The organism is Psychromonas ingrahamii 37 (genome assembly GCF_000015285.1).
Lineage (GTDB): Bacteria > Pseudomonadota > Gammaproteobacteria > Enterobacterales > Psychromonadaceae > Psychromonas > Psychromonas ingrahamii.
In genome coordinates this window covers 230,686-288,356 of record NC_008709.1, presented here as the reverse complement: position 1 = coordinate 288,356, position 57,671 = coordinate 230,686, and the positions used below count along the sequence as shown (strand labels likewise).

Genomic DNA, 57,671 nt, shown 5'->3' with positions numbered 1-57,671 from the left:
GCCATTGAAATAATGCATCTGGTGATTGGGGAATTAAAAAAAGTACAGCAACAGTTTAAAGAAAAATACCACAATCCCCACTTTGATGTGCCCTATCCAACTCTTAATTTTGGGGCAATCAGTGGAGGCGATAGCCCCAACCGAATTTGTGGCTGCTGTGAGCTGCACATTGATATGCGTCCTATTCCGGGTATTACCACCAGTGAGCTATTTATTACCGTCAAACAGGCCTTGTCTGAAATTGAAAAGCGCTACCCGAAGAGTGTAGAGATTTACCATTTGCATGAGCCCATTCCTTCATATCAATGCCCGGCGCATTCAGACTTGATTAATAACGCTGAAATTTTCACCGGCAACCCGGCACAGAGCGCTAATTACTGTACCGAGGCCCCTTTTATTCAACAGCTCGGCTGCGATACCATTATTTTAGGACCGGGACACATAAGCCAGGCCCACCAGCCAAATGAGTATTTAGATCTTTCCTTTGTCAAACCAACCAAAGAAGTGATTAAAAAATTAATTAATCACTATTGTGTAATTTAATTACTTAATGAGGTTTTTAGATCCAATAAAGACCTTTATTTTGTGATGGATCGTTGACTGCTGACCTTAATCTGATAGTTTATTGTTGTTACTTTATTTTTTTATGTGATTTTATGTAGTTTTATTACTAATTCGGAGGGCATATGACAGAAGAATATTCAAATTTACGCAGTAACGTCAGTTTATTAGGACAGCTGCTTGGTAAAAGCATTGGTGGTCATCTCGGTGAAGAGTTTCTGGATAAAATAGAAACTATCCGTCAACTATCCAAATCCTCCCGTGCGGGTAATCAACAGGATGGTGTCGCACTGATCGACATGTTGACCCATCTTTCCGATGATGAATTAGTCCCTGTTGCGCGTGCTTTTACCCACTTTCTAAACCTGGCAAATATCGCTGAGCAGTTTCATGGCATTTCTCGCCACTGCGACAGTGGGGTCTGTGCACCGGAGCCAATCAAAGATTTAATAAGCAAATTTAAAAATTCCAATTTATCGCAGCAGGAAATGCAGCAGAGCGTTAATGAATTAAAAATGGAGATGGTACTGACCGCTCACCCTACCGAAATAACGCGGCGCACACTTATCCATAAGCATATCGCCATTAATGACTGTCTGAGTTATTTAGAAATTAGCGATATTTCTGATAAAGAACGCGACCTTTTGTTAAATCGTTTAGAGCAGTTAATCACCCAAGCCTGGCATACCAATGATATTCGCCAAAAGCGTCCGACTCCGGTAGATGAAGCTAAATGGGGATTTGCGACCATTGAAAAAAGTTTATGGCAGGCTGTTCCGCAATTTATTCGCGATCTGGAAAGTGAATTACAAAGCGGTTTAGGTTTATCATTACCCCTTGAAGCGTCCCCCATCACCTTTACCTCATGGATGGGCGGCGACCGAGATGGCAACCCCTTTGTAACCGCCAAAGTAACCCAGGAAGTATTATTATCCAGCCGTTGGGTCGCGGTTAGTTTATACCTTAAAGATATTAGCCAACTCACCGATGAGTTATCAATGGATAACTGCGATCCAGCTCTTCGATCAGTGGTTGGAGATAATGCGGCTGAACCTTACCGTGCTATTTTACGCAAATTGCGCTCGGAATTAAAAGAAACTTTAGCATCTTTAAGTGCCACTTTGCAGAATCAGCGCAGTGATGAAAAAGATATTATCACCACCAGCAAACAGTTAAAAGAACCACTGCTTTTATGTTATCACTCCCTTAAGAATATGGGGATGAACTCCATTGCCAATGGTTTAATTTTAGATATTTTACGCCGCCTCAACTGTTTTGGTATCAACCTGTTAAAACTGGATATCCGTCAAGATGCTGAACGCCACGGCAATACATTATCGGAATTAACCCGCTACTTAGGCATTGGTGATTACAATGCCTGGAATGAAGAAGACAAGCAGGCCTTTTTACTGCAGGAACTTAACAATAAGCGACCACTCTTCCCCTCTCAGTGGAACCCATCTGCAGAAGTACAGGAAGTATTAGATACCTGTAAAGTTGTTGCGCAAACAGATCCTGAAGCTTTAGGTATCTATATTATCTCTATGGCACGCCAGGCATCCGATGTACTGGCTGTACAGTTAATATTAAAAGAAGTGGGCTGTCCGTTCCGTATTCCTGTTGCGCCATTATTCGAAACGCTTGACGATTTGAATAACTCGGCAGCAGTGATGAAACGCTTGTTTGCTATCGATTGGTATCGTGGTTATATCAATGGTATTCAGCATGTCATGATAGGTTACTCCGACTCAGCCAAAGATGCGGGGGTGATAGCCGCCAACTGGGCACAATATACATCGCAGGAGGCATTGGTTAAACTCAGTGCTGAAAATGATATCAATCTGGTTTTATTCCACGGACGTGGCGGCACAATAGGTCGTGGTGGTGCGCCGGCTCGCCAAGCCTTATTATCACAACCGCCGGGATCTTTAAAAGGTGGCTTACGGGTCACTGAACAGGGTGAGATGATCCGCTTTAAATTTGGTTTACCAAAAGTTGCGGTGCAAAGTTTAAACCAATATGCCGCTGCGGTATTAGAGGCTAACCTGCTGCCGCCACCTGCGCCAAAACAGGAATGGCGTGATGTAATGCAACAGTTTTCAGATCAGTCTTGTCAGGAATACCGCCATTTTGTGCGCGAAGAGCCAGATTTTGTCCCCTACTTCCGCAGCGTAACCCCGGAAGTGGAACTGGGTAAATTAGCGCTAGGCAGTCGTCCTTCTAAGCGCAAACCAAGCGGTGGTATAGAAAGCTTGCGCGCTATTCCGTGGATTTTCGCCTGGAGTCAAAATCGTTTAATGTTGCCAGCATGGCTTGGGGCAGGTACCTCACTAAAAACATTATTGAATGAAGGAAAAAAACCGCTGCTTCAGGAGATGTATCAACACTGGCCATTTTTCCACACCCGTTTAGAAATGTTTGAAATGGTATTTTTAAAAGCGGATGAGGAACTCACTAAATTCTACGAAGAACGCCTTGTGCCGAAAGAATTATGGCCACTTGGACAACGTTTACGTGATAACCTCACACTCACTCGAGAGACTGTTTTAGAAACTATTCCGGATCATCAATTGATGCAGGAACAGCCTTGGATTAAGGAGTCTATTTCACTGCGTAACCCTTATGTTGATCCGCTCAACATGTTACAAGCAGAGCTCCTTTACCGTTCACGTGAAAATGGTGATGAAATTTGTCCGGTGGTCGACCAGGCACTGATGGTCACTATTGCCGGTATTGCCGCAGGACTTCGTAATACAGGTTAAGCAATAAAAAAGGTGCAGGCTAAAGGCCAGCACCTTCTGCTCTTTGCCTGATAAGATAAGTGTTAATACAGTTATTTATTTATCACCCTGCTATCAGGTATAATAATACCCCGTGCGCTATTTAGCGCATTTTACAGTTAACACAAAATCCCTTGAACAAGAGAGTTGCAATGAGCGAAGAGAAAACACAGGCATTAAATACCCTAGGCTTACGCTGCCCAGAGCCTGTTATGATGCTCCGCAAGACCGTTAGAAAGATGCAGGAAGGAGAATTATTAAGCGTTATTGCCGATGATCCGGCAACGACTCGAGACATCCCCAGTTTTTGCCGGTTTATGGATCACACTTTAGTTGAAGCTGACATCCAACAAGCACCCTATCGCTATTTAATCCGTAAAGGCGCTTAGATTCCTTAAATACTAAGTGGCTTTAAAACAAGACTAGAGCAACCTTATTGTTCCGTTAGTTATCTCATTCTCCTAGTGCTTGAACAGCTAAATAATTAACCCGATCTCAGGTCAATTATGTGATTTAATTATTCGTTGTTGGTTATTACACATTGCCCCCATTTTTTAAATTATTCTTAACAAAACAGCCAAAAATCAAATTTTTAGTGATCGGATGATAATAGAGCTGATTTTGTGTAGGAAATGATACTAGCGGAGGATCTCGCTGACTGTTTAGGCAGTTTGATAGGCATGAATTTTATTCACTATGCAGCAAAATAGTGGAGCTTATTGACTAGTGCTTATACTGAATATTAAAAGTTATCCTATAAAAAAAGCCCAAAGTCATTAATACCTCGGGCTGTTAACATATCTCAGATTCTATATTACGTTGAGGCAGCACTATGGCAATTTTGTACCACAATGTTTTATCAATACAAAACGAAGCCTAACGCATGGACCTCGACTTAGTTTGTGATCGATGACTCAATTATCAAATCAGTGAAAGACCCTATCAAAAACATAATTGTAGAATCCTAGGATAAGCGAGAAAATTCCAAGCAGAGAGATCGTCTTTCTCATATAAAGACTCATTCTTCGCTTTATAAATAATATAAAATGAAGCAATTTTATATTATATAGAAAAGGAACCTTGTATGTTTATTGGTATTGATCTTGGAACGTCTGGAGTAAAAGTCATTTTAGTTGATCAAAGTGGACTTATTTTAGGAACAAAAACTGTCTCAATATCGGTGTCACGACCTGCACCACTATGGTCAGAGCAGGATCCGGCAGAATGGTGGAGCGCAACCAATCAAGCAATTAAAGCACTCGCCAAAGATATCAGCTTATCTAATGTTAGTGCGATTGGATTAGCAGGACAAATGCACGGTGCTGCATTACTGGATGACAATGGCAAAGTCCTTCGTCCTGCTATTTTATGGAATGATGGACGATGCGCGGAAGAATGCCTCGAAATGGAGCAGTTAGTACCAACAAGCAGGGATATTACCGGCAATATTATGATGCCGGGATTTACCGCCCCTAAATTAAAATGGGTACAAAAAAACGAGCCGGAATGCTTCGCTAAGATAGCGAAGGTATTACTGCCAAAAGATTATCTGCGCTACTGCATGACGGGAGATTTTGCATCCGACATGTCGGATGCGGCAGGCACTATGTGGCTTGATGTGGCAAAACGGGATTGGAATGCTCAACTACTAGCGGCAACAGGGTTAACCCGTCAGCAAATGCCTAAATTATATGAAGGTAGCCAAATCACAGGCACCTTATCAAAAGAGCTTGCTAATGAATGGGGGATGCCTTGTGTCCCCGTCGTTGCAGGGGCTGGTGATAATGCTGCGGGCGCAATTGGAGTGGGTATTACCCAGCCCAGACAAGCGATGCTTTCACTTGGAACATCCGGGGTATATTTTGCCGTTAGTGATGGTTTCAGCGCAAACCCAGAATCAGCATTACATAGCTTCTGCCATGCCTTACCAGCAACATGGCACACAATGTCCGTGATATTAAGTGCCGCTTCTTGTTTAACCTGGGTCGCAGAATTAACGGGAGCATCAAGTGTTCCTGAGATGATTGCCGAGGTTGAAGCGGATGCTGATCTAAATTCAGAAGTGATTTTTCTTCCTTATCTGTCTGGAGAGCGTACACCGCATAACAACCCTGATGCTAAAGGTGTATTTTTTGGTATGACACACGCGACTAAACGTGCAGAGTTAGCTCAAGCCGTCTTAGAAGGGGTTGGTTTTGCTTTAGCTGATGGCTTAGATGCACTCCATGCAACAGGCGTCGAGCCGGAAGAGATTTCATTAATTGGTGGCGGCGCACAAAGTGCTTATTGGCGCCAAATGTTAGCTGATATTTTCAATAAAAAGCTCGCTTATCGAGTTGGTGGGGATGTGGGACCCGCATTAGGTGCTGCGCGACTTGCTCGCCTAGGGTTAGCAGGACAAGAAAAACTTTCAGAAGTTTGCCCCGTTCCAAGACTGATTCAAACTCATCTTCCCAATATTGGAAAGCATGCGGCTTATGCACTGAAGCGCGAAAAATTTCAAAAAATTTATGTCCAATTAAAGGATATTTTTTAAATCAATACTTCCAATAAGTAAGGCATTGATAATCATTAATGCTTTACTTGGCAATATAAAAACCACCGCGATTATGTTAATACGCTAACCCCTAGGTCAGGATATTCTAGACTTATCTGATTTAGAGCAAGCAGATTAACTATTTTTCTACAGCCCGAGCCCGTTCATAAAATTAATATTCACTTAAATCCCCCTCTTTTGGCTTAAAATAAAACACCTAGAATGCATTAATATTTCCTTAATGGCAGCACAGGGGTATGATTCTGTTACAAAATAACTTTAAGCGCTGCGCAAAGTACTTAGCCGTTTGTTGCTCTATTAAAAAGGTAACGCATCACGGCTGATGCTTTTAATTGCTAATTAACCTAAGGAAGCAAAAACATGAATTATCAAACGGTATTTATTACTGGTGCTACAAAGGGCCTAGGTCGAGCACTAGTAATAGATCTTTGCAGCAAAGGATATAAAGTCTTTGCAACCGGACGTGATGAAACTCAGCTGCAGCAACTTATGCAGCAAACAGGCTGCTTAGGGGTCAGTTGCGACCTCAGCCAAGCAGAAGCTGCAGTTGAAATTTTTCAGAAAGCCACAAAAGCGCTGGGCCATATTGATGTGCTTATTAATAATGCCGGCATGAATTCACGAAAATGCGAATTAGCCGAGACAACATTAGAAGAGTTTGAACAACAGTATGCAGTCAATTTACGTGCGCCTTATTTACTTTGCCGGGAAGCAATGCAGCAGATGTTACCTAAAGAGCATGGTTATATTATCAATATTGTCAGTACGGCAGCTAAACGCAGTAATCCAACCATGAGTATTTATAGCGCAATGAAACAGGGATTTGCCGGGTTGAATAATGTCTTAATGAAAGAAGCACAGCCCCATGGTATCAAAGTAACTGCCGTTTACCCCGGAGGAATGAATACCGCCTTCCGCGAGCAGGAACGTCCGCAATATATGCAGCCTGCGAGCGTAGCAACACTGGTTAGCCAATTACTCAGCAATCCCATCGATGTCGTGATCCATGAATTGACTTGCCGTCCTATGGTTGAGCTGGAATAGTCAAAACTAAAAAAGAAATTAAAAGCCCGGGAGAGTGACTCGGGCATCCCCTTAGGATTGTACTAGCCTAAATTGTGCTAATTGCCTACCATTGCAGGCCCCCATCGATAAGTTCTTTATTTAAAGAGCCCAAAATCGATCCCCTCTCCAATATGCTCTTCTCTAACCTATGTATTTCTTTTAATTTTCACGAACCGTACACCTTTGACGGTTCGATTATAGTGATATTTTATCTGCACTCCTATTGCTGCCTTTAAAATCTTAATATAAGTCACTGGACTCCTTAACATAAGATTGCGGCTAATTCTCTCCGTTTTTTGATGCAGAATTGGGTGCTTTTTTTGCAGCAATAATCCGGAGATATAACAGACCCAGAATGGCAGAAAGAAGTGAGGCGAACAAAATAGATCCTTTGGCGCTTTGAAGATATTCAGGTTGCGAGTCAAAGCCCAGTGTGGCTATAAATGTCGACATGGTAAAGCCAATACCGGCTATCAGTGACATACCTATCACGTGCTGCATATTAATGCCCTCCGGTAAACTCCCTATTTTGTAGCGCAGACCAAGCCAGCATGCACCGGAAATGCCAACAAATTTACCAATAACCAACCCAATCACAATACCCAACCCAACTGAATGCTGAAGGGTTTCGATAAGTGAACTGAAGCTAACTTCCACACCGGCATTAACCAGAGCAAACAGTGGCAGGACAAATAATGAGACGGGTAAGTCCAATGCATCTTCCCAGCGGCGCAGGGGAGCACTGCCATGTTCTGCAAAATCACGAACATCCAGCACTTGTTCATGATCCTCTCGATTAGCAAGCGCATCGAGTTGATGACCTTTGTTCTTCTTCATTGCTGTAATTTTAGCTTTCACCTTAGAGAGTAATTCATCTGGCGGTAACATGGGTCGTGCGGGTACGGTTAAAGCAATGGCGACGCCGGCAAAAGTGGGATGAACGCCAGATTTAAGCATCGTCCACCAAGCGGCAATCCCGATCAGAATATAGAAAATTGGCCGGAGGACACCAGCATAATTAGCGATGGCCAAAAACGCGATCAGGGAAAATGAGATCGACAGGAAAATGACAGATATCTCCTGTGTATAGAATAATGCAATCACGACTATCGCACCAACATCGTCTACAATGGCAAGGCCAACGAGAAAAGCTAACAAACTGATGGGAATATGTTTTCTAACTAGGGTCAGCGCACCTAATGCAAATGCCGTATCGGTTGCCATCGGGATCCCCCAGCCAATCTGAGAATCAAGTGACCAGTTAAATAATGAATAGATAACAGCCGGACAAATCATCCCACCGAGAGCACAAAGAATCAACATGCGCCGATTTTCTGCGATAGCGAGATCCCCGGCGAGCACTTCACGTTTTATCTCAAGCCCGATAAAGAAGAAAAAGATAACCATCAAACCATCATTAATAATATGTTTAAGTGAAGCCTGCAGCTCGATATCGCCCAGAAAAAAACCAATCTGCATATGCTTTAGCATCTGATAGGTAGATGAATAATCTGAATTTGCCCACCACAGAGCAGTAATCGTTGCAACCAGAAGAAACACACTGGCCGTTGCCTGCGCGCGGATAAAGTTTGAAAAAGGAGGCTGAATATTATCAAGGCCACGGTGCAGTAAATTATTTTTGTCATCGGTCATTTTAGTAAGCCCTTGTATATTTAAGCTGCGCAGATAAACGATTCGAAGGTTCATTATATCGAACCTAAGGTCCGGCTAAGAGCTCGCTACTTATAAAAACTTAACGCCAGCCAACCATAACCACAACTATAACGCCGCGCGGCAAAAGTCTCTATACCACTCTACAGACTTAACAGTAAGATTCTCAACGAAAAACCTAAAAGTACAATATTTACAGCAATAAAAAGGATTAACCAAACCATATAGTTAACCTTATATATGAGGCTGTCCCCTGAATTGGATAGGTCGCTGAGGTCGTCCTTACTTCCCGGTTGAACTTAGATAATAACTGTTCAATTTCAGGTTGGCTACCCAACTCAGCTGTAGAAATTCTCATTTCCAGCTTCTCAGCTTAAAAAAATCAAGGCAGTTTATATTTACTTGATACTAGGGATCAGCCTTTGGCCTAATCCAGGCTTTATTTTAACTTTTCACTATTGTGAACCAAGTAATACGCCCGCCACTCCGCATTCACCATTCACCATTCACCATTAGATTCCCGAAAAGGGGCATGTGTTACGTTCGCTATTGAAAGAATTTAAGCATGAACTATTAATGCTCGTTTCCGAGAATAAGCGAGCATCGCTGACATTAGCCGAGGTTATTTAGGGCATATAGTACCTTAGAATATTTTTACATCCCTCTAAAGAGAGCATTTTTGCTAAAAGAGAACTGGAAAATAATACTTAGTTAAATAAAACCACTTTAATATTTTATATGCTGATATTTTCAGGCACAGGGGGGGAACAACAGTAAATGGAACTGACAAATTAACTATTTTACTTCACATAATCGGAATAAGGCACGGAAAAATAATTATAAAAAAGTGATAAAATCACAAAAATATAGTTAACTGGCTTATTTCTTCTGTCACATTGAGCATATTGTTCAATTTTGAATATCAGCGATTGAACCTAAGGACTAAATCCATGGATCGAATTTTAAAATCTCGCAAGATAGATCAAACCAGCCTGGGTCGCTGCATGTTAATTTTTATGACGGGGTTATTAGTCAGTATTGGAACATTATTTTGGTGGGGAGCATATAGCCAGCTCGCCACAAGCTTCGATGCTTTTGACGTTAGCTATTATGAAAACGAATTAAAAAGAGTTGCCGGAGTGCTAAAACAGAATCAACTCTCATTCGAACTGCAAATAAAAGACTATGCCCATTGGGATGATACAGAAGCATTCGTATCAGGCGACTATCCTGTTTATATAGAAGAAAACTTTACCCCAATATCGCTCGCGAACAATAAGATCAGCGGCTATCTTATTGCCAGACTGGATGGCTCCTTTGCGGCTCCCCCCATGATACTTTCCGATGATGCTCTTATTCCCATGCCCGCAAAGATGAGATCGGTATTGTCTCCTTTGTTACCAGCTTTAATGACTGCCGATAAACCGACAGCCAACACGGCGCTATTTTGGCTTAATGATCAAGCCACTTTTGTTTCTGGCGTGACCATCACAGATTCTAATGAATCAAGACCCCCAAGCGGTTATCTGTTGTTTTTTCGTCATTTTGATAGCGCTATATTAGATGGATTCAGATCTTTAACCTCGGTCGATTTTACTTTACTGCCGCAGCTTGAAAACAATAAAGCAAACTTTAAGGTGCAGTATTTATCAGACTTGGACGAGCCAGCCTGGGTAGTCAGCAAAAACCTGAAAAATTTACCCGCTATGATTGAAATACAGGGGACAACACATTTAAAAAAAGAACGTTACATGAGCTTTGTATTATTGGGGAGCAGTGTTGCGGGCTTGACACTCTTTTCATTGCTGGGTATTTATCTATGCCTTCATTTTAGGATTCTAAAAAGGCTGCATATTTTTTCTCAGCTTGCGGATAAGCATCGATTGTCACCACAACAGCCTGTACGTTGGCCGATTAAAAATAACGATGAACTTGATAATCTTGCTTTTGCTTTGAATGAGTTAATGTCTGAAGTGGAAGTGAGGCATAAAGAGATGAGTTTTCTTGCAGACCATGATCCCCTTACGGGATTAGGTAACCGACGCTTATTGATGGCACAACTCGATGCCAATATAAACCGGCAGAAACGCCATCCAACTTTTATCAGTACTCTTTTACTTATTGATCTCGATGAATTCAAATTACTCAATGATGGACTGGGACACAATGCGGGAGACGATATTCTTAAACTTATGTCCCTGCGCATGCTCTCACAAGTACGCAATTACGATACGGTTGTTCGCTTAGGCGGTGATGAGTTCGCTATCCTGCTCGATGGCGTTGGACTGGAGATGGCACAATCTTTTGCCGAGCGACTGCTGGACACAATCACTCAGCCCTTCAAACAAAACGGTCAAGACTTGATCTTAAGGGCTTCGATCGGGCTAACGGCAGTCAATAATGGCCTCTGCAAAGAAAATCTGATCAGATATGCTGATTTAGCGATGTACGAAGCTAAACGACGTGGTAAGGGACAAGTGACCATTTTTAAAATGGCTCTGCTCGATACGGTTTCCCGCCGGGTGCTGTTAGAACAGGCACTCCATTCCGCACTTAATGATGATCAGCTTGAAGTGTGGTTTCAACCGATAGTTGATTTGAACAGCGGGGAGGTGGTAAATATGGAGGCGCTATCACGCTGGTCACTTGCCGGAGAATTTGTGCCACCGGAAGAGTTTATTAATATTGCTGAAATAACAGGAATGATTATACCACTGGGGCAACAATTATTCGACAAGGTGGGCTGCGCTCTGCAGGAGTTACGGGTAGAACATCCGAATCTTCAATGCAATATTAACCTATCGGTCAAACAATTCAGGGATAGGAATTTATTTACCGAGATCACCTCCTGCCTAAATAAATATCAGTTGCCCACGTCGGCTTTCCATTTAGAGCTGACCGAAAGTATGGTAGTGGAGACGGAAACAGATATTTTACCTATGATGCAAAAACTGGTTGAGCATGGTTTAAAATTTCACTTAGATGACTTTGGCACAGGATATTCTTCGCTCGATCGTCTCAATAATCTGCCTTTTGATACGCTAAAAATCGATCGCAGCTTTGTGACTTCGCTAGGCATGGGTGATGATATTATGGCTAGAAATATTATCAACATAGGCAACGAATTGGGTCTGAATATTATTGCAGAAGGCGTCGAGACCCAAGTCGAGCTGGATAGATTAATGGATTTAGGCTGCTCCCAGATTCAAGGTTATTATTTTGCTAAACCTATGCCCTTAAGCGAGCTCAAAGACTGGCTGTATGACAAACAGCATCAGGTGATACAAATGAAATCAAAACGACAAGCCTAGGGCTGTTATATCTTAACTTTACACCTACTTAAAGGATAAATAAGGGTGAATAACTGCTAGGAAAACTAAGTAAAATAAGAGGTTAAGCAATCAAATCCAGATAATTTAAATCACTATCAAAGTCCCCCTATCGTTCAATATTGATCAACATTTGCGGCAATTCGTCAGTGTTAAGCTGAGAGTTCTGTTGCCATGCTATGGGAATGTTAAAGAGGGAAATTTTATCAGCTTGCGAATAAAAACCGAAGGTCAGAATTTTAGCGGCTGTAATTCCACCAGCAGTTTCCATGCACCCAAATTCTATGAACCCAAAAATGGGTTGGACAGCGTTTGGTTACTAACATTATTTTACGGGTATTTTTCAAGGAGGCTAAAACGCAAAAATCAACCATGCAAGGTTGATTTTTAAGATTCTTATTACTAAGAATAATTGGAGCGGGCAGCGGGAATCGAACCCGCATTATCAGCTTGGAAGGCTGGAGTAATAGCCATTATACGATGCCCGCATAATATTTTAAATTGTATTCCAAATAGTAAAAAACAATGCCAAGCATTGTATTTTACGTTGCAGTGCGTAAATGCGCTGCTTTTCACAATGCGGCCTTGTGAAATAAATATGGTGGAGGGGGACGGATTCGAACCATCGAAGCTTTCGCGGCAGATTTACAATCTGCTCCCTTTGGCCGCTCGGGAACCCCTCCTAGACTTAAATGGTGCCGACTACCGGAATCGAACTGGTGACCTACTGATTACAAGTCAGTTGCTCTACCAACTGAGCTAAGTCGGCTCCGTCTAAGTGGTGCGAATAATAGAGAAGTTGGGCAAGGCTTGCAAGCCTTTCTTGGAAATACTTGGCATTTATTGACTGTTTGCTTAAAAAAAAATCAACAATGCCTCTTTTCGTTTACAAATCAAACAACCTCCTGTTTTCCGGTCAGTTTGATTTTATGGCAACGTTATATAAACTTGGGCTTCTCTGCTCAACGGGCTAAAAAAAGGGTTAAAACCATTCGCCTTAAAGATAAAATAATTATATTCAGGCAGCAGGGCAAAACAGCAAGTGATAAAAATCCCTGATCATTGTACATACTGACTTTTCAAGGGGATCAAAACCAACTCGGTTAATTTGCCAAACGTAAAGAAATCTCTCCACCGATGAACTCTTTAACTTGACCCTCTATTTCCAATAACAGCGCGCCATGTCTATTAACACCGCGGCAGATGCCCATAGTGATGGTGTCTGCAATCAGTAAGTTGACTTTTTTATCTAAAAAACAATCTAATTCAAACCAGCGGGATAAATAGGGCGTTAAACCAGATTTTTCATAACGGGGTAATAAATATTGCAGCTCTTTAATTAAAATGGCACTTAATTCGTTGCGATCCACACCCGTTGGTATTAATGCATTTAAATCAGCCCAGGGTTGGTTTATTAATTTCGCCTGCTCAGGCGGCATTTTGATATTAATACCGATCCCTATCACGCAGTGGCAAGCGGCTGTTGCCTGGGCATTTAACTCAATTAAAATACCCGCCAATTTTTTTCCCTGGTAATAAATATCGTTTGGCCACTTTAATGAAACGCCCTGTATGCCCATTTTTTCCAGCGTATTAACTACTGCGATACCCACCAGTAAACTCAGCCCCGAGATTTTATCTATACCCGAATCGAAATACCAATAAAATGAAAAATACAGATGAGAAGCAAAGGGTGAAACCCAAGTACGGCCTCGCCTTCCCCTTCCTGCTAACTGATATTCAGCAATACATGTTTGCCCATTTTCTAAATGAGGGATTTGATCTAATAAAATTTGATTTGTCGAATCAACAATTTGCTCAACTTTTATATTGTCATACCCACAAAGTTGGCGAATTTTCTGCTCATTTAATAATTTAATCAGCGTAGCACTTTGATAACCACGCCCGGGGACTTTATAAATATCAACGCCAATCCCTTGTAACCCTTTGATATAGTTATTAACCGAGGTACGCGAAACACCTAGAAGTTCGCCTATTTTTTCACCCGAATGAAACTCTCCATCGGCAAGTAACGTTAAAAGAATATTACCCTGTTCATTCAGTTCCGACATTTGTTAACCGCCTCTGTTAAGTTGCTCTCGCCCATCGCGCAGATAAAGCGCACTTCGTGTTCTAAGTTTATATTAAATTTTTCTTTTACTGTTGTCCGCACTAAATTTGCCAATTGAATAACATCTGCAGCGCAGGCATTGTTTTGGTTAATTAATACCAAGGCTTGCTGCTGATGCACAGCCGCACCACCAATATGAGCGCCTTTTAGATTGGCCTGCTCGATAAGCCACCCTGCCGCTAATTTTACTTGCCCATCCGGCTGCGGGTAATGGGGCATATGCGGATATAAAGCCAGTAACTGCTCTGCTTGCGGCGCTGTTACTAATGGATTTTTAAAAAAACTGCCTGCATTACCCAACTTGGCGGGATCGGGTAATTTTTCACTGCGAATTTGACAGACAGAGGTAAAAATCTGTTTTGCACTCAGTTTTTGAGCCGATTCGGCTGCATTTTTCAAACGGCCATATTGATTCTGCGCTTGCCAGTCCTTAGTCAATTTAAGGGTTACTCTGGTGATTAATGCATCCTGCATTTTTAGTGTTTTAAAAATACTGTCACGGTAGGCAAATAAACACTCTTTGGCGCTCAAACAATGTAATGCGCCCGAATTCAAATCAAGATATTCAACCGACTCACAAAAATCTTTAAATTCTGTGCCATAGGCACCGATATTTTGCACCGGTGCGGCGCCAACAACCCCTGGGATCAAGGCTAAGTTTTCCAATCCATTGATGCCTTTATCAATACAGTCGGCGACTAACTTATGCCAGTTCTCCCCCGCTGCGACTTTTAATAAATAACTATCAGCAGATTCAGTTATATCAACGCCCGACAAATCAACCTTAATCACTAAGCCTGTAAAATCTTCACAGAACAATATATTACTGCCGCCGCCTAAAATTAAGACAGGCTTATTGTCCGCGCGGGTAGTTTTCACCAAGTCTAACAGTTCGGGAATCTGTTTAAGATTGTTAAAATGAAATAATATTTGTGCGTTAACATCAATAGAAAAAGTATTAAAAGCCTTGAGAGAAGTATTAGTTTCGATCATCATTATCCCGCTATGTGAAGTGTAAACCCTGAAGATACAAATTATGAAAGAAGCAGGCATCGGCATCTTCAAGTCGTTTAGGTATCTCCACTGAGTTTACCTTATACCTGTCGTTCAAACAAAATGCTCACGCGACAATAATAACCAGAGAGAAAACAGAGTGGGTGAAAACATCTCATTGACAGCTTGGTTTAATGCTACCGCAGCAGATAAAAACACCTGCCGCGATTCAAAAAATAGTCTGCCCTTTATAACCACAAAAACAGGGTTATCAAGCTGAGCCTCACTCAGCAGTCAGTCTATTACCTAAGAAAAACTGCCTATCGGGGGCTGATATCAATAAATTTATATTATTTATCAAAAAGATAAAGAAATTCTTGATAACCCTGTTCGGCCATATCCTCAAGCTTAATAAAACGCAGTGAGGCCGAATTGATACAATAACGCAATCCACCGGGTGCGGGGCCATCGTCAAAAACATGCCCTAAATGTGAATCCGCAATAGCACTGCGCACTTCCGTTCGTGTGGCAAATAATTGTGTGTCGACCTTTTCTAGCACTTTTTTTGGTTGCAGGGGTTGCGTAAAACTAGGCCATCCGCAGTGTGCATCAAATTTATCTAGCGAGCTAAATAGAGGCTCTCCAGAAACAATATCAACATAAATGCCAGCAGCATGATTGTCCCAATAGTCATTATCAAAAGGTGGCTCCGTAGCGTCTTGCTGAGTCACTTGATACTGAACGTTATTTAATTGTTCGCGTAACTTTTGCTCATCTGGTTTTTTATAGTCAGTCATTTTTCACCTTCATTATCATTGTGATCATTATTAATACCCATGTTACTTCAAGATGCTTTGTCAGGCGCAAGATCGGAGACCAGAGCAAGACGCAACATGAGGTAATGGTTATTCCCTTTGCGATTGGTGCAACGCAGCGCTGGTTTTCGAGCTAGCGCCCCGTAGGGTAAGGCGAATTGTACCCATCTGCGTTGTTATAAAATCTCTATGTAGAATAACTATACTTCAATTTTATGCCTAGCATCTCGGCACAATTTGCCTTACTGACTTTGCATCTTGAAGTATCATGGGTATATACCCAAATTACGTTTAGCGGTACTGATCAAATAATATCAAAACTCCAGCTTAATTTGTAAACTTATTGTTAAGAACTGCTTGACGAATATAATAAAAAACGGTACTAATTTACTTTCTGATATAGATAAACTAATTTTTGAGACTAACTGATGAAATTGTTCTGCCCTATCCTGCTATCCTTACTCCTGATGCAAAATGCGTACGGGTGATCGGTGGCTGAATAAAATCAGTTAAATTTCCAAAAACCCGTGCCCTGCGCGGGTTTTTTTATATCCATAATAACTACATAATATTAATAAAAAGAGGGATATTTTATGTCCGATCAAGTAATAATTTTCGACACGACACTTCGTGATGGAGAGCAGGCATTAAGTGCTAGCCTGACCGTTAAAGAAAAACTACAGATCGCATTTGCTCTCGAACGTTTAGGTGTTGATGTAATGGAGGTTGGTTTTCCGATCTCCTCACCCGGTGATTTTGAGTCGGTAAAAACCATTGCCAGAGAAATTAAAAATAGCCGTGTCTGTGGATTATCCCGGGCATTGCCAAAAGATATTGATGCTGCGTGGAATGCATTAAAAGGGGCGGATGCCTTCCGTATCCATACTTTTATTTCAACGTCCACTATTCATGTAGAAAATAAATTAAAACGCACCTTTGATGCGGTCTTAGAGATGGGTATTAATGCAGTAAAACATGCACGTAATTATACCGATGATGTTGAATTTTCCTGTGAAGATGCCGGTCGTACCCCAATCGACAACTTATGCCGGATCGTGGAGGAAGCCATTAAAGCGGGCGCAACCACCATTAACATTCCGGATACCGTGGGTTATACCTATCCGAGTGAATTTGGCGGCATTATCAAAACCTTATTTAATCGCGTACCTAATATAGATCAAGCCATTATTTCAGTGCATTGTCATGACGATTTAGGTATGTCCGTGGCCAACTCGATTACCGCGGTTGAAAATGGTGCGCGTCAAATTGAATGCACTATGAATGGTCTTGGTGAACGTGCAGGGAACTGCTCACTTGAAGAAGTGGCCATGATTTTACAGACCCGCAAAGATAAGTTGGGATTTACTACCAATGTCAATCCCATGGAAATTTCGCGTACCAGCCAGCTGGTCAGCCAACTGTGTAATATGCCCATTCAAGCAAACAAGGCGATTGTCGGTGCTAATGCGTTTTCACACTCCTCGGGTATTCACCAGGATGGTGTTCTAAAATCACAGAATACCTATGAGATTATGACCCCTGAAAGTGTCGGTATTTCAACCAATAAGTTAAATTTAACTTCCCGCTCCGGCCGCCATGTTATCCAGCATCGTATGCAGGAATTAGGCTACCGTGATACAGATTATGACCTGGAACAGTTGTATGCTAGTTTTGTAGAACTCGCAGATAAAAAAGGACAAGTCTTCGATTATGATTTAGAAGCCTTAATGTTCTTTAATAAAGTCGATTCGGATCCGCAGCACTACAGACTGGAAAGTATTAATGTCCAGTCCGGTTCAGGATTAGTTGCGACGGCCACCATTGTGATGAGTATTGGTGAGGATAAAAAAGTAGTTGAAGCAGCTACTGGGAATGGGCCTATTGATGCTGCATACCAATGTCTAATGCGGATTTCAGGTTTAGATATTAATATGGATGATTACCATATTAATGCAAAAGGTGCCGGTAAAGATGCACTTGGCCAGGTCGATATTGTCGCCACCTACAACGGTCAGAAATTTCACGGTTTAGGCTTATCAACGGATATTATAGAATCATCTACTAAAGCGATGGTGCATGTTATGAATCATATCCATTTGGCAAAAGCCGTTGCCATCGAAAAAGAACAGCTTATTCATATTGATCAGGTTTAATGATACTCAAATTACTTGAGAATGCCGTCATAAGAACCATTAAGTAGTTTGGGTATATAGTTTCAGATGATTTGCGAATTCATAAGGTAACCAATGGGTTGCCTTTTTTTATTTCTATGAGTAATAACAGCATGAAAATTATAGTTATACCCGTTACTCCCTATCAGCAAAACTGCAGTCTGATTATTTGTGAGGAAACAAAAATTGCCGCCATCGTTGATCCCGGGGGCGATCCGTTGCGTATTTTAAATATTGTTGAAAAACAAGGTGTTAAAGTTGATAAAATTATATTAACTCATGGTCATTTAGACCATGTCGGTGGCACTCAGGCCGTTGCTGGCAAATTGAATGTACCAGTGATCGGCCCAGAAAAAGAAGATCTATTCTGGTTAGAGCAATTAGAAGCGCAAAGTCGGCGTTTTGGTTTACCCACAACGGAAAGTTTTTCTCCAAACCGATGGTTGACAGAAGGAGAAGTGCTGGAAGTCGGTAAAATAAAACTAAAAGTACTGCGTATACCAGGCCATACACCTGGCCATATTGCCCTGTATGATAAGCAAAGCAAACAGGTTATTGTTGGTGATATCTTATTCAACGGCGGCATTGGTCGTTTTGATTTCCCGCGTGGTAATCGCTCCTTACTTGTCAGTGGCATTAAAGAAAAATTATTAACACTACCGCCTGAAACAACGGTTTATCCGGGGCATGGACCCACTACTACTATTGGCAAAGAGAAAGCAAGCAATCCTTTTTTACGTTTGTAAATGATGGTGATAATCTTTTAAGCCTGTCTCTTTATAAAATATTGGTTTGCAAAATATTTCTTTTTTAAATCAGGCAATTTCTATTTTTCACTTCGTAAGTCGAATTAATCTTTTCTTTTTTATGTAAATCAGTATTATTTAAAATTAAAACGCCCTAATGCCAACATTCAGATGTATATACCCAAATTATTTGAAGATGCAAGAATCAGCAAGACGATAAATGATGAAATTCTAGGCAGAAGGCTGATGATCTAGTTATTCTAAATCAAAGCTTTCTAACAACGAAGATCGTCGTTTATCACCTTGCCCTTCGGGAGATTCGCCTGAAATAACACCGTAAAATCAATAACAAAAAAATGACGGTTAACAGGCTTGATTGGATATTTTTCTGGATTGGCAGCATTATTTTTTTAGGAGTAACAATGAGTTCTCGCGGTAAATGGTCCTGGTTACACAGCCCCATAACAGGTGGTATTCTTTTAATTATTGCAGCAACGACTGCACTGTTCTGGGCAAATTTAGCCCCCTCTCTCTACCATCACGCTTGGCATGATGCTCTATTCTCGGTTTCTTCAGGATTTAGCGCCACTATCTATTCGATTAGTCTCCATCAAATTGTAAATGAATTCTTGATGGCGATTTTCTTCTTTTTCATTGGCTTAGAAATGAAACGTGAACTCTTAGATGATGACCTTTCTACCCTTAAAAAAGCCGCTTTACCATTATTTTCCGCCTTAGGGGGAGTTGTTCTTCCCGCCAGCATCTATTATTTTTTCAATGCAGGGACTGATACGGTTAATGGCTGGGGTATCCCAATGGCAACGGATATTGCCTTTGCATTAGGTGTGCTGGCAATGGTCGGCAGTCGTGTCCCTCTTTCTTTAAAAATATTTCTATCGGCATTGGCGATCGGTGATGATTTAATGGCAGTATTGGTTATTGCCATCTTCTATACCGAGCAAATCTTTGTTAATGAATTGCTGGTTGGTTTCTTAGGATTAATTGTCCTGGCAGTCGCCAATAAAATGGGTGTACGCAACCGCTTAGTTTATTACTCTATTGGTTTAATCATTGTCTGGATCAGTTTTTTAGCTTCTGGGGTCCATGCGACTATTGCGGGCGTTGCTGTCGCGTTTACTATCCCTTCTCGCCGGGAAATATCCATGGGAAATTATTTAATTACGGCTAAAGGGTTACTTAGCGGCTTGGACAAGGAACGCCACAATAAAGCCGATGTATTAACTAAAAATGCCATTTCATCTTTACGCGAAATCAGAGATTTAAGTTATCAGGCATCGAACCCTTTACAACTTAAAGAAGAAGCACTGCACCCTATTTCAGCCCTGTTTATTGTGCCATTATTCGCACTGGGTAATGCCGGTGTTATTGTGGATGACAGCATGCTGGCAGAGTTAACTAACCCTATTGTGTTAGGCATTGCAGCCGGCCTTATTATTGGTAAACCTCTGGGTATTTTTCTGTTCGCTAAGCTTCTGACCCTTTTAAAATTGGGCCAACTCCCGGAGGGTGTCACATGGAGGCATATTATCGGGACCGGTTTCTTAGCAGGTATGGGGTTTACTATGTCGCTCTTTATTAGCGACCTGGCCTTCTCTGAGCCAGAGCAGAAGATTGTCGCTAAAGTTGCCGTGCTGTTAGCATCAATCATATCCGGTATTGTAGGTTATCTGATTTTGATCAGCGCCCCGGTTATCAAAAAAGACAATAAATTAAATAGTTAGAGATTATCTAATGAGTCAAAACCTGCTATTTTTGCAGGCTTTTTTACAACAGGAATTATTTATGACCACAGATCCAAAACACTTAAAAAGAATGAAAGCCATTAAAGAAAAACAAGATCAAAAAATCGCAGCTGCGGATCAAGAGCGCGGTGTCACCATTTTACTGGCAGGACCCGGTAAAGGTAAAAGCAGCTCCTCTTTTGGTATGTTAGCGCGTTCCTTAGGTCACGGTCATAAAGTGGCAGTGGTACAGTTTTTAAAGGGTGCGATGTCGACCGGGGAAGAGATGTTTTTTAGCCAGCAAGATAATGTTGATTGGTATGCTATGGGTGATGGTTTTACCTGGGAGACTCAAAATAAAGAACAGGATATTGCTAGTGCAAAAAGAGCCTGGGCTAAAGCTGAAGCCTTATTGGCCGATGATAGATACCAATTGGTTATTCTTGATGAAATCACCTATATGTTCAAATTTAACTATTTAGAACTCCAGCCAACGCTGGATGCACTGAAAAATCGTCCCGAAAAAATGAATGTTATTTTAACCGGTCGAGGCCCCAAACAGGAGTTAATCGATGCGGTGGATACCTATAGCCATATTTTAGATGAAAAACATGCTTTTAAAGCGGGCGTAAAAGCGCAGCCCGGGATTGAATGGTAGAAAAAAGGCTGGAAAGCTGAAAGCCGAAAGCTAAAAGCGGGTTGTTAACCTTCCCGCCTTATAGCCTTATAACCTTATAACCTTATAGCCTTATAGCCTTATATCTATTCTATTCCAGAATGGCGTAATAAAGCCTCAATACTCGGTTCACGGCCCATAAAGTTTTTAAACAGTTCCATTGGATCGGAACTGCCGCCCTTTTCTAAAATCGCCTGAAGAAACTCACGACCCGTCTCCTCGTCAAAAATACCGAACTCTTCAAAGCGGGAAAAAGCATCTGCAGATAAAACTTCTGCCCATTTATAACTGTAATAACCTGCCGCGTAACCGCCCGCAAAGATATGGCTAAAACCATGCTGGAAACGGTTAAAGGATGGAGGTCTAATAACAGCTACCTGATCGCGCACGTCATTCAAGACTTTTTCCGCCTGCGAGCCTTTCTCTGGCTGGTATTGATGATGTAATACAAAATCAAATAAAGAGAACTCTATCTGACGCAGCATCATTAATGCACCGTTGTAGTTTTTAGCGGCTAACATTTTCTCAAGCAGCTCCGCTGGCAAGGTTTCACCTGTTTTGACATGCCCGGAAATTAGGGCTAATGCTTGTGGTTCCCAGCACCAATTTTCTAAAAACTGACTGGGTAACTCAACCGCATCCCAAGGCACCCCATTAATGCCGGATACCGAAGCGGATTCGATTTTGGTCAGCATATGGTGAAGACCATGGCCAAACTCGTGAAACAGAGTAGTGACTTCGTTATGAGTAAATAACGCTGGTTGATCGCCAACCGGTTTAGTAAAATTACAAGTCAAATAAGCAACGGGTAATTGCAGCTGTCCATTAACTAAACGACGACGAACCCGGCAATCGTTCATCCATGCACCACCCCGTTTATGGGCTCGCGCATAGAGATCCAGATAAAAACTACCCAGATGATTTTTCTGTTGATCGTAGATCTCAAAAAAGTGTACATCCGCATGCCAAGTATCAACGCCTGGAATCTCCTTAATAGTTAATCCAAAGAGACGGTGGACAACTTCAAATAACCCCTTCAGCACATTATTTTCAGGAAAATAGGGACGCAGTTCCTCATCGGAGATAGCATATTTCTGCTGCTTTAGGCGCTCGGCATAATAACTTAAATCCCAAGACTCTAAATGCTCAATCCCGTCTAAGCCTTTAGCAAAGGCCAATACCTCGTCGCACTCCCGCAGACCTTGAGGATAAGATTTTTCAGCAAGCTCGGTTAAGAAATTAATAACCTGCAGCGGGCTTTCAGCCATTTTAGTGGCTAAACTGTAATCAGCGAAATTATCAAAACCTAACAATAAAGCCAGTTCGTGGCGCAGCGCTAATATTTTTTCAATAATGTCTGAATTATCAAACTCACCAGCCTGCGGACCTTGATCCGATGCGCGCGTTGCAAAAGCCTGGTAGACCTCGTGGCGTAATGTGCGATTTTTTGCATAAGTCATTACCGGTAAATAACTTGGGAAATCCAAGGTTAATAAATAGCCCTGCTGATCTTTTTCCTGAGCCGCTTGTTTTGCAGCGGCCAAAGCACTTTCAGGCAAACCGTCTAATTCCTTAACATCGGAAATCAATTTACTCCAGGCTAGCGTCGCATCCATGACATTATTACTGAACTCTGATTGCAACTGCGAAAGTTGTTGGGTGATCTCACCATAACGTCGCTTTTTATCTTCAGGCAAAGCAATACCGGATAATTTAAAATCACGCAGCGCATTGTTAATAACCTTCTGCTGTTCCTCTTTTAAATTTGTAAATTCATCACTTTTTGAAATACTGAGGTAAGCGTCATAAAGACCTTGATGCTGGCCCACAAAAGTTGCGTATTCAGCAAACAAAGGTAGACAGGCATCATGTGCCTGACGGAGCGAATCATTACTAACAACGGCATTCATATGTCCAACCGGTGACCATAACTTGCCGAGATGATCATCCGCTTCATCCAATACATTAACAAAATTATCCCAGGTGAAATGCGTTAAGCTTTGCAGTTTCTCTTCTATTAGCGCTTTATTATTGCTGATCGCTTCAGTCACGGCCGGTACTATCTGATCCGGGGTTATTTGGCTAAATGAAGGCAAACCATCTGTTTGCTTGATACTTGATATTTCAGAATTATTCATAGCGGTCTTCTATATAAAGAAAAAATTACGGCTTTATATCCAAACAACTTAAAGATGCAGTCTTCAAATAATTTGGATATAGATTATTATAGAGAGATAGGGGCATTTGATGAAGAAATCAAGCCTCTGCTAATAGAGATTCAACGTTCACTTTTGCAGAGGTCATTATCAGAATGAGTATTGCCAATATATTTCGGCACTATTTACAGGTAATGTTTTATCGGTAATCGGCTAAGGAGACGCTTGCTTATGGCGGCATACAGCTTAAATGCTGATCTCGTCTAATGCTGTACTTGGGGTTTCGCCCTGTGCGTACCAGGATGTCACTTTTTGCTCTAACATCTCCAGACCAATCCCTTTTAAGGAGGAAAATAGCTCTACCTGAACATCGCCTTCAAAGTTTTTAGCTTCTTCACGCATTTTCAACAAGGTTGTTTTACGTGCACCCTGTTTTAATTTATCAGCTTTAGTTAATAAAGCTAACACTGGAATATCAGCATCAATCGCCCAATAAATCAATTGCTGGTCAAGCTCTTTAAAGGGTTGACGAATATCCATTAAAACAACTAAACCTTTTAATGATTCACGCTCCTGTAAATATTCCCCTAAAGATTTTTGCCATTTTAACTTCATGGCGAGCGGCACTTTAGCAAAACCATATCCCGGCAAATCAATTAAACGCTTGCCCTCTTCAATCTCAAAAACATTGATTAATTGGGTACGACCAGGTGTTTTACTGGTACGTGCTAAGCCTTTCTGACGAGTCAATCGGTTAAGCGCACTGGATTTACCTGCGTTTGAACGCCCGGCAAACGCAATTTCAATACCACTTTCTGGGGGTAAGTGCTTATCTAAATGACGAATATCCGGCGCACTGATTAAGAAATGCGCTTTTTGAAAATGTATTTTTTGAAATTCCAAGATATGCCTCGTTATGCCATGTAGCAAAATTGTTACTTGTATTAAATTTGTGTAAACTACTGTTTGGGCGGATTATAGCATGCTTAAACATATACCCAAATCATTTGCAAACGCGGAAATCAGAAAATAAAATAGAACACTTAAGCAACGCGAGATGACGTTTATACAACAACAAAGATAGTTATCTCTCGTTTTTCCCTATTATCACTAAACAGTTAAGCTAACTGACGTTACAATATTGACAGCTAAGGTTATCTCTAGGGTTGAGTGACGGATTCTGATTTGCAAATGGTTTTGGCCAATACATACTTTTAATAAAAAAATGGACAGTTATGAATAAATTATTAATAGCATTCGTTGCGGTACTGAGCTTCTCCAGCTTTGTACAAGCACAAGGAAATATTGAAGCAGGTAAGGCAAAGTCTGCAACATGTGCCGCTTGCCATGGTGCTGATGGAAATAGCGCATCAAATCTATATCCCAAATTAGCGGGGCAGCATGCACCTTATTTAGAAAAACAACTGCAACAGTTTAAAAATGGCGAAAGAGCAAATGCAATAATGATGGGCATGGCCAGCGTGCTTTCAACGCAAGATATGCAAGACTTGGCAGCCTATTACGCAAGTAATACAATGACGCCTGAAATGGTTTCACCCGAGATAGTGACAGCGGGAGAAAAACTTTATATGGCTGGCAAAGCAGATCGGAAAATGGCTGCGTGCACTGCTTGTCACGGACCCCGTGGCAATGGTTTGGAGCTGGCTAATTTTCCTAAAATTTCCAGTCAACATCCCGCTTACATAAAAGCACAGCTTGAAAAATTCCGCAGTAAAGAGCGTATGAATTCTCCAAACGGCATGATGAATGATGTAGCGGCTAAATTAAGTGACGCTGATATCGAGTTACTTTCTAAGTACATTTCAGCATTACATTAAGCACAACATCTTAAATCGATAACGATACCCAATCTAGCTCAGGATGTTAATACATCTTGAGCTAGATTGGGTATGAAAGCCTTTGTGTCTCTCTATAACCCATAGAAACGCTTTTCTATCTGCTTTTTAAACACGATCATATCTGTTATTCTGCGTATATATTAATTCCCTATTTAAACACCCTGTAAAAAATAACAGCTAAAGGTAAATTGTCATGTCACGTACTAAAAAAACCCGCACCGCAGGCAATTCAGACGCAAAATTTGATGGTCAACGAAAAGAATCCTCTGCACAATCGCAGGTATCTCGTGAAAATAAACGTCAGTCTAAATTAAAAGGTAATAAAGCCGGCGCCCGTAATGCGATAGAGTCAAAACAACAACAAAATACCAAAAAAGGGATAAATGATCACCGTATCGGCAGCCAAAAAGCGGTACCTTTAACTGTGGCTAAAGAAGTACCTGCTGATATTGCTAAAGTGGCTCCTCAGCCAAAAACCAAAGTGGTAAAAATCCCGGCTGAAGTAAAACCATCACCTGAAGCAAAACAAGCGCCTGAACAGGAGATCGTTGAAATTGAGAATGATCAACGCCTGAATGAACTGCTTGAACAACTTGATAATGGTGAAAAGATTTCGAAAACGGATCAATCCTGGATTGATAAACAGATGCTGCGTCATCAACAGTTGATGAAAGAGCTGGGTTGGTTAGACGATGAAGGTGAAGAAGATCTTCTTCAACAATTTGAAGATGCAGGCTCTGCATTAAATGAATTTAAATAAAAACGGGAAATTATAATGCAATTAAATGTTTTATTAGCAATATTTTTGGTTGTGATCATTATTGGCTTAGCTTTTTACGTAGTCATTTTGCTTTACAAAATCAAAGTGCAAAAGGCCAATAAGCTGGCAATGGTCGCTGAGCAAAAAAAGCAACAAACCATCGGGCAACAACAACGAAATGATACAATTTGTGAGAGTATCCGTGTTATCGCACTCGCTACCGCGCAAAAACAGTGTAATGTTTCTGAAGCAGCAATCCGTTTAACAGTCCTGTTGGAAGCTTTATTGCTTGAGCAACCCATTGACCTTATTAATAGCTATCCCGCTTTGTCTGAAATGTTTGATAAAGTAAAAGACATGCCAACCCATGACGAGCGTAAAAAAGTGCCGGTTAAAGAGCTCAAAGCATTGGATAAAAAACGTGAAAAATTGGAATCTGAACTTGAACAACAAATAATGACAGAAGCACAACAACTCGCCAATTTTTCAGTATAACAATAAAGGCCAAAACATGGATAAGTTCGTTTGGGATCAAGCATTAATCGAAAAATATAATTACAGTGGACCAAGATACACCTCGTATCCTACTGCCTTAGAATTTGACGAAGCTTTTACTTACCAGGAGTCCATTGCGGCAACTGAAGTTTATCCCGAGCGATCGCTTTCTCTGTATATCCATATCCCCTTTTGTCATAAAATTTGTTACTTCTGTGGTTGTAATAAAATAATTACACGTCATCAGGAAAAAGCAGATATTTATCTCGATTATTTAGAAAAAGAAATCAAACAACAAGCCCTCCATTTTAAAAATCGTCATGTCAGTCAGTTACACTGGGGCGGGGGAACGCCAACCTTTTTATTACCCGCTCAAATCACCCGTTTAATGACCATGCTTCGTGAAAACTTCAGCTTTAACCCGAATGCGGAATTAAGTATTGAAGTCGATCCGCGCGAAATTGAATTAAGTACCATAGATCACCTTGCTAACGAAGGTTTTAACCGTCTCAGCCTTGGCGTACAAGACTTTAACAAAGAAGTCCAAAAGGCGGTCAATCGTGATCAGGACGAGGACTTTATTGTTGCGCTATTAAAGCGTGCTAAAGAGCAAGGTTTTCAATCAACAAATCTGGATATGATCTACGGTTTACCACTGCAGACAAAACAAAATTTTGCTCATACCTTAGAAAAAGTAGTCGAGCTTGATCCGGCGCGTTTATCTATTTTCAATTACGCTCACATGCCGAGTATTTTTCCGGCACAGCGAAAAATCAATGAAGATGATATGCCCAGCCCTGCTGAAAAGCTGGAAATTCTACAATATACCATTGAATTTTTAACTCAGGCGGGTTACCAGTTCATCGGGATGGATCATTTTGCAAAACCCACAGATGAACTTGCTATCGCGCAACAAAAAGGTGTTTTACATCGTAACTTTCAAGGCTACACCACCCAGGAAGATGCAGATCTTTTAGGAATGGGCGTGTCAGCGATTAGTCAAATTGGTCACAGTTATTCACAAAACCAGAAAAAACTTTCCACCTATTATAAACAAATTGAACAATCAGGCCATGCGCAATGGCGCGGTGTTGGTTTGAATGAGGATGATTTAATTCGTCGGGAAGTGATTAAAAAGCTGATTTGTAACTTTAAATTAGATGTTTCTGAGATAGAGAAACAGTTCAATTTAAACTTTAAAAATTATTTTTCTGAAGATATTAAATTATTACAATGTTTTATTGATGATAAGCTTATTGAAATGACGGATGACAGCATAACAGTCCTAGCCAAGGGACGGTTACTGATTCGTAATATCTGTATGTGTTTTGATATTTATTTACGCAACAAAGCACGTCAGCAGCAGTTTTCTCGTGTTATCTGATCCTATTATTGGCAACTATTATATCGGCATTATGTCCGGTACCAGTCTGGATGGGATTGATGTCGCTATTGCCCAGCGCACCCGGCATGGTTTTGTACAAATTGCCGCTGCAGCGCCCGCACTGGATAATAAGTTACGCCAACAAATTTTAACTATCTGCCAAGACAAAAAAGTTGAACTGCAAACACTGGGAGAAGTCGATTTTCAATTTGCCTGTGCTTGCGCACATGTGGTTAATCAACTGCTTGAGGACAGTCGACTTAGTGCTGCGCAGATCGAAGCGATTGGCAGCCACGGACAGACTATTTTTCACTCCCCAAACGGCGCTTTTCCTTTTACCCAGCAAATAGGAGACGCCAATTTAATTGCCGCTAAAACGGGCATTACCTGTGTTGCCGATTTCAGGCGCATGGATATGGCCTATGGCGGACAAGGTGCGCCTTTAGTGCCTGCTTTTCATCAGGCATTATTTGCCAAATCCGGGGAAAATAGAGTTATCCTTAATATTGGCGGTATTGCTAATATTACTATTCTTGAATCTGACAACAAAGTATTAGGTTATGATACCGGTCCGGGTAATACCTTAATGGACGCCTGGTGCGAGAAAGTAAATGGAGAGTGCTATGATAAAAATGGTGAATTTGCCTTCCAAGGTGAGGTTTTACCGGCCTTATTAAAGTTGTTACTTAGCGAGCCCTATTTCAGCCAATCTCCCCCCAAGAGCACCGGGCGGGAAAAATTTAACCTGCAGTGGTTAGCTAAAAGATTAGCACAGCTTGATAGCGGCTTAAACTCAAATGCGGATATTCAGCGTACTTTATTAGAGCTTAGTGCCGTCACCATTAGCGAACAGATACAATTACATAGTGCTGCATGCGCTGTATTTGTTTGTGGAGGAGGAGCACTAAACCCTCTATTAATGCAACGCTTACAAGCCTTAATGCCCGACTACTGGGTCAGTGATACAGCGGCTTTGAATATTGACCCGATGTTTGTAGAGGCAATCGCTTTTGCCTGGCTTGCTGAGCAACGTCTGTTAGAAAATACAATCCCGCTAAAAGCTGTAACAGGTGCCCGGCGGGATGCGCTATTGGGCTGTGTATACCGACCATAATATTATTTATTTTGAATTGCTAAGGCCTTATAAAATAGCCAACTATCCTCCATCACATTTCTATGATTAGTTTTTCATCTTTAATTGTCAAGTTACATATAACCTATTACCATGGTTCTTATTTTTAGTATGGAGCAATGAATATGCCCTCGGTGATAATTTTATTGACCTTTTTATTTTCTTGTTCTGTATCGGCGGATATTTACACTTGGCAAGATGCCGGAGGTGTGACCCATTTTTCCGAGAAAAAACCTGCCCAAGCCTTTAAAACAATTGCCAGTGATTTTAACCATCATAAAACCTATCAGCAGGGAGTTAAAATTTCTTATGATGTTGAAGCATTAACACCACAAACTGCCAGTGTGGAAAATGCCGGGTTAAACGTACAAACTGATTTGATTAAAGAGTCCCAACAACGACAAAAATGAATCAGACCCAATCCATTTTAAGCGGCTTGAGCCCTCATCTTGAAAGGGGAATGCCAAGCTTGTCGATCATTAACTTATTCGCTATGGTACAAAGATAGAGACTCAATGGTGGTATTAAAGTGATATTAAATACATTGGCACAAATGTGAGTGCTTCTAGGAGGTATTTAACGCTCCCCAAAATGCTCATGATATTGGCGCGACGGCATTTGCATTGCTTACAAAAAATCAACTCCGCTGGCAAGCAAAACCACTCGATACAAAGACTATTAATAAGTTGAAAACAGCCGGTTTATTGTATCATTTTCTGCCACCGCAAATATTACCGCACGCTTTATATCTGATTAATATGGGTCATCCACAACAGCCCGCTTTAGAAAAGTCCAAAAATGCATTTTTAGATGAAATACAGCGCTGTGAGCAATTGGGCATTACAGAAAACTACCTCGGTGAAATTGGTAATTGAAAATACAGCGGGACAGGGTACTCATTTAGGGTCTAGCTTGGAGCAGTTAGCAAGATAATTGAGCATATTGAAGATAAGACACGGATTGCTGTGTGTATTGATATCTGTCACACATTTATAGCCGGTTATGATCTGCGTACCCGGCAAGCCTGTGAAGAAACTTTTACAGCCTTTGCGAATATCGTTGGTTTTGAGTTTCTAACTGCCATGCACATTAATGATAGCAAGGCAGCGCTCTCGGGCAAAGTAGATCGCCATGCTTCCTTTAGGTACTGGGGAAATTGGTTGGAGTTGTTTTAAATATATGCCCATGATACTTCAAGATGCAAAGTCAGCAAGGAAAATGGTGCTGAGATGCTAGGCATAAAATTGAAGTATAGTTATTCTACATAGCGATTTTATAACAACGCAGATTGGCACCATTTTCCTTGCCCTACGGGGCGCAAGCTCGAAAACCAGCACTGCGTTGCACCAATCGAAAAGGGAATAACCATTTAAGATGTAAATGCTTGCATTTACATCTACCGCTAGAGGGTTAACGCAGTTAATCGCTCGAAAGGTCATGTTGCGTCTTGCTCTGGTCTCCGACCTTGCGCCTAACAAAGCATTTTGAAGTAATATGGGTATATTATGCAGGACAATAGATTTGAGCCTATCCCACTGCAGTTAGAAACAACCCATCCCAATATTTGGCCCCAGGAAATACAGCAATTGGAAAAATGGGCATAATGTAGCCACATAGCCTGAAGATTAATAGTTATCTTATTTACGAATAATAACGACAAGTTATATTTTATCTCTTGCAAACTGTGTTCATTATTATAATAATAAATTGCGAGCCAGATCACTGCAACATATTGTTTAATGCAGGATTGCTCTTTATGTTATGGTTCTATATAAAACTTACTAATACTTAATTCTTGAACAACCATCATGGCACACTCAGTGAGTTAAAAAAGGAAAAAGATGTCAATATTTCAACCACTTAAAGATCTTACTGAATCTTACCTTTCAGCGGAGCAATGTGCATTTATTGAACGAGCCTATCGCTTTGCTTATCTTGCACATGAAGGTGTTAAACGTGCCAGCGGCGAGCCTTACATTACTCATCCCGTTGCTGTCGCTGAAATTCTTGCAGGAATGCACCTTGATCATGAAGCAATAGCAGCTGCTTTACTGCATGATGTTCTGGAAGATACCGATGCAACCTATCAAGAACTCGCAGATGCATTTAATACTAGCGTAGCGGAACTCGTAGAAGGGGTAACCAAGTTAGATAAAGTAAACTTTAGAAACCACAAAGAAGCTCAAGCCGAAAATATTCGCAAAATGCTGATCGCAATGTCCAAAGATTTTCGCGTGATGTTGATTAAACTTGCGGATCGCGTCCATAACATGCGCACATTAGGTTCACTTCGACAAGATAAACGGCGCCGTATCGCCCAGGAAACATTTGAAATATTTACGCCTATCGCCGACCGATTGGGTCTTCATAATCTCAAAAATGAATTAGAGCATTTAGCTTTTAAGGCACAAAACAGAGCACGTTATAATGTCTTAAAAGAGGCAATTAATAAAGCACAGAAGAATCGTAAAGACTTTATCCAAAATATTTGTGCTGAGATTTCAGATAAACTGCAAACCCTGCCGATGGAAGCAAAAGTAATTGGCCGTCAAAAAGACCTCTACAGTTTGTATACCAAAATGCGTCAAAAAGGTTGCCAGTTTCATGATGTGATGGATGTCTATGCTTTTCGAATTATCGTCAAAGACCTTGATAGTTGTTATCGGGCTTTAGGCCAAGTACACCATCTTTATCAACCTAAATTAGGCCACTTTAAAGATTATATCGCGATCCCTAAAGCCAATAGTTATCAATCAATACATACTACCCTGCTCACTCATCATGGCGTAAATATTGAAATTCAAATTCGTACTGAAGATATGGATGAAGTGGCTAAATATGGTATAGCGGCACATTGGGGTTATAAAGAGGGCAGTAATAATCAGAATATGACTGCGCAGTTACAAACCCGCAACTGGTTCCAGGGCCTGTCTGATCAGGAAGATCATACAACTAATTCAGTTTTAATGTTAGAAAATATAAAACAAGAGTTGGGCAAAAATGAAATACATGTTTTGACTCCGCAGGGTAAGATCATTGTCTTGCCTGCACAGGCAACGCCCGTTGATTTTGCCTATGCACTGCACACCAAAATAGGTCACAGATGTATAGGTACAAAAGTGGATAACGAGTTTGCCCTGCTGAGTAATAAATTGGAAAGCGGCCAAACCATTGAGATCATCACATCGGATGAAGAACATCCCTGTGGCGATTGGTTAAATTTTGTTGCCACTCATAAAGCACGCCTCAATATTCGCCAGTACCTGAAACAACTGCCTCAGGAGCATACAGTGCCAGAGGGCAGACGTTTATTAAAACAGGCACTTGGTAGTACCAATTTAACCGATATTCCGCAAGAAAATATCGACAAACTTCTTGCCGATCATCGCCTGAATGATTTTGACAGCCTATTAAATGAAATAGGCAGCGGCAAATTGATGAGCATTATTGTTGCCCGCCGTTTACGTGGCAATGCCGCTGAATTAACGGAATCTGAGCTCAAACAACAGAACCGGAGAAGTGCTATCAAAGGCACAGAAGGAATGATGGTTTCCTATGCAAAATGCTGTAAACCCTTACCGGGTGATGCCGTTATTGCACATACCAGTCCAGGCAGAGGTTTAGTTGTTCATGCCAAGCATTGCCATAATGTCACTGGGTTTGAAGATGAACTGGATAAATATATTCCCGTTGAGTGGGACATGAATGTGATGAATCAGTTTGAATACTCTAGTGACCTGATTATTATGATGATTAACCATAAAGCAGGCCTTGCCCAGCTATTTAATCTAATTTCCAAATGTAATGCCAATGTTGTTGAGATACAAACAACGGAATTACCCGATCATCTCTATTTAATAAATTTAACACTAGTGGTTATTAACCGGATCCATTTATCCAAAGTAATGCGTCAAATTAAAAAACTACCCAGTGTTAAAAGTGTTAAACGCAGTAATCAAAAGGACAGATCAAAAAGGCAAATTAATTGAAATTGTTTAAGCAACTCTCGCTATTATTTATATCGACGGCACTTGTCGCCTGCAGTCTAAAAACAGCTGACAGCATGACATCTAAAAACATGATCTCGAAAAACAGGGTATTGCAAAATACAGCGTTCTCACAGATCCAAAAAAAATGGCAATTAGAAAGCATTGACGGCACCCCTATTAGTGCCGAGATAAGCTCAACCTTAGCGATTGATCCACAGAGGCAGGCAACGGGGAGACTTGCCTGCAATAACTTTTTTGGCAGATTGGAATTAAAAGATAATACGCTTAAGATTGATCAGATGGGCAGCACACGGATGCTTTGTGCCGGGGTAATGAACGAGATAGAAATGATCGTTTCCAGTGTGTTGAATAACCGCTCAGAAATTAACTTCACGAACAATAGATTATCTCTTACAGGTCAAAAACACACTCTTATCTATCGCGCTGACAGGTAGATTTTGAAACAATCTGCAAATCTTATCCTGATTGGCTTCTTGCAAGCCCTACCAGACGCGAAAAAAGACGTTTTAGCAGAGGTGGGATTGAATCAGTGCCTCGCTCTTCAACGGCATTGGCTATCGCTAAGCCTAACTCTGGTTTAGAATATTTATGGACCGCTTTATCAATAATTTTATGGGTTGTAATACGTGCTAAATCTTTTTCAGTATAGTGTGCAGCTTCAAGATAAACATTGGCAAAACCATGATCAAAAAACAGGTGTTCAATATCCAAGGCGGGTAAAACCACAAGACGATTAACTAAAGAATCCTTCACCAATAACATCTCTGCCACCCGTGCTGCATATTTTTGTCCGGCGGCATCACCGTCGGTTAAAACAAACCATTCAATGTGTAAGTCTTGTGCTAACTTAATCAATGGCGCGACACCACATTGTGCAAACTCAAGAATCTGTACACCTTCGACAACAAGATTGTAACCGCATAAACGCGATAACTCCGTCAATAACCACGTTTCGGTCTCCCCTTCAACCAATAACCAAGAACGGGCAAACAGGCTCTGCGGTCTGGTCATGCGAATATGAAAAGCAACACGACGCAAATCGTTCTGGGAAAAGTGTTTTAGATTTAATGAATAACTCTGGGTCAAACCAGTACAACGCACTAAACGCTGAACACAACTTAATGGCAGAAATGACAGTAACTGACTTGAATTGGTACTGACCAATTTTTGCATAGGTAATAATGAAAAAAAACGCCAGGTGATCGCTAAATTAACCGGGTGAAGGTTATTTTCCGGCTCTTCAAGTAACAAAATAGGCGTCGCCCCGCGACGTAATAAATGTTCACCTCTCACCTCCAAGAACTCGCCAAGTACCAGTAGTAACATAGCACGATCACTTTTGTGACCCGTTTTTAAAAGATCATTAAAATGCGTCAATGCCTGAAAAGAAAAAGGCATTTGCCCCTTGGTATCATTCTGGGCATCACCTCGGTGAAAATGAGATCGCCCGTAATGTTTTAATAAATAATGGTCAAAAAGATAAACTAAAGCTTGATAACCCATCTTCATTTCTGATTCGGACAATTGCTGAGATGACTTATTCAGGCGTTTAAAAATACGTTTTATCCTTGCCTCACAGGACGCTCTTTTACTGCAATATTCAACATCCCCAGTATCTTCTGCAGTCACCATCAGAGATCGCTCACTACCCATACGCAGTGCGGGCACGAAGGAGATAAATTCATTCACCAAATTAGCTAATACGTCTTTTTTGAATGATTTTTTTTGACCATGATTATCTAAAAAATAACGCTGAGTGATGATATTACCGGATTCCGTGATACTGCCATCTACCTGGTAATAAATATAACTACACTCCCCTTTGGGTAGATTCCAGGCGGCACTAATACTTTTATACTGCCTTTGTAATGACTCACCATTCGCCTGCTCTTTAAAAGTAAAAACCAGATGGATCAACTTATTGCAGCTAACATCAGAAATTGAAGGCCGGTGAAAATCATCACCAGTAAATTTATAAGCTTTTTTAGTGCCCGATAAAAAAAGTGATAATGCATCAAAAAGACTTGATTTACCCCAGCTGTTTTCTCCCAGAAAAGCACTTAAACTTTTAACATTAATCGACAAACGATTAATACCGCGAAACCCGACCACCTCTATTTGATCTAAGAGCATAATTATCCCTGTAAATTAAGGCCTACCTTAAAAATATCAGAAGCCCCGCATAAGGCAAATCTTAAATAAACATCAAAAATGTGATCCGCCTCAACTCACAATGAAATCTTCTTTTTTTGACTATTAAAAGCTTTTAATTTGACTTAAATTCATTAGAATAACCACAAAAAACCATGTCAATGGAATGGTTATATCTTGTAAAGCAAGATCAATACTAAAAGAACTAAAAAGAAATACAAAAAGTAAAATTAGCCTTGGTCTTACCTTTTATTCTCTAAAATAGGCATCTCATAAAATGCAGAATACACATTGTCTCGAGCACTTACCAAGTCAAGATGCTATTGATTTAATAGCTGATTATCACCATGAACTTAAACAAAAAAACCTCAATTATCAGCACTTACTGGAGAAATTAAAAAAAGACCTGTGCCGATTAGGTTTTATGCTCAATGTGGATAATAAAATCTGGATGGAAACAAGAGGTAATGATTATTTAAGAAATCCAAAATTATTTAACTATGCCCCTCTTACCTGTATCTGCGCTGTTTTAAGTGAAATATTTAAAGAAGATGATTTAGCTGAGCTTGCAGAAAAATTACCAGCAATAACATTAAAAAAAGCCCTATTAAGGCTTAATGAATTTAAATAACACTAAATTAAAATAATCCACATAATCCGTTGCTGGCTGATGTTTGAATTTTGCTGGCCGTGACTCTTTTATTATAACTGCTCTTCATATTGTTTAATTAAGGTTAAAAACTCAGCCCCATATTTCTTAAGTTTAATTTGGCCAACACCACTGATATTCAAAAATTGAGACTCAGTGGTTGGCATTATTTCGCTCATTTCAGACAGTGAAACATCACTGAAAATAATATAAGGCGGCAAATCTTGACGATCTGCAATTTTTTTGCGTAATTGTCGTAATTTAGCAAACAAATTATTGTCTGAAAAATTCGATAAAAGTCGCTTTTTATCTTTAGATTTAACCAGTTTTAAACGTGGCACTGCCAGATAAAGGGGTTGTTCCGCTTTCAAAACGGGCCTTGCAGCTTCGGTTAACTGCAATGCAGAACCACGTGTTAAATTTTGCATCAGCAAACCACAATGGATCAACTGTCTTAAAAGGCTTAACCAGTACTCAACAGGTTGATCCTTACCAATTGCAAAAGTAGACAACTTATCATGCCCTAAGCTCTTAACCCGTGCAGTTTGAGCACCTTTTAGCACCTCAACTACATAACCCATTCCAAAATGTTGTCCGGTACGATAAACGCAAGAGAGAATCTTTTGTGCATCTTCGGTCGCATCATAACTTTTTGGAGGATCCAGACAGACATCACAGTTGCCACAGCTTTTATGGCTATATTCCCCAAAGTAATTAAGTAATACCTGACGCCGACAAGTCTGCGCCTCCGCAAATGCCACCATAGTATTTAATTTATGTAATTCAATACGTTGCTGTTGTTCATTGGTGTTTTTCTCAAGCATTGAGCGCACCCGCCCGGCGTCAGCGGGATCATAAAATAACATCGCCTGCGCAGGTAAACCGTCGCGTCCGGCACGGCCTGTTTCCTGATAATAGGATTCAATATTTTTAGGTATTTCATAATGCACAACAAAACGTACATTTGGTTTATCAATGCCCATGCCGAAGGCAACGGTAGCAACCACAATATCAACTTTATCTTTGATAAATAGATCCTGCACTGACTGGCGTTCTTCAATCATCATTCCCGCATGGTAACAACGCACCGATAGCCCTTTTACACGCAGTTTTTCTGCTAACTCTTCGGTGCGCCGGCGACTGGTACAATAAATAATACCACTTTCATTTTTATGCTCATCTAAATAATTAGCCAACTGATTTAACGGTCGATATTTTTCAATTAAAAGATATTCAATATTAGGGCGATCAAAACTATGAATAGCAATTAATGGATCATTAAACTGCAAACGCGCTAAAATGTCCTGCTGTGTTGCATAGTCGGCTGTTGCCGTTAGAGCAACGAGAGGAATATCAGGAAAGCGCTGTTTTAATTGTCCAAGTAATGCATATTCAGGACGAAAATCATGGCCCCATTGAGAAATACAGTGTGCCTCATCAATCGCAAACAAATTAATAGGGAGATTATCTAAGCGGCTCAGAAAGTCCGGGCGCAGCAAACGCTCGGGGGCCATATAAACAAGCTTTAACTGCCCACTGTGCATATCATTAAGAACTTGATTTTGTTGCTGATAAGAGAGGCTAGAATTTAAATAGGCAGCGGCAACTCCACAAGCTCGCAGGGCATCAACCTGATCCTTCATTAAAGAGATCAAGGGTGAAATAACAAAGCAGATACCCGGTTTGACTAATGCTGGGATCTGAAAACAAAGACTTTTCCCTCCCCCGGTTGGCATAACCACTAAAGCATCGCGACCTTCGCAAAGCTGATTAATAATCAGTTCTTGCCCTTCGCGAAACTCATTGTAGCCAAAGACATCGAGTAAGATTTGTTTCGCGTTATCGGCGCTTGATTGAGTCACTATGCTGCTGCCTGAGTTAAAGAAATTGAGTGATACTCGGATTACCTGAAGATGTATCTTCAGGTAATCCGAGTATCAAGCCCCTAGTGTAATTCAGACAGCCAAAAAAATCAGCTTAATAAGTCGTGGTAAGTTATAACCCAGCAATTTATAAAGCAGAAAAATCTTGACTGAAAATATCGACCTTGGACCAATCCGTTAATTCAATATCCCGACTGCTATCGGTACTGCCTCCGGTCATTTTCATAATCATTTGGATAAGCAAGGTTTGCCACCAGTTATAACGAGAATAGAGCAGAGCACCGGCAAAGACGCCTTTTAAACGCGGCTGCCATTGAGATAATTGATCAAACTTGTTCATATAGGCATTATTGGCCGGGATCGCTTTTTCCGGCTTACGCGCTGTTAAACAGACCACAAAGAATGCATTGGGTAATGAATCCAGTTCAGTTTTATGCTGATTAACAAAATTCAGTAAATTTTTGCGGAAGTTGCCATAACGAACCGAGGCGCCAATTAACACTTTATTGTAAAGACTAAAGTCGATTATTGGCTTGTCATCAATATTCACCAAGGTCACTTCACCTTCAACTAACTCAATGATCCGGTTTATAATTTTCAGTGTTTGTCCATCAACGGATGAATATAATATAAGGGTCTTAATTGTCATCTTTTAATTTTTCCAAAAAATAGGAGTGAATAAAACTAATAATGTAAAAATTTCTAACCGGCCAAATAACATAGCAAGGATCATTATCCATTTAGAAGCAGCACTCACTTCATTAAAATGAAGCGCCACCGCTCCAAGCCCGGGGCCTAAGTTATTGAGCATGGCGGCAGTCGCAGAAAAGGAACTCAGCTCATCCATACCAGTTAATAATAACGCTAACATACAAACAACAAATACCAGGGCATAAGTTGAAAAGAATCCCCAAATAGCTTCAATAACACGGTCCGGAAGCGCATTATTAGCTAATTTGATTTTAAAAACCGCTTTGGGGTGAACCAGCCGCTTTAGCTCACGTATCCCCTGTAAATTAAGCAATAAAATGCGAATAACTTTCATACCTCCGCCCGTTGACCCGGCACAACCACCAATAAAGCTGGACATAATCAATAAAATCGGAAAAAACGCCGGCCAATCATGAAATGAAGTGGTTGTAAAACCCGCAGTGGTGGAAATAGAAACAGCCTGAAATAATGCCTGAGAAAAAGTATTTTCAATTGAATCATAAACTTCATGACCCATCAATCCAATAAAACAGACAGTGGTTAATAATACTTGAATAAAAATAAAAGCACGTAGTTCCGGATCTTGCCGATAAATATTAAAAGAGAATTTTCGGCTGGAAAAGGCACTAAAATGCAGCGCATAATTGACCCCGGAAATAAGCAGAAACAACACAGTGATAAGGTTAATAAGATTGCTGTCAAAATGGCCAATACTCTCGTTGTAAGTTGAAAAACCACCAATAGAAACCGTTGAAAAACTATGTCCGATGGCATCAAACAAACTCATGCCGGCAAGCCAAAATGCCAGCATACAAGCAACGGTCACAAAGAGATAAACATTCCACAATGCCTTGGCAGTTTCGGCAATACGCGGTGTCATTTTTGAGTCTTTTACCGGCCCGGGAGCTTCAGCCCGGTAGAGCTGCATTCCGCCGATACCTAACATGGGTAAAACGGCAACGGCCAAAACAATGATCCCCATACCACCGAACCATTGCAGCATTTGCCGGTAAAAAAGGATCGATTTTGGGAGCGTATCAAGCTGTTCAATAACCGTTGCCCCGGTCGTGGTTAAGCCCGAGAAAGATTCAAAAAAAGCGGAAGCGGCATCCATTTCGATGCTCGAACTCATCATAAAGGGAATGGCTCCTACACTGCCCAGGGTTACCCAAAAGAGGACCACAATTAAAAAACCTTCACGTACTCTCAGCTCTTTCTTAACATGCCTATTAGGTATCCATAACAGCAGAGCAATAAATAAAGTCATCACAAATGCAGCCAAAAAATTACCTCCATCTTCACCCGCCGCCCCTTCATAGAAGGTTGAGATGAATGCAGGCGGTAACATGGTCAAGCTAAACAAGCCGACTAACATGCCAACTATTCTGATTATGGAACGAAATGCCACTGAGTTATCTCACTGTAATGGGAATTTTTTTGGCAATAACTTGCCCCTGCGTCAGGGAGTCGAGTTTTTCAATAAATTGTTGACACAACTGTTGATCAACTTCAATCAACGCCTGAATAGACTGCAAATAATCAACTTCTACAATGCGCCCCGACAGTACCACTAATAAACTTTCTATTTGTGCCATTTGCGCATAATCACAGTGTAGTTGGTAGCGCTGATAAAAACGTTTCTCAGTTGTTATAAGCTGTTTTATTAATTGCTGTACCCCGTTCGAATAGGCGCGTACCAGACCACCGGTACCTAACTTTATGCCACCCGAATAGCGCACCACAACGGCAATAATTTCACCTATCTGACTACCCTGCAACGTACTCAATATAGGCTTGCCTGCCGTGCCTTTAGGCTCACCATCATCACTGCGTCCCATACACATATCGTTATCGGGAGCAGCACCAATATAAGCCCAGCAATGGTGAGATGCTGCCTGATGTGATTTTTTAATCCCATGTACATAGGTTAACGCCTGCTCTTTTCCCTCTATACGAGCTACATAAGTCATAAAACGACTTTTTTTTATCTCCTCCTGAAAAAATAAATTTTCCATCGGGATAAAATACGGCTCCATCACAAATGCTCCCCAGGTTAATAAATAAAAAAGTTAATAAATAAAAAAGTTAATAAATCAAAAGTTTTGAGGATGATTTTTATATTTTATTAGTGCACTCGTAACCCGCTGCCTGCCAGGCTAAAAATCCACCAGCAACGGAATAAACATGTTTAAATCCCATCTGTTGCAGAGAGATTGCAGATAATACAGAGCGCGCACCGGAGCGGCAGAGTAAATAAACAGGTTGCTCCGCCAGCATTTCAAGCGTTGGAAAACGTCGCTTAAGACTCTCTTCTGAGCTGATTTGCATCTCTAATACGCCACGGGGAATAAGTACAGCGTTGGCGATAGTGCCTGCAGCTATTTCCGCTACTTCGCGAATATCAATCAGCACGGCCTGCGTGCCATCATGCGGTATTTTATGCAGTATGTCATGCAATTGTGCTGCACTTATCTCTTGCACTTGGCTGCGTAATGACTCGACCAATTCTCTTCCGTCTATTAGCATTTCTTTTCCTTCTCTATAGGCTGCAAATCGATTGAGCAGAATGGGGCAAAAAGATCCTGCAATATTTCACCCTGCTCCTGCGTTACAAAATCAGGGTACTCATTTTGCATTGTTTGTAAAAACACATGCGTTACTTTTTCATCAAAAAAATCAATGCTCGAGGGCTGACAATTTTCTTTCGCCTGTACACAGATAGCGCGGTGGTCGACATTCGACCAATATTTGCAGCTCAACAGTAGTACAAATAACTGCTGATAACGCAAAAATGTCTCCTGTAAATGTTGCGCTAAGACATTAAACAAAACAGCGTCGACGACACTATACCTGCCCTTCTCAAACTTAAACACACCAATAGCGCGTAACTGTGATAATTCATTTTCTAATAGTAGCGCTATATTAACGGGTATTTTTAAAAAATAGTCCGCCGCTAAGAAGGGGTAAACTTTTGCTCCATAATAAATGATATTGTCAAAGCTTAAGGTTTTATTGATCCGCATTAAGTAGCCCAATACATGACAAACCAGGCTTGGCAAAGCAAAAACATGCACAATATTGTTACGGTAATAGTTTAATTGCATAGCTTGATTTTTTGAACAAAAAACGCGTTCTCCATCCTGCTCAAATTTATTCATACTTAACGCTTGCCGATAAACTAAGCAATTTTTCTCTTTTGCATAGGTAAGAGAACTATTTTCACTCTTTAATCCAAGCAATTGCTGGTGCTTGTCGAGTAACGCTAAAAAAACTGTTTTTTTAGATTGAAAGTTTTTACTGGCTAATAAAATGGCTGCGCATAAAGGTAATGCGCTCACCGCCGTTGCCTGATTAATACCAACCATCACTTGCCGGGCAACTTGCTGCACCTGTATTTTGAACTGTCTGTCATCGACCCCTGCTTTTTGCCAATTTGGAGTCTGTTGATCGAAGTGTTTTTTTATATTAATTGGCACTCCAAAATTGACAAAAACGCGACCAAAATTACCCAACTGTTTAACGGCCGCTAATAGTTGCCAAACACTTTCCTTCTCTTTTTTCTGCCCTGACAACTCCTTGATATAAGTATTAACTTCCATTATATGGTCATAGCCGATATATATCGGTACGAGTATCACATTACGTTCAGGTTGATTTAAATAGGTTTGTAATGTGGTCGCCAGAAGTCCTGTTTTGGGAGGTAATAAACGCCCGGTGCGACTGCGGCCACCTTCACTAAAAAATTCAATAGGATAACCCTGTTTAAATAACATAGAAAAATAGGCATTAAAAATGGCAGCATAAAGTGGAGCACCTTTAAATGTGCGTCGTAAAAAGAAAGCGCCGGAACGTCTGAAAATAGGACCTAACGGAAAGAAACTCAGGTTTACACCCGCTGCAACGTGCGGTGCCACTAACCCCTGCTCCACTAACAGATAGGAAAGTAATAAATAATCCATATGACTGCGGTGACAGGGCAGATAGATAATTTCTGCACCACTTTGATTCGCCTGCCTTACCGCCTCTGCGTGATTAACTTCAATCCCCCTGTAAAGGTGATTCCAGAGCCCTTTTAGAATAAGCCGAAAAACACGTAACAGCGGGTAGGAAAAATTGGCACTGATTTCAAGTAAATATTTTCGACATTGTCGATCGACCTGTTGTTCACTGCATTGCTCTCTTAGCGCTGCAGTACGAATAGTTTTACGTAAAAGCGGTTGCTGTAACACAGCCTCGATCATAGCACTACGATTTGGCAATTTAGGACCGATACTATAACGTTTTTGATTGGCAAAATAGGTTAGCGCAATTTTTGCAAGTTTATTCGCCGATTGCTTACTATCACTGTTTTTTTGCTGATCACTTTTTTGCGGATCGAGTCGATGCCTAAGGGCCGCAATTGAAATAGGTTTATTAAAGCGGAGCAGATGATCTTTGCCATTTTTCAGTACAATACCTATTTTATGCAGTGAACCAACCGAGCGTTGCTCAACCCTATCAAAGCAGGATCTTCTCCCCTGTTTCCCGGGATTTCTTCCCCAGTAAAAAGTAACAGGCAGTAACTGAATATTCAGATTTGGCAGCCTGCGATGCAGGGTTAATAATTGTTGATACTGCCTTAAATAGGCTGCGTCTTGTAACTGAGCTTTAGGCGAAGATAAAACACTATCATCAATAAAAATAGTGGCACTTAAATTTTCCTGATCGACATTTATTGGTCTATAAGGATCTGGTAACCCGGCCTGTAAACAGCAGGATTGTAATGCGAGTAGGTCACTTGCACAATTCTGAGCGACCAGATAAATAATAGGCCGACTTAAATCAAGCTGTAATTCTGCCACAGGATTCACTGGTACGTAATGGTTGCTAACCCAATACTTATTGATAACACGATGAAAGATTGAGCCTTTTACCAGCACAGAGAGTCCCTATTATTATTGGCTGAGATACTAATATCAAAAAACAGCGTAAATAACTACAAAAAAAGACAACTGCCCCACAAAATATAAGAGAGCCCAAGATTGCCAATAAAAGTACAGGCACAAAAATCATTCTTCCGGCGACTAATGAGCAAGTGACCTTATCCTCGCGTTTTGTTAAACTAAACACCCCAATAAAACAGCTTACAGGTTATCCTTTCATGCAAAAAAACACCGGACTCAAACGTATTATTTTAGCCATGGGCTATTCACTGCAAGGCTTAAAAAGTACTTTTAAATACGAAGCCGCGTTTCGCCAGGAACTTTTATTAGCTATTATTTTAATTCCGATCGCCTGCTTTTTAGAAGTATCTCAAATCGAACGTATTTTATTAATTACGCCTATTATCTTGGTCATGATTCTGGAGATTGTTAATTCTGCCATTGAAGCCGTGGTCGATCGCGTCGGCATTGAACATAATAAACTTGCCGGCAGGGCAAAAGATATGGGATCTGCAGCTGTGTTTGTCGCCTTAGGTTTAACAGCTTATATTTGGATTGAAATTATCTTTTTATAAAGAGATTAGCTTGCGAGTGCAAGCATCACTCAAAAAGTTCCCTATCTTATATTTATTAACGGGAACCCGTTCCCGTTAATAGTAAATATTCTTTTCAGTTAAGGATTTAAAATGGCAGGTAAACCTCCCTTTTCGCAGCAGAAACCCAAAATCAATACGCCAATTAAAACTGTCCCCCATTCATTTGAGGCAGAGCAGGCAATAATTGGTGGTTTATTACTTAATAATGAAGCTTGGAATGATGTTGCCGAGCGGGTTGTTGAACGTGATTTTTACCATAGAGCACACCGTCAAATTTTTGCAATGATTGAACGGCTGAGCAGTGAAGATATACCGGTTGATTTGGTCACTCTCTCCGAACATCTTGAAAATAAGAAAGAGCTGGAAGGAGTCGGCGGTATTGCCTACCTTGCAGAGCTGCTGCAAAACACCCCCAGTGCAGCTAATATTAACAACTATTCCGATATTGTCCGAGAACGCGCCATTGTTCGCGAATTAATTGGTGTTGCCAATGAAATCGCCGAAGCGGGTTATGAGACAGAAGGTCGAGATAGTAATGAATTACTTGATTTTGCTGAAACGAGAGTCTTCCAAATAGCTGAATCACGCAGCAATAAAAGCGAAGGCCCACAGGCAATTAAAGATATTTTAAAAGCGACTGTGGCAAAAATTGATGATTTATGCAAAAACCCGCGCGATGGTATAACCGGTTTATCTTCCGGTTATAATGATTTAGATCAGATGACGACGGGATTCCAAGCTGGGGATTTAATTATTGTGGCAGCCCGTCCTTCCATGGGCAAAACAACCTTTGCCATGAACCTTGCCGAACACGCAGCGTTAAATGCCGACAAACCAACGGTTATTTTTTCACTGGAGATGCCTGCAGAACAGATAATGAACCGTATCCTCTCCTCCCTTGGGCGAATTGATCAGGGCAAAATACGAACCGGTCAGCTGGATGAAAATGATTGGGCATCACTATCATCGACCATGTCTATTCTGCTGCAAAAAGGGAATATGTTTATTGATGATAGTTCTGGCCTCACGCCGACGGAATTACGCTCGCGAGCGCGTCGTATTGCTCGAGATCATGGTGGTGTTAGTTTAATCATGGTCGATTACCTTCAGCTGATGCGCGTACCTTCATTAAGTGAAAACCGGACCTTAGAAATATCTGAAATTTCACGTTCATTAAAAGCCCTAGCCAAAGAGCTGCGCTGTCCGGTTATTGCCCTTTCACAGCTAAACCGTGGCCTTGAACAACGTGCAGACAAACGCCCCATTAACTCCGACCTGCGTGAGTCTGGTGCGATTGAGCAGGATGCCGATTTAATTATGTTTATCTATCGGGATGAAATTTATAACGAAGCAAGTGAGCATAAAGGTATTGCAGAGATTATTATCGGTAAACAACGTAATGGCCCGATCGGAAAGGTTCGTTTGACCTTCCAGGGCCGTTATTCACGATTTGATGAATATACCGGTACAGCTTACCATGGGGAAGATTGATCATTTCTCAGGTGCCCGTTAAGCAATTACTTAAACCAATTTATAATAAATAGAGTTTAATTATGGATACCATACGCGCAGTTATTAACTTAAAGGCATTACAGCACAATTTTCAGGTATTACAGAAAACGGCCCCACAGAGCCAAATTATTGCAGTGATTAAAGCCAATGCTTATGGTCACGGCATGGTAAAAGTAGCCCAAAAATTACAACATGTGCACGCTTTTGCCGTGGCTCGGTTAAGTGAGGCATTAATACTGCGTAGCGCGGGTATTAAGCACCCAATTATTTTATTAGGAGGCTTTTTTAAGGACGGTGATCTGGCTACATTAAGTGCAGCAGATTTACAGTGCGTGGTGCACTCGCAGGAGCAAGTTGCTGCGATTATGCAGGCCAAATTACCTAATCCCCTGAAAATTTGGTTAAAACTGGATACGGGTATGCACCGCTTAGGTTTTCATCCGGAGCAGTTTGATGCCGTTTATAAACGCTTGGAGGGCTCGATAAATGTTCAAAAACCGATTAATTTTCTCACCCATTTCCATTCTGCTGAAGAGGTGAATAACAATGCCACGGCGCAACAACTGTCTTTATTTAAGCAGTATATTCAAGCAGGCAGCGGCTTAAAATCACTGGCTAATTCAGCGGCTGTTTTTGCCTGGCCCGAGACGCATTTTGATGCTGTCCGTCCGGGAATAGCCCTCTATGGTATTTCACCTTTTGCCGATAGATTAGCAAAGGATTTACAATTACGTCCGGTGATGACCTTAAAATCAAGTTTGATTGCAATACGTGACCATAAAGCGAGAGAAAGTGTCGGTTACGGTGCTCATTGGACAGCCCAAAATGATACTCAACTTGGGGTGGTAGCGATGGGTTATGGTGATGGTTATCCGCGTTTAGCACCAGAGGGTACACCTGTACTGGTCAATGGACGAATAGTTCCGATTGTCGGTCGTATCTCAATGGATATGCTGACGATTGATTTAGGCTTAATGAATCAAGATAAAGTGGGTGATGATGTGACTCTCTGGGGCGAGGGATTACCCGCAGAAATTGTCGCACAAAAGATAGGCACTATCGCTTATGAACTGGTGACCAAGTTAACCTCTCGTGTCACCCTGCATTACCAAGAGTGATTAACAGGCCGCAGATGCAACAAGGGATTAATAAACCCATATTTCAACAGGCTAAACTATTTCGCTATCAACTTCCCTTTAAAATACCGATTGTCTTTAAAGGGATTAAGCTCACCGCTCGCGAGGGAGTGATCCTGCAGGTACAAAATGATAAGGGTGAGTTTAATTTTGCTGAAATCGCACCTTTACCCGGTTTTAGCAAGGAGACTCTGCAACAGGCGACAGCACAAATAATAGCGCTGCTAAACACCCCTCCGTTAAACAGCCAAAGCGATATCCTGTTATACCCCAGTGTGGCATTTGCACTTGACTGTATTTTACACAACATACCCATCTCAGAATTATTTAAAACAGCGGAAAGCATCCCGCTATTGCAGGGTGATAACCACAGTGTGCTTAAACAGTATCTGCAATTAAATAAGCCCAATAGCGTCAAATTAAAAATAGGCAGGCAATCCGTTGCGAAGGATATAACCCTATTTTCAGCATTAAGTGCCCTCAATAATAATTTATTGATACGTTGTGATGCAAATCAGAGCTGGACTTTTGCGCAAGCAGATCTGTTTTTTGCCAATATTAATACTCAATTGATTGATTATATTGAGGAGCCAACAGCAAGCTTAAGCGATAATATCAACCTGGCTGAGCGTTACGAGGTGCAGCTTGCTTTGGATGAAACCCTACAGCAAAAGCAGTTCCAGTATCAGCACCATCGATGTTTCAAGGCTCTGATTTTAAAACCGACACTGATCGGCTCCTTTGAGCGCCTAAATTATTTTATAAAAACAGCCAAAAAATTTCATCTAAGTGTCAGTATCAGCTCCTCATTTGAATCGCCGCTGGGTTTAAGTCAATTAGCTTTTCTTGCCAGCCAATGGTCAAAAGAGGTCGATATTTCCTGCGGATTGGATACGCTAAAATTTTTTGAAAGTGCCATCTTAAATAAAAATTCAGATAAAAAGTTAGATAATAAAACACCTATTAATCAACAAGTTAAACATTTGGAGTGTCTATGGACAAGCAACTGAGTTTTTGCCCTGTCCGTCATCAGGCGATTATCAATGCGAATGCGCTAGCCATCGAGTCTGACGGGGTCTCGCTCACCTACCAGCAGTTAGACAATAGACTCAACATATTAAGCAGACAGCTGCTGAATCTACATTTAAAAGCGGGAGACAGGTTAGTCTGTATCTCGGAAAATTCTCTTAAGGTGATTTTACTGCAGCTCACCTGCATACGCTTAGGGCTTATTTTCTGTCCTTTAAATCCGCGTTTTAGTGCGGCTGAAATCGAGCAACGTTTAAACGTTCTGAAAAGTGACTTTATTTGGCTTGCCAATCCGCAAAAACATTCGCATTTAAGCAGCCTTGCAATAGACTTTTCAATTTACCCTAAAGGGGTAGTGGCTCCTGCACCGCTAAAAATAGATCCCCAAAAAGTCTGTAATATCATTTTCACATCCGGTAGTAGTGGTCAGCCAAAGGCTGTTATGCACTGTTTTAGCAATCATTATTATAGTGCTATTGGTTCACAATACGGTATTGCATTACGGGCAAAAGATAGAAATCTCTTGTCATTGCCCCTGTTCCATATCAGTGGATTCGCAACGGTTATCCGTACATTGATAGCCGGAGCCACCTTGGTTGTTAGCGCTGAAAAACTCTGTGTTAGTTTATTAAAAAAGGAGAAAATAACCCACCTTTCTTTGGTTGCCACACAGCTTTATCGTTTATTAAGCAGCTTAGATTTTCAGCAAAAGGAACTCTCAATTAAACACCTTCTTCTGGGTGGCAGTCTTTTTTCTGACCGGTTGTTGGTGCAAACCAGGCAACGGGGGTTTGTGTATCATTTAAGTTATGGTTTAAGTGAGATGAGCTCACAGGTTGCCACCTCCACCAACAGTAAAAAATTGATCCTGTTACCCGGTCAGCAGGTAAAAATAATAAATAATGAGATCTGCTTACGTGGAAAAATGCGCTTTGCAGGCTATTTTAATGGTCATTTAGACTCCAGTCGTTTGCCTGAAGATCAATGGTTTGCCAGTAAAGATTTAGGCGCATTAATGGGCAATGAGTTATGTATTTTAGGTCGTACAGACAGGTTAATTATCTCCGGTGGCGAAAATATTCAGGCTGAAGAACTGGAGTCAATACTGTTAAACTTTGCACATATTAAACAGGCTTATATTGTTGCTGTAACGGATCCTGTTTTTGGAGAGCGCCCGGCAGCTTTTATAGATTGGGAAAATGGTAAGATTAAACAACAACAACTACAGATTTACCTGCAGGATAAACTGAGCAGTTATAAGCAGCCAGTACATTATTTTACTCTGCCTGAGCAAACAGGCCTTAAAGTGTCATTAAGAGAGCTGCAGGTAATTGCTCAGGTCGCCCACAACATGACCTTATAAGAAAAGGCATTATAGAAAAAAGACGGTAAAATATGCATTTAGCAGAGAATTAGGTAGAATAATTTTATTATTTTTTACGGTGAATCTCCTATGAGCTCTTACAAACTACAACTCAATTTCTGCCATCCTAAATACTGGCTAACCTGGTTGGGCATTTTACTGCTTTTTTTAAGCTCTTTTTTACCCTATGGTCATTTACTTGCTATCGGTAAATTTCTGGGCCAGATTACAGCCCGTATGGCCAAATCCAGATATAAAATTGCCTACCGGAATATTGAGTTATGTTTTCCCAACTTAAGTCCGAGTGAAATCACTACAAAAGTGCAGACAAATTTTGAAAATACCGGTATTGCGATCTTAGAGATAGGGATGGCATGGTTTTGGCCGAGTTGGCGGGTGCGGGGATTATTAAAAGTGAGCGGCCTTGAGCATATTGAACAAGCCAGAATGCACAATCAACCCATTATTTTTTTGGGGGCGCATTTTCTCCCTCTAGAAATGACCGGACGCGCTACGGGCTTGCAACTACCTTCTGCCGCAGTTTACCGCAAACACCGTAACCCCGTCTTAGATTCCTGGTTTTACTGGGGCAGAATGCGTGAAAATAAAGCGATGCTAGATCGTTCCGACTTTAAAGCCATGTTACGCACCTTAAAAGGGGGCACACCCCTATGGTATGCGCCGGATCACGATTATGGACGCCATAAAAGCAGTGTTTTTGCACCTTTTTTTACAGTGCAGAATACTAATACAATATCAGGTACCAGCACGCTCGCACGATTAAGCAAGGGCTGTGTGATCCCGGCATTCTTAAAACGCCTTCCTGGTTTGCAGGGGTATGAATTAGTCTTTTATCCAAAGATAGAAAATTTTCCCAGTAAAGATCTGGTGGCCGATGCACAAAAAACCAACCAGCAGATTGAAAACATGATTTTAGAATGTGATGAGCAATATATGTGGGTTCATCGTCGTTTTAAAACACGGCCGGAAGGCGAAGACTCTTTCTATTAAAGAGGAGTCATTTACTTTTGAAAATAGATCACAGCACAGTAACTGTACCCAAATTATTTGAATATGCAGATTTAGCATCTTCAAATAATTTGGGTAATTTGATCTTTATCAATCTAAGAATTTCTCCCATATTTTAATTACATTCTGCCTTTCCTGAATAAATTGATCACCTTTAATGATCCGGGTTTTTTTATTCAGGGTTAATCGGTGCGTAGCATCACGCAAGGCACAATAAGCCCCGGTCAGTTTTTTTTCTTCATCTAGCGTTAATAAACCCAACTTTCGACATGTTTCGAAAATACGTAAATTATCGGACCATTTACACAGCTCCTCACCACAGTGACAGGCATGTGCTAAGACTAAATATTGGGCAAAAAATTCGATATCAACCATGCCTCCAGGAGACTGTTTTAAATCAAACTGTCCCTCTTTTTCCCGGCTTAAATGTTTACGCATCTTAGCCCGCATATCTCGAATCTCAGTTGCTAACGCACTGTTATTACGCGCTTGCGATAGAACCGTTTCGCGGGCTTCATTAAATTTAGCCAATATTAACTTATCGAAAAAGACGGCACGGGCGCGTACCAATGCCTGATGTTCCCAGGTCCATGCATTATTTTGTAAATATTTTTTATAGCTTGCAACGCTGGACACTAATATACCTGAGTCGCCAGATGGGCGCAGGCGCATATCTATCTCATACAAAATTCCGGAATTGGTGCGTGCACTAAATAAATGAATAATTCGTTGCGCCAGACGAAAATAAAAAAGTTGATTATCTATTTTGCGTCGTCCGTTTGTTTCCCCTTTAATATTATCATCATGCAAAAAAACCACATCAAGGTCAGAACCATAACCTAACTCGATACCGCCCATTTTTCCATAGCCAATAACTGCAAAACCTTTACGATCAGAACCGATCACGTTACTCGGCAAACCAAATTTGTCGACCATCTGTAACCAGGCAATCTGTACCACATAATCCATGATCGCTTCACTTAAATAAGTGAGATGATCACTGACCTGTGGTAATTGAATGGACTTTTCAATATCAGCTGCCGCAATATATAAAAATTGAATCTGCTTAAACTGGCGCAGAGCTTCCATCTGCTGCTCCATATCCTCCTCGGGAATACGTAACATAAACAGCTGCAACTCTGTTCGGTAATTGTCTAATTGAGTGGGCTTATAGAGTTGCTGCGGATCTAAGAGTTCATCTAATAAAATGGGGTGACGAGCGAGTTGAGAGGCGACTCTGGTGCTTTCATTACATAGCTTTAAGAGCTGTTTTAGAGCCCCATCATTCTCATTTAATAATTCTAAATAGGCAGTGCGACTGATTATTTTTAATAATAACTGGGTAATACGGTTGAGTAGCTCAACGGGATCCGGGTAGACGCATATAAGCTCAATCATACGCGGCATCAATTTATCTAAGGTAGCTTGACCACGTGGCCCGATCGGGCGTTTTTTCAGCTCTTCTTTTAATGCGCTTAACGCAGTTGCAAAGTGCGCGGCAAGCGACTCATCCAAGCCCTTTTCATGTAACAAATGGGTAGCTTCCTGCTGACTTAAATGTAAAGCCCACAATTCAGATAATGCTTGATCGGCTTCGTCATGTGCCTCCTCATCATCACCGATAACCCAATTAAATTCAGCGTGAACATTATCCATCTCTTGATTTAATTTAGAATAAAAATCTTGCCAGTTGGAATACCCCATTACAGTGATTAAACGTAATTTATCAAGCTCGTTATCGGGTAATGTCTGGGTTTGTTTATCGCCTATTTGCTGCAGAACATTTTCTACTGCACGTAAAAAATGATAAGCATCAAGCAGACTTTGGACTCGCTCCTTAGGCACCTCGCCTATCTCAGCAAGTACTTTTAAGGTTTCCCGCAGTCCCTTACACTGCAACTCTGCTCGGCGCCCTCCACGAATCAATTGAAATGCTTGTGCTACAAATTCAATTTCCCGAATCCCACCTTTACCCAGTTTGATATTATCTTTCAGCCCCTTTCTGCGCACCTCGGAGCTGATCATGGCTTTCATTTTACGTAATGATTCAATCGCACTAAAATCTATATAACGGCGATAAACAAAAGGTTTCAATAACGCTTCGAGGGTTGTTTTGTAATCTCCCTCTTCACCCATCACCCGCGCCTTAATCATTGCATACCTTTCCCAATCGCGGCCATGACTTTGATAATAATCCTCTATGGATGCAAAATTGGTTATTAAGGGACCAGACTCACCAAAGGGACGCAGGCGCATATCAACACGGTAAACAAAACCGTCAACCGTTGTTTGATGTAATGCGCCTATAATGCGTTGCCCAAGTTTAGTAAAAAAGGACTGGTTATCAATACGGCGCCGTTCCCCTTGCGTCTCACCTCGTTCAGGGTAAGTAAAGATAAGATCAATATCAGATGAAAAATTTAACTCTTTTCCACCCAGTTTGCCCATCGCAAAAATAAAAAAAGGTTGTCTTACTCCCTCGTTATTCATCGGAATGCCTTGCTCAACACATTGTTTTTTATATAGCCATGACATGCATTGTAAAATCAATTGATCTGCCAAATAAGAGATATGATCTAAACTTTCGACCAAGTGGGCTTTACCCAGCAGTTCTCGCCATGCAATCACCACCATGTGTTTGCGCCGAAATAAGCGTAAAACTCGATGTAATGTTACTTCGTCTTTGACTTTCGCTATGGCACTTTCTAATTCAGTCGTAATAACTTCTTTACGATCTGCCAAAGAGAGTAATTCATTGTCTAACAAATCCGTTAATAATGCCGGCTGTTTAATTAAAGATTCTGCAACAAAATCACTTAATCCTAAAACCTTCATTAATTCAGTATGCTGTGACAGCTTTAGAGAGTTTAAATCTATCCGGTTGTTAAGATTTTCAAAATGATGTAACGCGGCATCGTTTAATAAAGACATACAAATCACCCTCTCAAATAAATAAGATAAATTACTAAAGATAACTAAAGATTACTACTAAATTAGCTATTATGTAAAAAATCTCATTAATATACCCAATACAGATCAATATCAGCTTATTAACACTGAAGAAAAAATGTCACGCTAGTTGGTATTTGCAAAAACACTTAAATAAGCCATAGCTACAAGTTTTCAGTAATAAATCGACCTGATGATTGAAAAGTAAAACCGAACAGGCAATAGTAGGTCAAATAAATAATAACAAGACCTATTCTGTATTGCTTGACATATAATGACAAGCAATCTAAATTAACAGTCAATGAGACATTAAATGTCAATGGCCATAAGGAGTATTATGAATATTCACAATATTGCGACCCATCTTAATCAGCTGGATGATAATAGTGAAACGGGTTTTAATTTTGACTGTACACCTATTAAGGGTGAAATTGATGTATTACAGGTTGAAGTTATTGGACGGGAAGAGATTCCTATCTTTATCTCTATTAGTGATAACCAGATCCTTTGTATCGCTTACCTCTGGGGTGAAAATGAAGTGAAACCAGAGCTAAGGGGCAATATGATGGAAGCGATGCTGGAAATGAATATTCCGATGCCACTGTCTTCATTTGCCAAAGTTGAAGATAAATATGTATTAAATGGTGCTTTATCAATTAATTCAACGCTTGATGACATTGAATTGGAGATTGTGACATTAAGTGATAACAGTCTTGAAGTGATTAATGAAATGAGCAGCTACTTAAATTAATTAGGAGTATTAAAGATGAGTATATTTAAAAAAATTATTACCGCTTTACGTGGCGGTGTACGCGAAACGGGTGAAGCTATTGTTGATGCAAATTCAACCCGTATTTTTGAACAGGAAATTCGTGATTCAGAAAAACACGTTACCATCGCTAAACGTGATTTAACAGAAGTCATGGCCAAACAGATGCAAGCAGCAAGAGAGCTGGCACAATTACAGGAAAGTATTAAAGAGCATGAGGGTTATGCTATGCAGGCGCTTAACCAGGGCAATGAAGCATTAGCCATTGAGGTTGCTGAAAAAATTGCCGAACTTGAAAACAGTGCGGCGGATCAGCAGCAGACAAATGAAAGTTACTTAAAAAGTGCAGATCGTTTAAAAGTATTAATTAAAAAAAGTGAACGCCAACTAACAGACTATAAACGTCAGTTAAGCATGGTTAAAACAACACAAAGCGTGCAAAAAGCAACATCAGCCATCACCGATAATTTTGTTGCCAGTAACTCAAAACTGTTAAGTGCAAAAGATTCATTGGAGCGTATTAAACAAAAACAGACCCTATTCGATGATAAATTAAAAGCCGCGGAGCAGCTTGAATCAGAAAACAGCGATACTTCATTAAAAAGTAAGCTGCAAGGGGCTGGCATTGGCGCACAGCAATCAAATGCTCAATCGATTCTGGCACGTTTAAAAACCAAATAAATGAGAAAGAATAGACAGCAGTGCTTCATTAAAAAGTAAGCTGCAAGGGGCTGGCATTGGCGTACAGCAATTAAATGCGAAATCGATTCTGGCACGTTTAAAAACCAAATAAATGTGAACAGAATAGACAGCATTGCTTCATTAAAAAGTAAGCTGCAAGGGTCGGTCATTGGCGCACAGCAATCAAATGCTCAATCGATTCTGGCGCGTTTAAAAACCAAATAAATGCGAAAAGAATAAATAGCAGTGCTTCATTAAAAAGTAAGCTCCAAGGGTTGGGCATTGGCACACAGCAATCAAATGCTCAATCGATTCTAGCGCGTTTAGAAACCAAATAAATGCCAATAAAATAGACAGCCAAACGACTCAGTGAACCTGATGCGTTTTTTTCTTTTTAAATAGGGAAAAATAATGAGTTTCTTTAAATCACTGTTTGCTAAAAAGCAACCGCTGCCAACGCGCAGTTTAAACCATCCAAGCGAACTGCAAGCGGGTGACATATTCAGCTTTGGTGATAGTTTTGCACTTCCAAAAGCCATGCGTAAACAGCAGCTTGAAGTTAGCGAAATCAATACAATCGAATTTAAACATGAACATTATATTCAGGTTGTAGGCCGGGGTATGCATCCTCAACCTGTCTATATCAGTTTTCCTAAAAACCCGCAAAAATTGATAAAGTACAGTTTATTACTGACCCGCAAGGATGTCGGGGAGTTATTTGATTTAGAAGATTTTTCTAATATTTTTGAAGCCCCTGGCAATGCATGTTTAAAGCCAGTCACCTTCGAACATCCCTATGCAGAGTTGGTTGCGGCGCAGTATATTCAGCAGGATTTTATGACTACGGGTTATTTTCATCAGGAAGATTACCGTGACAGTACTCCTCCTCAGTTTAATGAAGAAAGGCATGGCCGTGAGTTTGAGTTTTACTCATTAGCAGGGGATCAGGAGCAGCGCTTTATTGAGATCTTTATTTTTGAAAATGGCGATACCGATGTCTACCTGTCTTTTTTAAGACCTGCCAATGAAATTACAGAGTTATGGATTAAAGGAGAATAACCATGGTAAAGGGCGAGTTACCTAAAAAATGGCAGCAATCAGCCAATGTGGCAAAAGCAGTACAAATTGCCTTCGACATGGATACGCAACTGCAATACAGTATTCGTCGTAGTGCACTGGATAAGGGTATTAGCCCTTCGGAGCAAATTCGCTATTTGCTTGCTTTACCAACAAACAAAAAACCTAAACGCCCGCGTTTAACCGTCAGTTTAAGTGATCAAGATTACCAGCAGCTGGGTGAACGTTACCAGATACCCGCTGATCAGCAATTAGAGATAAAAAAATCAGTTATTGAAGAGTTAACCCACTTTGCACAGCAGAGTGAATACGACAAACCTAAGTGATTATTGCAAAAAGATCTCGCCCTGCACAGTAAAAGAGCAGCACAGCAGGGTAAGAGGAATAGCTATTAGCACTGATTAAAGTGCTAATGATTTATTTTCCTGTATAAAAAATGACTAGTTAGTGCCATTTTGCCAATAGCTCTTTTTTAACATAGCTTGCTGTTTAGATTGCTGCAGTGCATGTAATAATGAGTTTTGTTTACGCGTTACCCATTTTAAATATTCTGCTTGTAATCGCTTATCTGTCTCAAATTCTGCATATTCTGCGACAATATTAACCATCGCCAACTCTTTGATACCCTGTTTAATATCTAACCAGGAGGAATGAAAAGTGTTACTTTTTTGCGCTGGAAAAAGATTGCCCAGACATAATCCTAATAACAAGTTTGACTCCAATAACCCTTGATATGACAAAAGTTGCACAATGGAAAACTGCTGATGGTGACTGGCCAGTTTTAATTCTCGCCATCCTGCTTCTAATGAATCCGTTGCGAAGGACTCAATACTGCTGGTTTTTTGACTGAAAAAGGGCTCTTTTTCAAATTGGATCAACCATTTGGTGAATTTTAGGACAAATTGGCAATAACGTGTTGAAGTCAGAATATCCTTTATTGCTTGCCTGTCCGGTTGTTCATTATACTGCTTTTCTAATTTTTTAATTAATGATTTAAAATCAGGTAATTTGCGGATGTAAAAACCCTTGTCCTCCAACATATTCTGCAAAATAAAACGTTCATCAAAACAGGAAAAAGAGCGCGCCAGCCAGTGTAATTCTCCCACCCAATCTGCATTTAATATTTGCGGTACCACATTTTTAAATAATTTAAGGTTTTGATGTAAAAACTTAATACCTTGTAATAATTGATATAAAGCGGCATCGTCAAAAGAATCTAGATAACAATGCTCATGATATTGGGTATGCTGTAGCCCATGTTGCAGATTAATCAACAATGCCTGCTCGACTGACATTGATTTTATTAAAGGTGAAGGAGCAAGCGCTTTAGCTTTAAAATCAATACCCTCTGCCAGCATATAACCACGCTGTGCCTTACTGATATTACCTAATCTTACCTGTGGTAATTCAACTATTTTTTCACCTAACACGAAGAGCTGATTTTCATCTCCTTTAAGCAGTTCAAGCTCAACTTCACAAATCTCTTCTTTGCCCAAATCTGTTTCAATAAAGCCACTGTCATAAGCCACCTCAATTAACGTCTCCTCCGGCATTTCGATCACCCATGTTTGGCGATTAAAGTCGGTGCTGAAGATCGGCAGCAGTTCATTTTCAAGCTGCTTAATATCACAATCTGCCGGCCATATTTTACGTTGGAACTTTGCTAATTCGGGGTGCAAGCCTTCAATCGGTTCATTATATTCCGGCCGCTGATGTAAGCCGCCGATAACTCGACCTGCTGTTTTTATGGTTTGCTCTGATTTTTGATCAAAACTGCGGATCCGTAATCCCATCCCCATTTTGCGTAATGAGCGTTTATCCGTATCAAAGTAAACATTATGTAATAATTGTCTTTTGCTAGAAATAACATGATGAAAATTGACTTTTTCATCCAATTCCAAGGCAAATTCTGAATTAAAAAAAAATTTAATTTCTATTTCCGTTTCCATAATTTATAAAAAACCTATCTAAAATTAATGTAATTGATCAAAAAAAATCGTCATAATTGCTTAATTATACTAAATTCAGATTCAATTATGTGCAAAAGAAAGTTACCATGCGCGAAATTTTATTGAATTTTAACATTCGTATGCTAAATACGGCCTAATAAATAGGATCACCTATGCCAATTAACTCGATATTTGGAGTTTTTGCCAAATCTCCAATTAAACCCATTCTGAC

At 40.6% G+C, this 57,671-nt stretch carries 48 protein-coding genes and 3 tRNA genes (2 of these 51 only partly in view); 32 read left to right on the top strand and 19 right to left on the bottom strand.

Going from position 1 to position 57,671, the window contains the following annotated elements:
* The 5 genes from argE to PING_RS01190 form a co-directional block, all read left to right on the top strand.
* On the top strand, nt 1-543 hold the 3' end of the coding sequence (gene argE, locus PING_RS01210; RefSeq protein ID WP_011768653.1) for an acetylornithine deacetylase. It extends 606 nt beyond the left edge of the window; 543 of the gene's 1,149 nt are visible here — the last part of the coding sequence; the start codon falls outside the window, past its left edge; it ends in the stop codon at nt 541-543.
* A 143-nt stretch (nt 544-686) separates the two neighbouring features.
* On the top strand, nt 687-3,323 hold the full coding sequence (gene ppc, locus PING_RS01205; protein ID WP_011768652.1) for a phosphoenolpyruvate carboxylase: 2,637 nt from the start codon (nt 687-689) through the stop codon (nt 3,321-3,323).
* Nucleotides 3,324-3,493: 170 nt separating this feature from the next.
* Nucleotides 3,494-3,730, top strand: coding sequence for a sulfurtransferase TusA (tusA, locus tag PING_RS01200; RefSeq protein WP_011768651.1), 237 nt, complete (start codon nt 3,494-3,496; stop codon nt 3,728-3,730).
* Between the two features lie 695 nt (nt 3,731-4,425).
* Nucleotides 4,426-5,877: a xylulokinase gene (gene xylB / locus PING_RS01195; RefSeq protein ID WP_011768650.1), complete on the top strand. Its 1,452-nt coding sequence runs from the start codon at nt 4,426-4,428 to the stop codon at nt 5,875-5,877.
* Nucleotides 5,878-6,258: 381 nt separating this feature from the next.
* Nucleotides 6,259-6,942: an SDR family oxidoreductase gene (locus PING_RS01190; protein WP_011768649.1), complete on the top strand. Its 684-nt coding sequence runs from the start codon at nt 6,259-6,261 to the stop codon at nt 6,940-6,942.
* Nucleotides 6,943-7,242: 300 nt separating this feature from the next.
* On the opposite strand, the gene nhaA (PING_RS01185) is transcribed toward PING_RS01190, so the two are convergent.
* Nucleotides 7,243-8,670: a Na+/H+ antiporter NhaA gene (gene nhaA, locus PING_RS01185; protein ID WP_011768648.1), complete on the bottom strand. Its 1,428-nt coding sequence runs from the start codon at nt 8,668-8,670 to the stop codon at nt 7,243-7,245.
* Nucleotides 8,671-9,584: 914 nt separating this feature from the next.
* Between nhaA (PING_RS01185) and PING_RS01180 the strand changes: the two genes are divergently transcribed.
* Nucleotides 9,585-11,945, top strand: a complete 2,361-nt coding sequence (locus PING_RS01180) for an EAL domain-containing protein (RefSeq protein ID WP_011768647.1) — start codon at nt 9,585-9,587, stop codon at nt 11,943-11,945.
* A 127-nt stretch (nt 11,946-12,072) separates the two neighbouring features.
* Here PING_RS01180 and PING_RS20335 read toward each other — a convergent pair whose 3' ends face one another.
* The 7 genes from PING_RS20335 to msrB all read right to left on the bottom strand — a co-directional run bounded on the left by PING_RS20335 (nt 12,073) and on the right by msrB (nt 15,884).
* Nucleotides 12,073-12,234 carry a hypothetical protein gene (locus PING_RS20335; RefSeq protein ID WP_157035280.1) on the bottom strand — a complete coding sequence of 54 codons (162 nt, stop codon included), beginning with the start codon at nt 12,232-12,234 and terminating at the stop codon, nt 12,073-12,075.
* A 142-nt stretch (nt 12,235-12,376) separates the two neighbouring features.
* Nucleotides 12,377-12,451, bottom strand: a tRNA-Gly gene (locus PING_RS01175).
* Nucleotides 12,452-12,562: 111 nt separating this feature from the next.
* Nucleotides 12,563-12,646: transfer RNA gene (locus PING_RS01170), tRNA-Tyr, on the bottom strand.
* Nucleotides 12,647-12,656: 10 nt separating this feature from the next.
* Nucleotides 12,657-12,732 (bottom strand) — tRNA-Thr (locus PING_RS01165).
* Between the two features lie 334 nt (nt 12,733-13,066).
* Nucleotides 13,067-14,035 (bottom strand): bifunctional biotin--[acetyl-CoA-carboxylase] ligase/biotin operon repressor BirA, encoded by a 969-nt coding sequence (gene birA, locus PING_RS01155; RefSeq protein WP_011768645.1) that lies wholly within the window; start codon nt 14,033-14,035, stop codon nt 13,067-13,069.
* Nucleotides 14,023-15,090 (bottom strand): UDP-N-acetylmuramate dehydrogenase, encoded by a 1,068-nt coding sequence (gene murB, locus PING_RS01150; RefSeq protein ID WP_408635110.1) that lies wholly within the window; start codon nt 15,088-15,090, stop codon nt 14,023-14,025. Before murB ends, birA begins: the two co-directional genes overlap by 13 nt.
* A gap of 347 nt (nt 15,091-15,437) precedes the next feature.
* Nucleotides 15,438-15,884, bottom strand: a complete 447-nt coding sequence (gene msrB / locus PING_RS01145) for a peptide-methionine (R)-S-oxide reductase MsrB (protein WP_011768643.1) — start codon at nt 15,882-15,884, stop codon at nt 15,438-15,440.
* A gap of 611 nt (nt 15,885-16,495) precedes the next feature.
* Between msrB and leuA the strand changes: the two genes are divergently transcribed.
* The 4 genes from leuA (at nt 16,496) to cobO (ending at nt 21,219) form a co-directional block, all read left to right on the top strand.
* Nucleotides 16,496-18,055, top strand: coding sequence for a 2-isopropylmalate synthase (gene leuA, locus PING_RS01140; protein WP_011768642.1), 1,560 nt, complete (start codon nt 16,496-16,498; stop codon nt 18,053-18,055).
* Between the two features lie 131 nt (nt 18,056-18,186).
* Nucleotides 18,187-18,819, top strand: a complete 633-nt coding sequence (locus PING_RS01135) for an MBL fold metallo-hydrolase (RefSeq protein ID WP_041766771.1) — start codon at nt 18,187-18,189, stop codon at nt 18,817-18,819.
* A 422-nt stretch (nt 18,820-19,241) separates the two neighbouring features.
* A complete protein-coding gene (gene nhaA / locus PING_RS01130; RefSeq protein WP_011768640.1) occupies nt 19,242-20,561 on the top strand; it encodes a Na+/H+ antiporter NhaA in 1,320 nt (439 codons plus the stop codon).
* 10 nt (nt 20,562-20,571) lie between these two features.
* On the top strand, nt 20,572-21,219 hold the full coding sequence (gene cobO, locus PING_RS01125) for a cob(I)yrinic acid a,c-diamide adenosyltransferase (protein ID WP_232279395.1): 648 nt from the start codon (nt 20,572-20,574) through the stop codon (nt 21,217-21,219).
* A 104-nt stretch (nt 21,220-21,323) separates the two neighbouring features.
* On the opposite strand, the gene prlC is transcribed toward cobO, so the two are convergent.
* Together prlC and yihA are read right to left on the bottom strand one after the other, a co-directional pair.
* The gene (prlC, locus tag PING_RS01120; RefSeq protein WP_011768638.1) at nt 21,324-23,375 is read right to left on the bottom strand and encodes an oligopeptidase A; all 2,052 of its coding nucleotides are present in this window, start codon (nt 23,373-23,375) and stop codon (nt 21,324-21,326) included.
* Between the two features lie 264 nt (nt 23,376-23,639).
* A complete protein-coding gene (gene yihA / locus PING_RS01115; RefSeq protein ID WP_011768637.1) occupies nt 23,640-24,296 on the bottom strand; it encodes a ribosome biogenesis GTP-binding protein YihA/YsxC in 657 nt (218 codons plus the stop codon).
* Nucleotides 24,297-24,628: 332 nt separating this feature from the next.
* On the opposite strand from yihA, the gene PING_RS01110 reads away from it, so the two are divergent.
* The 10 genes from PING_RS01110 to PING_RS01070 all read left to right on the top strand — a co-directional run bounded on the left by PING_RS01110 (nt 24,629) and on the right by PING_RS01070 (nt 33,467).
* A complete protein-coding gene (locus PING_RS01110) occupies nt 24,629-25,231 on the top strand; it encodes a c-type cytochrome (protein WP_011768636.1) in 603 nt (200 codons plus the stop codon).
* 214 nt (nt 25,232-25,445) lie between these two features.
* The gene (gene yihI, locus PING_RS01105; protein WP_011768635.1) at nt 25,446-26,012 is read left to right on the top strand and encodes a Der GTPase-activating protein YihI; all 567 of its coding nucleotides are present in this window, start codon (nt 25,446-25,448) and stop codon (nt 26,010-26,012) included.
* 15 nt (nt 26,013-26,027) lie between these two features.
* Nucleotides 26,028-26,507 (top strand): DUF2489 domain-containing protein, encoded by a 480-nt coding sequence (locus tag PING_RS01100; RefSeq protein WP_011768634.1) that lies wholly within the window; start codon nt 26,028-26,030, stop codon nt 26,505-26,507.
* 16 nt (nt 26,508-26,523) lie between these two features.
* Entirely contained in the window at nt 26,524-27,891 is a 1,368-nt protein-coding gene (gene hemN, locus PING_RS01095) for an oxygen-independent coproporphyrinogen III oxidase (RefSeq protein ID WP_011768633.1), read from the top strand.
* Complete coding sequence (locus PING_RS01090) at nt 27,881-29,005, top strand: anhydro-N-acetylmuramic acid kinase (protein WP_011768632.1); 1,125 nt, start codon at nt 27,881-27,883, stop codon at nt 29,003-29,005. The genes hemN and PING_RS01090 overlap by 11 nt, the downstream gene beginning before the upstream one ends.
* Nucleotides 29,006-29,148: 143 nt before the next feature.
* Complete coding sequence (locus PING_RS01085) at nt 29,149-29,433, top strand: DUF4124 domain-containing protein (RefSeq protein WP_011768631.1); 285 nt, start codon at nt 29,149-29,151, stop codon at nt 29,431-29,433.
* A gap of 213 nt (nt 29,434-29,646) precedes the next feature.
* Entirely contained in the window at nt 29,647-29,898 is a 252-nt protein-coding gene (locus tag PING_RS21215) for an apurinic/apyrimidinic endonuclease family protein (protein WP_232279394.1), read from the top strand.
* Nucleotides 29,899-29,988: 90 nt separating this feature from the next.
* Nucleotides 29,989-30,198 (top strand): TIM barrel protein, encoded by a 210-nt coding sequence (locus PING_RS21210; RefSeq protein WP_232279393.1) that lies wholly within the window; start codon nt 29,989-29,991, stop codon nt 30,196-30,198.
* A 666-nt stretch (nt 30,199-30,864) separates the two neighbouring features.
* On the top strand, nt 30,865-33,012 hold the full coding sequence (locus tag PING_RS01075) for a RelA/SpoT family protein (RefSeq protein WP_011768630.1): 2,148 nt from the start codon (nt 30,865-30,867) through the stop codon (nt 33,010-33,012).
* Complete coding sequence (locus tag PING_RS01070) at nt 33,009-33,467, top strand: META domain-containing protein (protein WP_011768629.1); 459 nt, start codon at nt 33,009-33,011, stop codon at nt 33,465-33,467. Before PING_RS01075 ends, PING_RS01070 begins: the two co-directional genes overlap by 4 nt.
* 22 nt (nt 33,468-33,489) lie before the next feature.
* On the opposite strand, the gene PING_RS01065 is transcribed toward PING_RS01070, so the two are convergent.
* On the bottom strand, nt 33,490-35,166 hold the full coding sequence (locus PING_RS01065) for an ATP-dependent endonuclease (RefSeq protein WP_011768628.1): 1,677 nt from the start codon (nt 35,164-35,166) through the stop codon (nt 33,490-33,492).
* Between the two features lie 295 nt (nt 35,167-35,461).
* Between PING_RS01065 and PING_RS01060 the strand changes: the two genes are divergently transcribed.
* Complete coding sequence (locus tag PING_RS01060) at nt 35,462-35,815, top strand: hypothetical protein (RefSeq protein WP_011768627.1); 354 nt, start codon at nt 35,462-35,464, stop codon at nt 35,813-35,815.
* A gap of 71 nt (nt 35,816-35,886) precedes the next feature.
* Here PING_RS01060 and recQ read toward each other — a convergent pair whose 3' ends face one another.
* The 6 genes from recQ to plsB form a co-directional block, all read right to left on the bottom strand.
* Nucleotides 35,887-37,695 (bottom strand): DNA helicase RecQ, encoded by a 1,809-nt coding sequence (gene recQ, locus PING_RS01055; RefSeq protein ID WP_011768626.1) that lies wholly within the window; start codon nt 37,693-37,695, stop codon nt 35,887-35,889.
* A gap of 148 nt (nt 37,696-37,843) precedes the next feature.
* A complete protein-coding gene (gene hemG / locus PING_RS01050) occupies nt 37,844-38,365 on the bottom strand; it encodes a menaquinone-dependent protoporphyrinogen IX dehydrogenase (protein WP_011768625.1) in 522 nt (173 codons plus the stop codon).
* Between the two features lie 3 nt (nt 38,366-38,368).
* Entirely contained in the window at nt 38,369-39,835 is a 1,467-nt protein-coding gene (locus PING_RS01045) for a TrkH family potassium uptake protein (RefSeq protein ID WP_011768624.1), read from the bottom strand.
* Between the two features lie 4 nt (nt 39,836-39,839).
* Entirely contained in the window at nt 39,840-40,463 is a 624-nt protein-coding gene (locus PING_RS01040) for a YigZ family protein (protein ID WP_011768623.1), read from the bottom strand.
* Between the two features lie 79 nt (nt 40,464-40,542).
* Nucleotides 40,543-40,953: a rhodanese-like domain-containing protein gene (locus PING_RS01035; RefSeq protein WP_011768622.1), complete on the bottom strand. Its 411-nt coding sequence runs from the start codon at nt 40,951-40,953 to the stop codon at nt 40,543-40,545.
* On the bottom strand, nt 40,947-43,346 hold the full coding sequence (gene plsB, locus PING_RS01030; RefSeq protein ID WP_011768621.1) for a glycerol-3-phosphate 1-O-acyltransferase PlsB: 2,400 nt from the start codon (nt 43,344-43,346) through the stop codon (nt 40,947-40,949). The genes PING_RS01035 and plsB overlap by 7 nt, the downstream gene beginning before the upstream one ends.
* A gap of 221 nt (nt 43,347-43,567) precedes the next feature.
* Between plsB and PING_RS01025 the strand changes: the two genes are divergently transcribed.
* The 6 genes from PING_RS01025 to lpxL all read left to right on the top strand — a co-directional run bounded on the left by PING_RS01025 (nt 43,568) and on the right by lpxL (nt 49,996).
* Nucleotides 43,568-43,924 carry a diacylglycerol kinase gene (locus PING_RS01025; protein ID WP_011768620.1) on the top strand — a complete coding sequence of 119 codons (357 nt, stop codon included), beginning with the start codon at nt 43,568-43,570 and terminating at the stop codon, nt 43,922-43,924.
* Between the two features lie 111 nt (nt 43,925-44,035).
* Nucleotides 44,036-45,436: a replicative DNA helicase gene (dnaB, locus tag PING_RS01020; protein WP_011768619.1), complete on the top strand. Its 1,401-nt coding sequence runs from the start codon at nt 44,036-44,038 to the stop codon at nt 45,434-45,436.
* 62 nt (nt 45,437-45,498) lie between these two features.
* Nucleotides 45,499-46,575: an alanine racemase gene (gene alr / locus PING_RS01015; protein WP_011768618.1), complete on the top strand. Its 1,077-nt coding sequence runs from the start codon at nt 45,499-45,501 to the stop codon at nt 46,573-46,575.
* Nucleotides 46,576-46,589: 14 nt separating this feature from the next.
* Entirely contained in the window at nt 46,590-47,603 is a 1,014-nt protein-coding gene (gene menC / locus PING_RS01010; RefSeq protein ID WP_011768617.1) for an o-succinylbenzoate synthase, read from the top strand.
* Nucleotides 47,588-48,985 carry an AMP-binding protein gene (locus tag PING_RS01005; protein ID WP_011768616.1) on the top strand — a complete coding sequence of 466 codons (1,398 nt, stop codon included), beginning with the start codon at nt 47,588-47,590 and terminating at the stop codon, nt 48,983-48,985. Before menC ends, PING_RS01005 begins: the two co-directional genes overlap by 16 nt.
* Nucleotides 48,986-49,075: 90 nt before the next feature.
* The gene (gene lpxL / locus PING_RS01000) at nt 49,076-49,996 is read left to right on the top strand and encodes an LpxL/LpxP family Kdo(2)-lipid IV(A) lauroyl/palmitoleoyl acyltransferase (protein ID WP_011768615.1); all 921 of its coding nucleotides are present in this window, start codon (nt 49,076-49,078) and stop codon (nt 49,994-49,996) included.
* 108 nt (nt 49,997-50,104) lie between these two features.
* Here the strand turns inward: lpxL and glnE are convergent, their stop codons facing one another.
* Nucleotides 50,105-52,945 carry a bifunctional [glutamate--ammonia ligase]-adenylyl-L-tyrosine phosphorylase/[glutamate--ammonia-ligase] adenylyltransferase gene (glnE, locus tag PING_RS00995; RefSeq protein WP_011768614.1) on the bottom strand — a complete coding sequence of 947 codons (2,841 nt, stop codon included), beginning with the start codon at nt 52,943-52,945 and terminating at the stop codon, nt 50,105-50,107.
* A 355-nt stretch (nt 52,946-53,300) separates the two neighbouring features.
* Between glnE and PING_RS00990 the strand changes: the two genes are divergently transcribed.
* The 4 genes from PING_RS00990 (at nt 53,301) to PING_RS00975 (ending at nt 55,816) form a co-directional block, all read left to right on the top strand.
* A complete protein-coding gene (locus tag PING_RS00990) occupies nt 53,301-53,714 on the top strand; it encodes a YjfI family protein (protein WP_011768613.1) in 414 nt (137 codons plus the stop codon).
* A gap of 15 nt (nt 53,715-53,729) precedes the next feature.
* On the top strand, nt 53,730-54,413 hold the full coding sequence (locus PING_RS00985; RefSeq protein WP_011768612.1) for a PspA/IM30 family protein: 684 nt from the start codon (nt 53,730-53,732) through the stop codon (nt 54,411-54,413).
* A gap of 411 nt (nt 54,414-54,824) precedes the next feature.
* Nucleotides 54,825-55,472, top strand: a complete 648-nt coding sequence (locus tag PING_RS00980) for a hypothetical protein (RefSeq protein ID WP_011768611.1) — start codon at nt 54,825-54,827, stop codon at nt 55,470-55,472.
* Between the two features lie 2 nt (nt 55,473-55,474).
* The gene (locus tag PING_RS00975) at nt 55,475-55,816 is read left to right on the top strand and encodes a hypothetical protein (RefSeq protein WP_011768610.1); all 342 of its coding nucleotides are present in this window, start codon (nt 55,475-55,477) and stop codon (nt 55,814-55,816) included.
* Nucleotides 55,817-55,930: 114 nt separating this feature from the next.
* Here the strand turns inward: PING_RS00975 and PING_RS00970 are convergent, their stop codons facing one another.
* A complete protein-coding gene (locus PING_RS00970; protein WP_011768609.1) occupies nt 55,931-57,439 on the bottom strand; it encodes a CYTH and CHAD domain-containing protein in 1,509 nt (502 codons plus the stop codon).
* A 173-nt stretch (nt 57,440-57,612) separates the two neighbouring features.
* Here PING_RS00970 and PING_RS00965 point away from each other — a divergent pair, with 173 nt between their 5' ends.
* Nucleotides 57,613-57,671: the beginning of a TIGR00153 family protein gene (locus tag PING_RS00965; RefSeq protein ID WP_011768608.1), read on the top strand. Its footprint extends 622 nt past the window's final position; only the first 59 of its 681 coding nucleotides appear in the window; the start codon lies at nt 57,613-57,615; the stop codon falls past the right edge of the window.

Coding starts and splice junctions, on each gene's coding strand:
- ppc (WP_011768652.1), top strand. CDS start 687: ATGACAGAAGAATATTCAAATTTACGCAGTAACGTCAGTTTATTAGGA.
- tusA (WP_011768651.1), top strand. CDS start 3,494: ATGAGCGAAGAGAAAACACAGGCATTAAATACCCTAGGCTTACGCTGC.
- xylB (WP_011768650.1), top strand. CDS start 4,426: ATGTTTATTGGTATTGATCTTGGAACGTCTGGAGTAAAAGTCATTTTA.
- PING_RS01190 (WP_011768649.1), top strand. CDS start 6,259: ATGAATTATCAAACGGTATTTATTACTGGTGCTACAAAGGGCCTAGGT.
- nhaA (WP_011768648.1), bottom strand. CDS start 8,670: ATGAACCTTCGAATCGTTTATCTGCGCAGCTTAAATATACAAGGGCTT.
- PING_RS01180 (WP_011768647.1), top strand. CDS start 9,585: ATGGATCGAATTTTAAAATCTCGCAAGATAGATCAAACCAGCCTGGGT.
- PING_RS20335 (WP_157035280.1), bottom strand. CDS start 12,234: ATGGAAACTGCTGGTGGAATTACAGCCGCTAAAATTCTGACCTTCGGT.
- birA (WP_011768645.1), bottom strand. CDS start 14,035: ATGTCGGAACTGAATGAACAGGGTAATATTCTTTTAACGTTACTTGCC.
- murB (WP_408635110.1), bottom strand. CDS start 15,090: ATGATGATCGAAACTAATACTTCTCTCAAGGCTTTTAATACTTTTTCT.
- msrB (WP_011768643.1), bottom strand. CDS start 15,884: ATGACTGACTATAAAAAACCAGATGAGCAAAAGTTACGCGAACAATTA.
- leuA (WP_011768642.1), top strand. CDS start 16,496: ATGTCCGATCAAGTAATAATTTTCGACACGACACTTCGTGATGGAGAG.
- PING_RS01135 (WP_041766771.1), top strand. CDS start 18,187: ATGAAAATTATAGTTATACCCGTTACTCCCTATCAGCAAAACTGCAGT.
- nhaA (WP_011768640.1), top strand. CDS start 19,242: ATGAGTTCTCGCGGTAAATGGTCCTGGTTACACAGCCCCATAACAGGT.
- cobO (WP_232279395.1), top strand. CDS start 20,572: ATGAGTCAAAACCTGCTATTTTTGCAGGCTTTTTTACAACAGGAATTA.
- prlC (WP_011768638.1), bottom strand. CDS start 23,375: ATGAATAATTCTGAAATATCAAGTATCAAGCAAACAGATGGTTTGCCT.
- PING_RS01110 (WP_011768636.1), top strand. CDS start 24,629: ATGAATAAATTATTAATAGCATTCGTTGCGGTACTGAGCTTCTCCAGC.
- yihI (WP_011768635.1), top strand. CDS start 25,446: ATGTCACGTACTAAAAAAACCCGCACCGCAGGCAATTCAGACGCAAAA.
- PING_RS01100 (WP_011768634.1), top strand. CDS start 26,028: ATGCAATTAAATGTTTTATTAGCAATATTTTTGGTTGTGATCATTATT.
- hemN (WP_011768633.1), top strand. CDS start 26,524: ATGGATAAGTTCGTTTGGGATCAAGCATTAATCGAAAAATATAATTAC.
- PING_RS01085 (WP_011768631.1), top strand. CDS start 29,149: ATGCCCTCGGTGATAATTTTATTGACCTTTTTATTTTCTTGTTCTGTA.
- PING_RS01075 (WP_011768630.1), top strand. CDS start 30,865: ATGTCAATATTTCAACCACTTAAAGATCTTACTGAATCTTACCTTTCA.
- PING_RS01065 (WP_011768628.1), bottom strand. CDS start 35,166: ATGCTCTTAGATCAAATAGAGGTGGTCGGGTTTCGCGGTATTAATCGT.
- PING_RS01060 (WP_011768627.1), top strand. CDS start 35,462: ATGCAGAATACACATTGTCTCGAGCACTTACCAAGTCAAGATGCTATT.
- hemG (WP_011768625.1), bottom strand. CDS start 38,365: ATGACAATTAAGACCCTTATATTATATTCATCCGTTGATGGACAAACA.
- PING_RS01040 (WP_011768623.1), bottom strand. CDS start 40,463: ATGGAGCCGTATTTTATCCCGATGGAAAATTTATTTTTTCAGGAGGAG.
- PING_RS01035 (WP_011768622.1), bottom strand. CDS start 40,953: ATGCTAATAGACGGAAGAGAATTGGTCGAGTCATTACGCAGCCAAGTG.
- PING_RS01025 (WP_011768620.1), top strand. CDS start 43,568: ATGCAAAAAAACACCGGACTCAAACGTATTATTTTAGCCATGGGCTAT.
- dnaB (WP_011768619.1), top strand. CDS start 44,036: ATGGCAGGTAAACCTCCCTTTTCGCAGCAGAAACCCAAAATCAATACG.
- alr (WP_011768618.1), top strand. CDS start 45,499: ATGGATACCATACGCGCAGTTATTAACTTAAAGGCATTACAGCACAAT.
- menC (WP_011768617.1), top strand. CDS start 46,590: ATGCAACAAGGGATTAATAAACCCATATTTCAACAGGCTAAACTATTT.
- PING_RS01005 (WP_011768616.1), top strand. CDS start 47,588: ATGGACAAGCAACTGAGTTTTTGCCCTGTCCGTCATCAGGCGATTATC.
- lpxL (WP_011768615.1), top strand. CDS start 49,076: ATGAGCTCTTACAAACTACAACTCAATTTCTGCCATCCTAAATACTGG.
- glnE (WP_011768614.1), bottom strand. CDS start 52,945: ATGTCTTTATTAAACGATGCCGCGTTACATCATTTTGAAAATCTTAAC.
- PING_RS00990 (WP_011768613.1), top strand. CDS start 53,301: ATGAATATTCACAATATTGCGACCCATCTTAATCAGCTGGATGATAAT.
- PING_RS00985 (WP_011768612.1), top strand. CDS start 53,730: ATGAGTATATTTAAAAAAATTATTACCGCTTTACGTGGCGGTGTACGC.
- PING_RS00980 (WP_011768611.1), top strand. CDS start 54,825: ATGAGTTTCTTTAAATCACTGTTTGCTAAAAAGCAACCGCTGCCAACG.
- PING_RS00975 (WP_011768610.1), top strand. CDS start 55,475: ATGGTAAAGGGCGAGTTACCTAAAAAATGGCAGCAATCAGCCAATGTG.
- PING_RS00970 (WP_011768609.1), bottom strand. CDS start 57,439: ATGGAAACGGAAATAGAAATTAAATTTTTTTTTAATTCAGAATTTGCC.